Origin of the sequence: Rhodohalobacter sp. (assembly GCF_034521535.1) — a bacterium.
In the GTDB taxonomy this organism is placed as follows: Bacteria; Bacteroidota; Rhodothermia; order Balneolales; family Balneolaceae; genus Rhodohalobacter.
In genome coordinates, this window is sequence record NZ_JAXHMF010000006.1 from 807,401 (window position 1) to 865,071 (window position 57,671).

At 42.0% G+C, this 57,671-nt stretch carries 43 protein-coding genes, 1 tRNA gene and 2 pseudogenes (2 of these 46 running past the window's edge); 20 read left to right on the forward strand and 26 right to left on the reverse strand.

The genetic code is table 11. The features are described 5' to 3' along the window. Positions 1–1,691, forward strand: partial view of a M23 family metallopeptidase gene (locus U5K35_RS15880; protein ID WP_322572482.1) — the 3' portion only. The gene continues 139 nt to the left of window position 1, outside the view; 1,691 of the gene's 1,830 nt are visible here — the last part of the coding sequence; its start codon lies off the left edge, out of view; its stop codon occupies positions 1,689–1,691. On the opposite strand, the gene U5K35_RS15885 is transcribed toward U5K35_RS15880, so the two are convergent. Continuing rightward, positions 1,692–2,072, reverse strand: a complete 381-nt coding sequence (locus tag U5K35_RS15885) for a RidA family protein (protein ID WP_322572483.1) — start codon at positions 2,070–2,072, stop codon at positions 1,692–1,694. It lies immediately after the preceding gene. Positions 2,073–2,234: 162 nt separating this feature from the next. Here U5K35_RS15885 and U5K35_RS15890 point away from each other — a divergent pair, with 162 nt between their 5' ends. The 13 genes and pseudogenes from U5K35_RS15890 to U5K35_RS15950 all read left to right on the forward strand — a co-directional run bounded on the left by U5K35_RS15890 (position 2,235) and on the right by U5K35_RS15950 (position 20,202). Further along, positions 2,235–3,548, forward strand: a complete 1,314-nt coding sequence (locus U5K35_RS15890) for a tetratricopeptide repeat protein (RefSeq protein WP_322572484.1) — start codon at positions 2,235–2,237, stop codon at positions 3,546–3,548. Between the two features lie 24 nt (positions 3,549–3,572). Further along, complete coding sequence (locus U5K35_RS15895; RefSeq protein WP_322572485.1) at positions 3,573–4,778, forward strand: tetratricopeptide repeat protein; 1,206 nt, start codon at positions 3,573–3,575, stop codon at positions 4,776–4,778. 3 nt (positions 4,779–4,781) lie between these two features. Beyond that, complete coding sequence (locus tag U5K35_RS15900) at positions 4,782–5,918, forward strand: cystathionine gamma-synthase (protein WP_322572486.1); 1,137 nt, start codon at positions 4,782–4,784, stop codon at positions 5,916–5,918. 15 nt (positions 5,919–5,933) lie between these two features. Continuing rightward, positions 5,934–7,113: pseudogene (locus U5K35_RS15905) on the forward strand (acetyl-CoA C-acyltransferase). A 306-nt stretch (positions 7,114–7,419) separates the two neighbouring features. Beyond that, the gene (porV, locus tag U5K35_RS15910) at positions 7,420–8,556 is read left to right on the forward strand and encodes a type IX secretion system outer membrane channel protein PorV (protein WP_322572488.1); all 1,137 of its coding nucleotides are present in this window, start codon (positions 7,420–7,422) and stop codon (positions 8,554–8,556) included. 170 nt (positions 8,557–8,726) lie between these two features. Next, a complete protein-coding gene (locus U5K35_RS15915; RefSeq protein ID WP_322572489.1) occupies positions 8,727–11,732 on the forward strand; it encodes a T9SS type A sorting domain-containing protein in 3,006 nt (1,001 codons plus the stop codon). Beyond that, positions 11,733–15,008: a hypothetical protein gene (locus U5K35_RS15920; RefSeq protein WP_322572490.1), complete on the forward strand. Its 3,276-nt coding sequence runs from the start codon at positions 11,733–11,735 to the stop codon at positions 15,006–15,008. Next, the gene (locus tag U5K35_RS15925) at positions 15,005–15,961 is read left to right on the forward strand and encodes a hypothetical protein (protein WP_322572491.1); all 957 of its coding nucleotides are present in this window, start codon (positions 15,005–15,007) and stop codon (positions 15,959–15,961) included. Before U5K35_RS15920 ends, U5K35_RS15925 begins: the two co-directional genes overlap by 4 nt. Positions 15,962–15,990: 29 nt before the next feature. Beyond that, positions 15,991–16,821, forward strand: coding sequence for a PASTA domain-containing protein (locus tag U5K35_RS15930; RefSeq protein WP_322572492.1), 831 nt, complete (start codon positions 15,991–15,993; stop codon positions 16,819–16,821). Between the two features lie 14 nt (positions 16,822–16,835). Then, positions 16,836–17,525 (forward strand): ribulose-phosphate 3-epimerase, encoded by a 690-nt coding sequence (rpe, locus tag U5K35_RS15935; RefSeq protein ID WP_322572493.1) that lies wholly within the window; start codon positions 16,836–16,838, stop codon positions 17,523–17,525. A 51-nt stretch (positions 17,526–17,576) separates the two neighbouring features. Further along, a complete protein-coding gene (locus tag U5K35_RS15940; RefSeq protein WP_322572494.1) occupies positions 17,577–18,581 on the forward strand; it encodes a PhoH family protein in 1,005 nt (334 codons plus the stop codon). 38 nt (positions 18,582–18,619) lie between these two features. Then, positions 18,620–19,411, forward strand: a complete 792-nt coding sequence (locus tag U5K35_RS15945; protein ID WP_322572495.1) for an MBL fold metallo-hydrolase — start codon at positions 18,620–18,622, stop codon at positions 19,409–19,411. Continuing rightward, positions 19,411–20,202: a purine-nucleoside phosphorylase gene (locus tag U5K35_RS15950; protein ID WP_322572496.1), complete on the forward strand. Its 792-nt coding sequence runs from the start codon at positions 19,411–19,413 to the stop codon at positions 20,200–20,202. Before U5K35_RS15945 ends, U5K35_RS15950 begins: the two co-directional genes overlap by 1 nt. A 626-nt stretch (positions 20,203–20,828) precedes the next feature. Here the strand turns inward: U5K35_RS15950 and U5K35_RS15955 are convergent. The 6 genes from U5K35_RS15955 to typA form a co-directional block, all read right to left on the reverse strand. Beyond that, the gene (locus U5K35_RS15955; protein ID WP_322572497.1) at positions 20,829–22,307 is read right to left on the reverse strand and encodes a hypothetical protein; all 1,479 of its coding nucleotides are present in this window, start codon (positions 22,305–22,307) and stop codon (positions 20,829–20,831) included. A gap of 36 nt (positions 22,308–22,343) precedes the next feature. Beyond that, a complete protein-coding gene (locus tag U5K35_RS15960) occupies positions 22,344–22,841 on the reverse strand; it encodes a hypothetical protein (RefSeq protein WP_322572498.1) in 498 nt (165 codons plus the stop codon). Beyond that, positions 22,810–25,968, reverse strand: a complete 3,159-nt coding sequence (locus tag U5K35_RS15965) for a CusA/CzcA family heavy metal efflux RND transporter (RefSeq protein ID WP_322572499.1) — start codon at positions 25,966–25,968, stop codon at positions 22,810–22,812. Before U5K35_RS15965 ends, U5K35_RS15960 begins: the two co-directional genes overlap by 32 nt. Positions 25,969–25,971: 3 nt before the next feature. Beyond that, complete coding sequence (locus U5K35_RS15970) at positions 25,972–27,168, reverse strand: efflux RND transporter periplasmic adaptor subunit (protein ID WP_322572500.1); 1,197 nt, start codon at positions 27,166–27,168, stop codon at positions 25,972–25,974. Between the two features lie 23 nt (positions 27,169–27,191). Further along, a complete protein-coding gene (locus U5K35_RS15975; RefSeq protein WP_322572501.1) occupies positions 27,192–28,439 on the reverse strand; it encodes a TolC family protein in 1,248 nt (415 codons plus the stop codon). Between the two features lie 172 nt (positions 28,440–28,611). Next, on the reverse strand, positions 28,612–30,432 hold the full coding sequence (gene typA, locus U5K35_RS15980) for a translational GTPase TypA (RefSeq protein ID WP_322572502.1): 1,821 nt from the start codon (positions 30,430–30,432) through the stop codon (positions 28,612–28,614). A gap of 151 nt (positions 30,433–30,583) precedes the next feature. On the opposite strand from typA, the gene U5K35_RS15985 reads away from it, so the two are divergent. Both U5K35_RS15985 and U5K35_RS15990 read left to right on the forward strand, forming a co-directional pair. Continuing rightward, complete coding sequence (locus U5K35_RS15985) at positions 30,584–31,360, forward strand: SDR family oxidoreductase (protein WP_322572503.1); 777 nt, start codon at positions 30,584–30,586, stop codon at positions 31,358–31,360. Positions 31,361–31,363: 3 nt separating this feature from the next. Further along, the gene (locus U5K35_RS15990; protein WP_322572504.1) at positions 31,364–31,786 is read left to right on the forward strand and encodes a secondary thiamine-phosphate synthase enzyme YjbQ; all 423 of its coding nucleotides are present in this window, start codon (positions 31,364–31,366) and stop codon (positions 31,784–31,786) included. A 14-nt stretch (positions 31,787–31,800) separates the two neighbouring features. On the opposite strand, the gene U5K35_RS15995 is transcribed toward U5K35_RS15990, so the two are convergent. The 10 genes from U5K35_RS15995 to U5K35_RS16040 all read right to left on the reverse strand — a co-directional run bounded on the left by U5K35_RS15995 (position 31,801) and on the right by U5K35_RS16040 (position 38,998). After that, positions 31,801–32,394 (reverse strand): hypothetical protein, encoded by a 594-nt coding sequence (locus tag U5K35_RS15995; RefSeq protein WP_322572505.1) that lies wholly within the window; start codon positions 32,392–32,394, stop codon positions 31,801–31,803. A 12-nt stretch (positions 32,395–32,406) separates the two neighbouring features. After that, complete coding sequence (locus U5K35_RS16000) at positions 32,407–32,994, reverse strand: DUF2179 domain-containing protein (protein ID WP_322572506.1); 588 nt, start codon at positions 32,992–32,994, stop codon at positions 32,407–32,409. A 61-nt stretch (positions 32,995–33,055) separates the two neighbouring features. Beyond that, positions 33,056–33,144: transfer RNA gene (locus tag U5K35_RS16005), tRNA-Ser, on the reverse strand. Between the two features lie 88 nt (positions 33,145–33,232). Further along, on the reverse strand, positions 33,233–33,799 hold the full coding sequence (gene hpt, locus U5K35_RS16010; RefSeq protein WP_322572507.1) for a hypoxanthine phosphoribosyltransferase: 567 nt from the start codon (positions 33,797–33,799) through the stop codon (positions 33,233–33,235). Positions 33,800–33,802: 3 nt separating this feature from the next. Then, positions 33,803–35,152: a tRNA lysidine(34) synthetase TilS gene (tilS, locus tag U5K35_RS16015; protein WP_322572508.1), complete on the reverse strand. Its 1,350-nt coding sequence runs from the start codon at positions 35,150–35,152 to the stop codon at positions 33,803–33,805. After that, positions 35,100–35,915 carry a biotin--[acetyl-CoA-carboxylase] ligase gene (locus U5K35_RS16020; RefSeq protein WP_322572509.1) on the reverse strand — a complete coding sequence of 272 codons (816 nt, stop codon included), beginning with the start codon at positions 35,913–35,915 and terminating at the stop codon, positions 35,100–35,102. Before U5K35_RS16020 ends, tilS begins: the two co-directional genes overlap by 53 nt. A 6-nt stretch (positions 35,916–35,921) precedes the next feature. Then, positions 35,922–36,224 carry an isoamylase early set domain-containing protein gene (locus tag U5K35_RS16025; RefSeq protein WP_322572510.1) on the reverse strand — a complete coding sequence of 101 codons (303 nt, stop codon included), beginning with the start codon at positions 36,222–36,224 and terminating at the stop codon, positions 35,922–35,924. 257 nt (positions 36,225–36,481) lie between these two features. Next, on the reverse strand, positions 36,482–38,188 hold the full coding sequence (gene ptsP / locus U5K35_RS16030) for a phosphoenolpyruvate--protein phosphotransferase (protein ID WP_322572511.1): 1,707 nt from the start codon (positions 38,186–38,188) through the stop codon (positions 36,482–36,484). An 11-nt stretch (positions 38,189–38,199) separates the two neighbouring features. Next, positions 38,200–38,466 carry an HPr family phosphocarrier protein gene (locus tag U5K35_RS16035; protein WP_322572512.1) on the reverse strand — a complete coding sequence of 89 codons (267 nt, stop codon included), beginning with the start codon at positions 38,464–38,466 and terminating at the stop codon, positions 38,200–38,202. 205 nt (positions 38,467–38,671) lie between these two features. Beyond that, positions 38,672–38,998 (reverse strand): phage holin family protein, encoded by a 327-nt coding sequence (locus tag U5K35_RS16040; RefSeq protein ID WP_322572513.1) that lies wholly within the window; start codon positions 38,996–38,998, stop codon positions 38,672–38,674. Positions 38,999–39,060: 62 nt separating this feature from the next. On the opposite strand from U5K35_RS16040, the gene U5K35_RS16045 reads away from it, so the two are divergent. After that, entirely contained in the window at positions 39,061–39,504 is a 444-nt protein-coding gene (locus U5K35_RS16045; protein WP_322572514.1) for a GNAT family N-acetyltransferase, read from the forward strand. On the opposite strand, the gene U5K35_RS16050 is transcribed toward U5K35_RS16045, so the two are convergent. The 5 genes and pseudogenes from U5K35_RS16050 to glmS form a co-directional block, all read right to left on the reverse strand. After that, positions 39,499–41,457, reverse strand: coding sequence for a response regulator (locus U5K35_RS16050; RefSeq protein ID WP_322572515.1), 1,959 nt, complete (start codon positions 41,455–41,457; stop codon positions 39,499–39,501). The two genes, U5K35_RS16045 and U5K35_RS16050, sit on opposite strands and share 6 nt — an antisense overlap. A 355-nt stretch (positions 41,458–41,812) precedes the next feature. Continuing rightward, on the reverse strand, positions 41,813–43,753 hold the full coding sequence (locus tag U5K35_RS16055) for a copper-translocating P-type ATPase (RefSeq protein WP_322572516.1): 1,941 nt from the start codon (positions 43,751–43,753) through the stop codon (positions 41,813–41,815). A gap of 83 nt (positions 43,754–43,836) precedes the next feature. Next, positions 43,837–44,280, reverse strand: coding sequence for a copper ion binding protein (locus U5K35_RS16060; protein WP_322572517.1), 444 nt, complete (start codon positions 44,278–44,280; stop codon positions 43,837–43,839). 117 nt (positions 44,281–44,397) lie between these two features. Next, on the reverse strand, positions 44,398–44,961 hold the full coding sequence (locus U5K35_RS16065; RefSeq protein ID WP_322572518.1) for an AraC family transcriptional regulator: 564 nt from the start codon (positions 44,959–44,961) through the stop codon (positions 44,398–44,400). Positions 44,962–45,001: 40 nt separating this feature from the next. Then, positions 45,002–46,844: pseudogene (gene glmS / locus U5K35_RS16075) on the reverse strand (glutamine--fructose-6-phosphate transaminase (isomerizing)). Between the two features lie 196 nt (positions 46,845–47,040). Here glmS and U5K35_RS16080 point away from each other — a divergent pair. From U5K35_RS16080 to U5K35_RS16090, 3 genes are all read left to right on the forward strand, one after another. Next, positions 47,041–48,261, forward strand: a complete 1,221-nt coding sequence (locus U5K35_RS16080) for a putative sugar nucleotidyl transferase (protein ID WP_322572521.1) — start codon at positions 47,041–47,043, stop codon at positions 48,259–48,261. A gap of 82 nt (positions 48,262–48,343) precedes the next feature. Then, positions 48,344–49,822, forward strand: coding sequence for an SLC13 family permease (locus U5K35_RS16085; RefSeq protein WP_322572522.1), 1,479 nt, complete (start codon positions 48,344–48,346; stop codon positions 49,820–49,822). A 6-nt stretch (positions 49,823–49,828) separates the two neighbouring features. Beyond that, a complete protein-coding gene (locus tag U5K35_RS16090; protein WP_322572523.1) occupies positions 49,829–52,027 on the forward strand; it encodes a carbohydrate binding family 9 domain-containing protein in 2,199 nt (732 codons plus the stop codon). A 592-nt stretch (positions 52,028–52,619) separates the two neighbouring features. Here the strand turns inward: U5K35_RS16090 and U5K35_RS16095 are convergent. The 4 genes from U5K35_RS16095 to U5K35_RS16110 all read right to left on the reverse strand — a co-directional run. Beyond that, positions 52,620–55,319: a hypothetical protein gene (locus U5K35_RS16095; protein WP_322572524.1), complete on the reverse strand. Its 2,700-nt coding sequence runs from the start codon at positions 55,317–55,319 to the stop codon at positions 52,620–52,622. Continuing rightward, complete coding sequence (locus U5K35_RS16100; RefSeq protein WP_322572525.1) at positions 55,319–56,194, reverse strand: ROK family protein; 876 nt, start codon at positions 56,192–56,194, stop codon at positions 55,319–55,321. Before U5K35_RS16100 ends, U5K35_RS16095 begins: the two co-directional genes overlap by 1 nt. Positions 56,195–56,279: 85 nt before the next feature. Next, positions 56,280–57,179: a PIG-L deacetylase family protein gene (locus U5K35_RS16105; RefSeq protein WP_322572526.1), complete on the reverse strand. Its 900-nt coding sequence runs from the start codon at positions 57,177–57,179 to the stop codon at positions 56,280–56,282. A 78-nt stretch (positions 57,180–57,257) separates the two neighbouring features. Further along, on the reverse strand, positions 57,258–57,671 hold the 3' end of the coding sequence (locus tag U5K35_RS16110; protein WP_322572527.1) for a RagB/SusD family nutrient uptake outer membrane protein. 993 nt of this gene lie beyond the right edge of the window; 414 of the gene's 1,407 nt are visible here — the last part of the coding sequence; its start codon lies beyond the right edge, outside the window; it ends in the stop codon at positions 57,258–57,260.

The following is a 57,671-nucleotide window of genomic DNA, read 5'->3' on the forward strand; positions in this document are numbered from 1 at the left end:
TCCGAACCTGGGGGCAGGAAGGTTATCGGGTATTTGCATCAAGAGATGGGGAAGTTCATAGAATTGGAATTGGACCTGAAGGTTACGGATATGTGATATACCTAAAACATTCTGACGGGTCATACACCGTATATGCTCATTTAAACAGATTTGAACCGGAACTTCAATCCTTCGCCGATTCAATGCGGCTGCAAGATTATTCATTTGAATTGGACCATACCCTGGAAAATGAAAGAATTGAGTATAAAAAAGGTGACATCATAGGATATACAGGATCTACAGGAGTTGGCCCGCCACATTTACATTTCGAAATCAGAGATCCTGACTTTAATGCCGTCAATCCCCTTCTTACAAACCTGAGCCGTTATGTCTCAGATCAAATACCTCCAATTTTCACTCAGTTGGGTATCGAGTATTTGGATACGGAAAATTACCGCTACAAAGATTTTGAGCTTTTTCCCGCTACAAAAATGGATGATGGATTTGATTTCGGTGAGATCGAAATAGAAGGGCCTGTCGGCTTATCCGTAAACGTTCACGACAAAGCCAATCGCGCACCCAATTCATACGCTGTATATTCACTGATGATGGTTCATAAATCAGATACACTGTTCCATTCAGTAAAAAACATTTTTTCGTTATATCACTCCGGCGATATGTTTCTGGATCGCTCCTACCCCATTTTGTCACAGACGGGAAAAGGATTTCAGCGGTTGTACAAAGTTTATGGAAACCGACTGCCCATTTATAAAAAAACAGTAAATGAAGGAGTTCTCCATTTAGATGATGGCATTTATCCAGTCCAAATTATTGCAAAAGATATTTACGGTAATGAGTCGGTTGCCACTGTAAAACTTAACGTTAACCGTACAGAAAAGAGGGCGCCCATAAATTATGTAGCTTCCTACCCTGCTCCTGAAACTGTATCAAACAAGACGGTCTATGATTGGCTTGAAACAACAGTGGTGCCGACAGAGTCTTTGCTCGCATCAGCCGGACCGGAGCTGGTTACCCCGGACTATCAGGATGTGAGATTTTACTACTCTGACAAACGATCTGTTGAAAAAAGTTTGATCCCGAATACGTTTGACCAGCTACACACAGCGGATCAAAAGTTATGGATCCGGTTTCCAAGCGGATCACTCTATGATACTCTTAGTGTACGAATGGACGTTATCCAGACGGCAAATCAAATTGACATTGAGCTCTCCCCCACAGAGCTTCCGCTAAGCGGATCAGCAAATTTCAACTATATCCTGCCTGATGATTTTAAGGATCGTACTCAACTTGCCCTTTTTTCGGTTGATCCGTTTACAAACCGTGAAACATTTATAAGTACGGATAACTCATCGGGATTAATACGGGCAAGCATTGATGAAATTACAAATCTGAGAATTCGTGAAGATCAAATTGCTCCGTGGGTTGGTTGGCCTGAAATTGCACAAAACCTGGCCGGCATGCACATTGTACGAATCCCGTTAAAAGATGGTGATACAGGAATTGACTACAAAAAATCATCGATCATCATAAATGACGAACAGGGAATAATTGAATACGATCCGGAAGAAAATCACCTGATCTATTACAATCCGGATTTCGAACCCAAAAGTATCAACAGAGTTGATTATCGTATTTACGATGGTGTTGGAAATCTGACATCCCAGACCGTAGAAATTCGTTACAATCCTTGATCAGATATAGGCTATACAGCTAATTTCAACCAGAACATTTTTGGGGAGAGTCTCAACAGCTACGGTTTCGCGGGCAGGCGGTTTTCCTGTAAAATAGCTCCCATAAACTTCATTTACGACAGGGAAATCATTCATATTATCAAGGAATATTGTACATCGAAGCACTTTACCGAAGCCTGAACCGGCCTCTTCCAAAACTTTACCCAAATTTTTCATTACCTGCCCGGCTTGATCTTTCACTCCTCCTTCGACGATCTCGTTCGTTTTCGGGTCCAGTGCAATCTGGCCGGAACAGTAAACCATATTGTTATGTACCGTTGCCTGACTGTACGGTCCAATTGCTGCAGGCGCTTTGTCTGTAGATATTATTTTATGACTCATTTTGAATTTATTGAAACATTATGGGTTCATACTACATTATATAGATACAATTGATCCGCACTTTAATCAAAATAAATCATCTTAACGCATTATTGCGGAAAGCTCTATATATGGTTACTTTATTGTTAACGAATATAATCAACAACTGATAGAAAAATACACATGAAAAGTCTTAAACCACTACTACTCATCTTTCTGTTCGCGGGGATCCTTTGGGGTTGTGAAACTACAAGTCCATTAGTGAATGATGTACAGGTTCAGCTTCTAACAGGTAACTACGATGAAGCACTCACGCTCGTTGATAATGCCATTGCTGAAGACGAGAACAACTATGTTGCCCACTACTACAAAGGCTATGTTTTAAGCTCACAAGCTGAATCTCTTGAAGATCCGAGAGATCGGCAGGAATACTACGAAAGAGCTCGCGAATCCTACGATCGTGCAAAAGAGATCATGTCTTCCCTTGAAGAACAACCGGTAGAGTATCAAGAGCTTGAAGATACAGTCACATCTTTCTGGGCAGATGAGTTTAATGCAGGTGTAAATATCCTCAATGACGACAGCACACGAGCTGCCACACCCGATCCAAACTATACCGCTCTGGCTCATTTTGAAAATGCTGCAACTATCCAGCCCGACAGTGCTCTTACCTACCAGGTAATGTCTTCTGCGTATTTCAACGAAGAGGAAATGGGTGAAGCTGTTCGGACTTACGAAAAAGCCATGAGTATGCTGGAAACACCGGAAGCTGCTGATTACGAGTATATGGTAGGCATTCTTTTGGTAAACGAGAACTATGAACGCGCCATTACTTATGCTAAAGAAGGTATGGAAATGTACCCTGATGAAAATATTTTCATTCAGCTTTTGGCCGACGCGTATCTGCAGTCCGGTCAGCGTGATGAGGCAATTGAACTGGTTGAAGGCTTAATTGCAGATGACCCGGAAAACCCTCAGTACAGACGAGTGCTGGGTACTCAAATTTATCAGGTCGTAAGTGAACTGAATGATGAAGTAAGTGATCATTATGAAAAGGTTTTTGAACTTCGTCAGGAAATGAGAGATGCTTCAGGTTCTGAACAAGAAGAAATTGAAAGCGAGATCAATGAAATTCAATCTCTAATTAATCGGAAAGAAACAGACGCTGATGAGTTAGTGGAAATTGCTACTAGCGAAATGAAAAAAGTTACCGAGCTGGTACCAAACGATGAATCAGCTAACTTCATTCTTGGAATTATTTATCAGAACAGAGCTGCAAGTCTTTTTGATAGAAGAAACAACACCGAAGACAATCAGGAAGCACAAAGATACGATGAGATGGCTCGTGAAAATCTGGAAGAGGCTCTTGTATACTACGAACGTGCAGCTGAAATCAACCCTGACAATCCAGAAAATTGGCAGTCACTCTTTCAGGTTTACACTATCTTAGGCATGGAAGACAAAGCTGAAGAAGCTATGGAAAAAGCCGGAATGTAATTTCAATCATCTCAAATAAACTATATGCATTATTTTAATCCCCGAATGACAAGCTTTCTGCTTGTCTTCGGGATTTTTTTTACCCTCTCCTGTGCCACAACAAATAGTTCAAACAATTTAGAATCTTCTGATCAACCTACTGTTGAAGAGCTTCAAGATCGACTTACCCAATTGGATAATCGGTTGCAGAACGATGTGCAAAACAGCTCACTGACGATTGAAAAGGCCTCACTGTTATCAGAAATCGCTGAAAAAACAGAACCACCATCACAGCGACTACCTTACTACAGAAATCTGCGTGACATGGCCGATGCAAATTATTCAGATCAAAATGTAAGACAAGAAATTGATCATTATGTCCAAACATCATGGACTTTTGAGCAAACCGAAGGAGTAAAACTTCTGCAACAGAATCCATCAGGAATGGACGAGCAGCTGACTGATGAGGTGATTTCTCATTTTAAAAACGCGATCACAGTAAACCCGGACAGTTTAACAACCTATAACCTGCTGGCTAACACCTTTTACAGATCGAATAGATACGATCAGGCCATTCAAACTTTAGAAAGTGCTTTAGAGAATATTGAACCGGATCCTTCAGAAATCAGAGAAAAGCTTGCTTATCTCTACTTGGAGTCTGGAAATATCGACACATCCATCCGGATTTACGAGGATTTGGTTGAGGATTATCCGGAACGAGCGCAAATCAGGCACGGGCTGGCAAATGCCTATATGCTCAACAATGAGCATGATTTTGCAATTTCAATACTCCGGAATCTGATTGAAGATTATCCCAACAGAATTGAATATAAAGAGTCGCTTGCAGGTGAACTGTACTTCAAATTTCGAAGCAGTGCATTGAGATATATCAACTCTGATGAAACTATTTCGGAAGCAGACCGTGACGAGCTTCTACAAAAATTAGATGAGATTACTTCTCTCTACAATGAAATAGATTCCACGGTTCCTTTATCTGATGATAACGCATACCGGAAAGCTGCCTATTTAAAAAACAGTGCCGGTTACCTGGCTGATCTTTCTTCAAATTCTACCGGCAATCAGTTTGAAGAATATCGAATTGAACTTTTAAACAGTTCAATGGTACTCTGGGAAAGACTGTCAGAAAACAATCCGGACAACATCAGCTATATTCGCAATCTATACGATGTTTATGTAGAGCTTGGAATGACAGAAGAAGCTGAATCAATAAAAAGATCATATAATCTTTAAACCATGAAATTTAACACCAAAGCAATACACGCGGGACAAAAACCCGAAGAGACCACTGGCGCAGTAATGCCTCCCATCTTTCAAACTTCGACCTACGCTCAGAAAGCTCCAAATGATCATCAAGGATATGACTATGCCAGAGTTGGCAATCCAACCAGGACTGCTTTGGAAAAAATGATTGCGGGGCTTGAGGAAGCCGATGAAGGTATTTGCTTTTCGAGTGGAGTAGCCGCCATTGATGCGATAATGAAGACCTTGCGTCCCGGTGATCATGTCATCTCCACAAACGACCTTTATGGAGGAACATACAGGCTTTTTACTCAGATTTTCGAAAATTACGGCATCGAGTTTTCTTTTGTTGATATGACAAATATTGATGAAGTTGAAAAAGCACTTCAGGAAAACACAAAGTTGGTCTGGATGGAAACACCGACCAATCCACTGCTGAGGATTATTGATATTAAAGCGGTTACCGAGCTAACCAAAAGTCGGAATATACTGAGTGTTGTAGATAATACATTTGCTTCCCCTTACCTCCAGCGGCCGCTAACGCTGGGCGCAGATGCAGTGATGCACTCAACCACAAAATACCTGGGTGGACATTCCGATGCCATTGGCGGAGCAGTTGCTACATCAAATAAAGACCTGATTGAGAAGCTGAGATTTCAAATAAAGACGTGCGGTGCGGTACCCGGCCCGATGGATTGTTATCTCATTCTCAGGGGCATTAAAACGTTGTCAGTACGAGTAGAAAGATCGGTTGAGAATGCGAAGAAAATTGCTTCCCATTTAATTGAACATGCGAAAGTTGGCGAAGTTTTTTATCCGGGCCTCGATTCTCATCCTCAACACAAAATTGCGGCCAAACAGATGGATGACTTTGGCGCAATGGTTTCATTCAGCCTGAAGGATGACTCTATCGAAAAAGCTTCTGAGTTTATGAGCAAAACCGGTATATTTACACTTGCAGAGAGTTTAGGAGGTGTTGAGTCTCTCATAAGCCACCCAGCTTCGATGACTCACGGCTCCATACCAAAAGATGTCCGGGAAAAAGCCGGATTAAAAGACTCACTCATCAGACTATCCGTTGGCATTGAAGATGTCGACGACTTAATAGACGACTTAAATCAAGCATTCTAAAACTACCATAACAATATGAAGAACGCAGTAATTGTCGCTGCCAAACGCACGCCTCTTGGATCGTTTGGTGGAAGTTTATCATCATTTTCTGCACCGGAGTTAGGTGCAGCCGTTATACACGAACTTGTTAAAACTGCAGGAATTAAACCTGATGATGTTCAGGAAGTTGTATTAGGTAATGTACTTACCGCAGGAATTGGACAAGCCCCTGCACGACAGGCAGCTTTAAAAGCAGGAATGTCTGATAAAACTCCGGCCACTACAATCAATAAAGTTTGTGCCTCAGGAACTAAAGCGATCATGATTGCAGCCGATCAAATTGCTTTGGGGCAGAATGATATTATGATAGCCGGCGGTATGGAAAGCATGAGTAATGTACCCTACTATCTTCCCAAACAACGATTTGGTTCAAAACTTGGCCATTCGCAGGCTGAAGATGGAATTCTCAAAGACGGTTTGTGGGACGTATACAACGATTACCATATGGGAAATGCGGGAGAACTATGCGCAAAGGAGTGCAATATCAGTCGCGAAGATCAGGATGAATTTGCTATTACTTCCTACAAGCGTGCTATTGAAGCTACCGAGAAAGGATACTTCAAAGATGAAATAGTAAAGATCAAAGTAAAAGACCGAAAAGGGAATGTAACTGAGGTTGAGAAAGATGAAGAGCTCGGACGTGTAAACTTTGATAAAGTTCCTCAACTGCGTCCGGTTTTCGACAAGGAAGGAACAATTACCGCAGCAAACGCCAGCAGCATTAACGATGGCGCGGCGGCAGTACTGATAATGAGTGAAGAAAAAGCCAAAGAACTTGGACTCAAACCACTCGCAAAAGTGCTCAGTCATGGCAGCGCGGCTAAAGCTCCGGAGTGGTTCACGACAGCCCCTTCAGATGCAATTCCAATTGCCTTGAAACGTGCGAATCTTAAAAAAGAAGATATCGATCTATTCGAAATCAATGAGGCTTTTTCGGTCGTGTCGTTAGCTAACAATCAAATTCTTGAGCTGGATCCTGAAAAAGTAAACATTCACGGTGGAGCCGTAAGTATTGGACACCCAATAGGTTGCTCAGGAGCAAGAATCATCGTTACGCTATTGCACGCACTTGAAAAGAACCGGCGGTAAGTACGGTTGTGCCGGCATTTGTAATGGTGGCGGCGGAGCATCTGCTCTCGTTGTAGAAATGCTCTAATTAAGTTGATCAAATACATCTGTCACCCACCACAATTTTTTTGCATTTTTGGGGTGACGGATGTATAATATTTTCATCTGATTATTGCATCTGCAATACTTTTTATTCTGAACAAATTTTCACATCAAGAAACAATTCGTCTATTCAAAAGTTGCTACTATACTTATCCGTAATTTTTAAATAAAACTTCATAATTCTGAAACAACCTCAATAATCGTATATTTATACATATTATCTATCTACTAGATAAAATTATTTACGGTTTTCAACGTTTATACTTTTGTAGCAAAACAAGGCATACTTATCATGAAAAAGGCATTATCACTACTCTTTTTAGCATTTACCCTCGCTTTTGTTGTTCCGGCAGCTCAAGCACAAGTTGGAATAACAGCCGTTCCTTTTCTTCAAATAGAACCTGATTCTCGGGGAGCAGGAATGGGCAGTACGGGTGTTGCAATCGCCGACAACGCCTCTGCAATATTTTGGAATCCTGCAGGCCTCGCATTTCAAAATCAAAACCAAATTAGTATTACTCACGCAAACTGGTTACCGGCATTTAATGCAGATCTTTTTTACGACTACCTGGTAGGTACCTATTATGTTGAGGGAATTGGTACTATTGGTGGTCATATCACATTTTTAAATTTAGGTGAGCAAGTACGAACCGATGAATTTGCTGAAAACCTTGGACGATTCAACAGCTATGAAATCGCTGCCGGTCTTTCATATGGATACCAAGTGTCTGAAAATTTCTCCCTGGGAACCGGAATACGGTATATCTACAGTTCATTAGCTGACGGGGAAGTAAGTGGTCAAAAAATTAATCCCGGTTCAAGTGTAGGTATTGATCTGGCAGCACTTTACAAAAGCAACGAATTTCAAGTAGCCGATCGAAACGCTTCTTTGCGTGCAGGTTTTAATCTTGCAAACATTGGCCCCGGCATGCAATATACAGACAACGCCCAGAAAGATCCGCTTCCAACAACAATGCGTTTAGGATGGGCCTATACCATGGATTTAGATAACATGGGAATGAACACCATCACCTTTACCAATGATATCTCCAAGATCATGGCCAGAACAGAAAGAACTGTGGATGGAAACGGTGATGAAACTTATGAGCCAATGGGCGTTGGGAAAGCACTTTTTAATTCCTGGGGTAGTTTAGAACGAACCACGGGTCAAGGTGAAACCGTATCACTGAATCTTGCTGAGCAGCTGATGTGGGGTTTCGGTTTGGAATATTGGTACAACAATCTTTTTGCACTGAGATCAGGCTATTACTACGAGAATCCGGATAATGGAAATCGTGAGTTTGTAACTCTCGGCGCAGGTCTCAGATACAATATTTTTGGCGTGGATTTCAGCTATATTTACACTCTGGAAGAAGATCATCCTCTTGCCAATACGATCCGACTCAGCCTTTTAGTAAATTTCCAATAATGGCTGAGTGAATGACTTATCGACATTTCAAAAGCAGTGGTAGACTTTTAATATCACTGCTTTTTTTATGTTTTTTACTTTCTCCTTCTGCCTATTCTCAAGAATATCGCACACCGTCTGAAGCTCTTCTAACATCTCCCGTTGAAGGAACTCTACACATCGTCGGTGTGATGGTAGAATTCCAACCTGATGATAATCGATTTACATCGGGCAACGGAACATTTGAGCCGGGCAGCATCCCCTATTTAGAAAATCCCGGGACTACAATCGATGCTCTTCCTCACAATCGTCCCTATTTCGAGGCACATCTTCAATTCAGTAAAAACTATTTTGAAAGGATGTCTGATGGTGCTTTGGATATCGAATATCATGTTTTACCGGACGTCCTTCGTCTTGAAAATGAAATGGCCCACTATTCACCTGTCGGAGAAGATCCGGATTTGTCACAGTTATCAGAATTAACCCGGGAGGTATGGGAAACTGTTGCAGAAACAGATATCCAAATACCCTCTGTTCAGCCCGGAGATAATATCGCTTTTGTAATATTTCATGCAGGAGTTGGCAGGGATATTGAACTTACCGGCACTACACTGGACAGAACTCCACAGGATATTCCCTCGGTATATCTCAGCCGGCAAGCGCTTTCAAACATGATGGATGATCCATCTTTTAGCGGATTTCCAATACAGAACGGTGACATCCTCGTAACGAATAGTCTCATCATTCCCAGAACCTTGAGCCGATCAGGAGAGGACATAACCGGGAATCGCTTTGTGTTACCCTTGTCCATCAACGGTATGCTTACCGCTCAAATTGGGAGCCATTTAGGATTGCCTGATCTGTTCAACACTGAAACGGGTGAATCCGGAATCGGTCGTTTTGGTTTAATGGATGGAGCCGGAATTTTTGCATACAACGGGCTTTTCCCTCCGGAAATGTCAGCATGGGAAAAATATTACCTAGGGTGGTCAGATCCGATCACCATTCCTTCAGATCAAGAAAACAGCGTAACCCTGCCGGCAGTTTCTCAAGTGCGTACAAACAGTTCTGTAAGAATAAATCTCTCATCAACTGAATACTACCTGATAGAAAACCGACACAGAGATCCTGATGACGAGGGAGTGATTATAACGATTCAAAAACCTGACGGATCAACTGTAGAACAAATCTTTTCAAATAGTAATATGGCTCTCACAAATCAGGAAAGTGGCTTTGATGAACTCTTTGAGCCCGGAGTAGTCATTGATGTTAGCAATTTTGATTTCGCACTGCCCGGAGGTCTGGACGAAGAGGGCGACCGGGAACTCAATGGTGGAATTTTAATCTGGCACATTGATGAATCGATTATTCAGAATAGATTAACCCGGAATATCGGTGTAAACAGCATATCTGATCAAAAGGGAGTGAAACTTATTGAGGCCGACGGAGCTCAGGATATTGGAAGGCCGGTTTCGATCGGGCTTTTTCAAAATGATTCGAATGGCTCTCCTTTCGATTTTTGGTGGAGTGGCAACAATGCCACGGTGATTACACAAACCGAAAGCATTACCCTGTATGAAAATCGGTTTGGCCCCGATACAACCCCTGCCAATCAAAGCAATTCAGGGGCAGTATCTCCTTTTGAACTTTTTGATTTCTCCGATAATCTTCCAAACGCAAGTTTTGGTATTCGTCCTGTTGAGCCTTATTCAGACCTCTATCAACTAAAAACCAATAGATCAGATCTGGATATAGAAACGTTCACACCCGGTACAAATAATTACTGGACCTCCTATCCCCTCTCACTTTTTCCAATTGAACAAGACGGTGACCAACTCCTGATTATACCGGGCAACAACGGTATTCAAAACCTGAATATAGAATCGCAGGATTTATCCAGCGCATTAATGGATTCGGACAGCTACCAGCAGCCCGTTTACAACAAAATTGACGGATTCCTTTACACCGCGCCAAATCCATCAACTGTACAGGAATTCATGCCGTTGATTTCTATTGAAGTGGTTAACTCTCAACCGGAAGTTGCTGATGAGTTCACGGTGCCTGTAAATCGAGGCAATTTGAGTATTGCAGAATCAAACATCATCGATCTGGACGGTACGGCAAACCGCTTTAATCTTGAAACTGAAAGCGTTGAATCAACTCAAAATCAAGTCATTTTCAGAACTGAAAACAGAGGCGGTTACTCAGCTGAAGTATCTTCACAAAATATCACCCTAAACTTTCCGGGCGGTTCATCAGAGTTCCCAATTTTAGCTCAAGACGATTATCAAAAATTGTTTTTATCTATTATTGATAGAGAAAATGAATCTCCATTCTTTTTATTGGTCGAAGGCAATTCACTCAAACTCTTCTCTCCTGAAAATCAGTACAGTGAAGCTTATCAGCTTTACAGTAGTTCATCACTAAACCGGCCGGCGATAGTTGACCTCACAAACAGTGAAAGTCACAATTTTCTTTTCATCGATAATGAAGAAAATGCTCTGATCGGCCTCAATAAAAATGGCGCCTTTTTAGACTATTTTCCTATACTGCCTCCCGACGGAGTAACATTTACGGGCACTCCCCTGATCTCGGATTTGAACGGGGATGGAGCACTAAACATCATGGTGCCGGGTTTTTCGGAGTCAGCATTAAATTTGTATGCGTATCATCCCAATGGAAAACCTCTGGTAGGATTTCCACTTTTAGTCGGAGGAATACAGAGTTCAAATGACCAAATTGTTAGTCCGGTAATTTTTGATCAGTATGTTGCAGCTGTGAGTCCTGCAGGTGATTTAAAAGTTTGGGAGTTTCCCGAAATGACGGATATTAGTTGGGCATCCGCATATGGCAATGAACCCAACAATAAAAGCTCAGCTTTTATCAGCGCCGGGCAACAACAGGGTCCTGATTTTGTCCTATTAAACAAAAATGAAACCTATAACTGGCCCAATCCGGCTCAGAACAATACCAACATTCGCTTTCAAACAAACGGGCCGGCAGAAGTAAAAATAAGAATTTCAACGTTGAGCGGACGTACAATTTACTATCGCACACTGCAAAGCAGAGGCGGTTCCGCAGAAGAAATTTCAGTGGATACATCCTCTTGGGCCAGCGGTGGATATATAGCTCTCATCACAGCAGAAAAAGACGGCCAAAAAGAGAGTAAAATCGTACAAATTGCCATTACAAAATAGATGACGAATTCCAGAACATACCGAGTCGTATCAACGTGGTTTGCAGCCATCGTTTTTGTGCTTGGTTTTTGGAACACGGCACATTCACAATCATCTCCACAGCTTTACGATTACCCGCACAATCATTTGCCGTGGTTTACCATCGAAACCAATTATTTCTCCATTCATTTTCAGGAGGGCAGTGAGTGGAGTGCACAGCACTCGGCAACTATCGCCGATTCCATTTTCAAGCCAATTACGAATTTATACAATTACACTCCGGATCGAAAAATCAGTATTGTTTTGAGAGACAGAGAAGATTTTTCGAATGGTGCGGCTTTCTTCTTTGATAATAAAATTGAGATCTGGACACCCGCTTTAGACACACCTCTGAGAGGCACTCACGACTGGCTGGAAAATGTAATCACCCATGAGTTTACGCACATGGTTCAGCTCGGCGCTTCCATGAAAAGAGACAGCAAAATACCGGCTATATATTTTCAGTGGCTCTCGTACGAGGATGTACGAAGACCCGATGTTTTATATGGATTTCCGAAGGGAGTCATAACCCTGCCGTTCGCAAGCGTTAATATTCCCGCATGGTTCGCTGAAGGCACTGCTCAGTTTCAGCGTACCGGCCTGGTCAACGATTACTGGGATAGCCATCGGGACATGCTGCTTCGAACGTCTGTTCTTTCTGACTCCTATCTCAGTTTTCCAGAGATGGGACATTTCAGTTCAAAAAATAGCCTGGAGCGTGAAATGGTTTACAATCAGGGATTTGGATTTACGATTTATCTGGCTGATCGATTTGGCGAGGACGTACTCGCTGAAATCACATCAGCTTCGGCAGATGGCAAACATGGAAATTTCAGTAAAACGATGGAATCCGTAACGGGTATCTCAGGTGAACAGCTGTTTCAGGAGTGGATCGGCGTAAAGCAAAATGAGTATGAGCAAATAATAACTTCTGTAAACCCGAACGCATCCACGGAGATAGAATCAGAAGGATTTTTCAATTTCCATCCACAGTTCAGTCCGGCCGGTGAAAAGTTCGCCTATCTTTCCAATCGGGGACGCGATTATGCACGCAATACACTGGTGTTGGTTCAAAATGGTAAACATATTGAGGTTGATGACCTTAGCACCAATCAAACTCTTTCTGACGGTCAAAACTATCAATTATCACACGGATTCACCTCCAACACCGGGCTCGACTTTATAAGCAGCAGATTTTCATTTTCACCCGATGGAAGTAAAATTATCTATAGCCGGGCTGAAAAGAACCGGCTCGGTGAAACCTACAATGACCTTTACATCTACGATATTGATGAAGAGTTTAGCCGGCAAATAACGTCCAGTGACAGATTACAGGATCCCGCCTGGCACCCAAGTTCAAAACAAATCACAGCCGTACAATTTTCACAAGGGACCCAAAATATTGTCCTGGTTGATCCGGATTCAGGTGATATAACCGCTTTAACAGATTTTCAGAATGGAGAAACAATTCACTCTCCCGTATGGAATTCAGATGGAAGTAAAATTTATTTTGCTGCCGCAAGTCAATCAAACAGAAATATCTATTTCTACTCTTTGAGTGATGAAGAGATTGTTCCTGTATTTGAAAGCAAGTATGTAGATTTCAGAGACCCGTGGATTGATTCAGATGGCGAGTACCTCTATTTCTCGTCCGATGTAACCGGGATTTTTAACATTTACAGAATTAATCTGAACTCCAATCAAATTGAGCAGATGACAAACGTCTTAGGTGGAGCGTTCATGCCTCATACTCAAGGAGATCAACTTTATACGGCTGAGTATAAAAATGGCGGATACAAAATTACGAGATTTGATTTGTCGGGTAATCCTGTTGATCTATTTGATAATTACATACAGTCGTCTACCTCTAATCCGGATTTTCTCACTTCCACTCAGAATGCAAAATCTGCATCGTCGTATAAAATTGAAGAGTATACTGAAACAAACACCGGCCTTTCTGTTTTTCCGGTTGTGAGGTTTGACAACTACTCAAAATTAAACGGTGGAAACGGGGCTCTGATTCGTTCAGGTCAGTTCGGTTCTCTGTCAGAAAATTTATGGCGAGATCTGAAGGTAGGCGCATACTTCTCCACCCGGGATGTAACAGAAAACATTTCACTTTTTGCGGGAGCTCTTTTAGGAATTGGCTCAAGATCTGCCGATGGGATCGGTGATTTTTTCACTCCCGCCAGAATCAACAATCTGGACAGAGACCTGTTTTTTATCGCTGAACACCGCGGTCTGCCCTTTATCGAGCGAAGCTGGTCACCCACCATTTCCATTGAACTTTACAATTTAAAGCGCAACGTAGAAAATGGCCTCGAATTTGAAGAATTTAGATGCACGTCCTGTCTGCCTGAAACACGTCAAATAGATACCCGTTACTCAATTTGGGAAGCCAATCTATTTCTTCGCAGCAAATTAAACCGATGGAGCCTGTTGGAATTGGGAGCTACATATTCTCCATATTCTGTATCAAGTGACGGCTTTTTTTCTGAGGAGTATCAGGAATTCATACCGGGCTCAACCTCAGAGTATTTCAAAGGCGCCACTTTCTCTGCGGCATATCACGCAGAACTTATAGAACCTACACGCCATTCTGATATAGCCCCTGAAGGCGTAAAAAGCTCATTTACTTACAAGTTTGAACCGGGACGGCTTCTCGATCGCTTTGAGCTCGAAGAAGGTTCACTGTCACCCATCTATGAGAGTGAGAAAAATCATTCGCTTGAATGGAAAGGGCAGTACGGATTTTCAATTACAGATCACTCAACAGGACTCATAACATCCAGGGCGTTCACATATTTAAATAATCCTGATGACTACTTCTACCTGGACTACAGCGGTGGACTTGGCGGGCTGCGGTCCTATCCATTTTTTGCCATTGGCGGACAGAGAACCGCATTTATTCGAACTTCATACATCACTCCCTTGATAGAGAGCATCCATAAACAAATTGGGGCGTACTCCCTCGACAAGCTTTACGCACACTTCTATGCAGAAACCGGAAACGGATGGGGCGGTCCGCTGGACATTGGAAATAACCTAAAATCCGGAGTTGGGGCTGAGCTGCGATTTGCATTCAACAATGCTTATCTTTTCCCTATGAAATTTTTCATCAACACCTCATACGGTCTAAACCGCTTTGACGTAAACTTACCGTCTCAATTTGTTACAACGCAGGATAGTGAAACTGTTCGCTATGGCGGGGAAGTTCTCTTCTATTTTGGATTAACGTTTGATTTTGATCTGTTATGAAAAAAATCTTCGTAATCCTTGCTCTTTTTGTGCTTCCCACTTTAGGGTATTCACAATCAGCGGAAACTGATCCGTCAAAAGACTCCCCTCACTTTACGAAGTATGACCTGATTGAGCCTTCATATTCAGTTACTGCATACAGCGCAGATAACTTTTCACTCTTAAATTCTACTCAGAACAGGCCGGAACTTGCCTTTCTGAGCTCAGCCATACTGCCAGGCTCTGCACAGGCTATGAATGGAAACTGGATCCGTGCCGGGCTCTTTGCCGCTGTTGAGGCAACTGCCATCATTTTAGCCGTTGATTATCAGAATCGCGCTGCAAGAGAAGAGAGAAGCTATGAGCGTAATGCCGATCAAAACTGGAGTGTTGTACAATATGCGCAGTGGTTAACTGAATATCACCTCGCACATGATTTATCAAATCCGTACATCAGTGAATTACGGGATGAGGTTGCCGGTTTAACTCCCACATTTGATACCGATATTGATTGGAAAGCAGTAGACATAAGCGTACTTCGAAATGCTGAACGCAATACCCGCTACATCACAACCGACGATCAGTCAGCCAACAATTTTTCCCACACTCTGCCGGCTTACGGCTCACAGCAGTATTACGAGCTGATTGCAAAATATTATCAGTATCAGGCCGGTTGGAGAGATTATCATGACTACCACGACCAGCTCGGACATACCGGCAATGATTTTCTTCAACGCTACTTTTTTGATCGGAACGGTGCATACGCCAGTCCACTTTTCTGGCAATTTGCAGACGATGCAGACCGTTTTAATAGCTTATATAGAACCGGCAGAACATTTCAGATGCTTTTAATTGCAAATCATGTTGCTTCCGCATTTGATGCACTTTTTACCGTTCAATTGAAACAAAACCGGATTGAAGCAACTTCAAGCATTGTACCCGGCCGACAATTAAGTATGACGGTTCGCTTCTAACATCAGATTGAAAATCGTATTTTCACACCATGAAAACATTACTCGCACTGCTTAAAAGTAAAACACTTTATATTTCATTAGCCGGCTTGATAACCACAGGCATTATCATAGCTCTTCTGATGGATTTTGTTATCATGCCAAACTACACCAACTATAACGAAGGTGTGACGGTGCCTGATGTCACAAAACTGTCTCTGGAAGAGGCCGAAAATTTATTGACCTCATACGGACTACGGTTTGAAGTACACGACCGCAGAGCACACTCCGCATATCCGGCAAACTATGTGATTGATCAATCTCCGACCGCCAAGCAACTGGTTAAACCGAATCGAAAAGTCTATTTAACCGTCAACACGGAGTCTACACCGCAAGTTGTGGTTCCAAACGTAGTAAACCTTTCATACAGAAACGCGCGGCTGCAGCTGGAAAATCATGGACTTACCGTTGGATCAACCAGTTATGAATCGGATCGTTTTAGAAATACAATTTTACGGCAATCCATTGCTCCGGAGGATACGGTTGCTCGGGGAACGGCCGTCAATCTGGTAGTGAGTGACGGACTGGGAACAAGAATGGTACAAGTACCTGATGTTGAAGGTTTACGTCTGTCTGAAGCACAACAACAAATTATGAGAGCAGGTCTCAGAGTTGGAGAGATACGGTTTGAACCGGCAAGGGATGTCACTCCAAATACTGTTTTATCATACAGTCCAAAGGGTCCGGAATTAACTGAAGGTGAAACTATTCAGCTTGTCGTGTCAGAGAGGTTCGATGCCCGCGAAGAGTCTGAAACCGGTGCTGTTATAGACGATACCACCAATACGACACCACCTGATACCACACAAATTCAAAACAACTAAAAAACGAATCCTCAATGAATTTTGATCTCCCGATACTTGCACCATCCATCCTGGCCGCTGATTTTTTAAAACTTGGAGAAGAACTTCAGACCTGTAAGGAATCAGGAATTAACTGGTTCCATTGTGATATCATGGATGGCCATTTTGTGCCCAATATCAGTTACGGACCGGCAATTGTGGGAGCTGTAAGGGAGTCTGTTCCGGATTCATTTCTGGATGTTCACCTGATGATTGAAAATCCGGATCTCTACATTGAGGACTTTGCCGATGCAGGCTCAGACCTTATTTCCGTCCACTACGAAGCTTGTCCGCATCTTCACAGAACCATTCAGAATATCAAACAAAATGGTTGCATGGCGGGCGTGGTCATAAACCCTGCCACCAGTACGGAACTGCTGAAACCCATTCTGCCGGAAGTAGACCTAGCATTAATCATGAGTGTGAACCCGGGATTTGGCGGACAATCGTTTATAGAGTCCAGTTACAAAAAAATTCAAGAGCTTAAAGAGATCCGACGTGAACTGAATACAGAATTTCTGATTGAAGTTGACGGTGGCGTTGGAACCAAAAACATCTCTAAACTTGTTAAAACAGGTGTGGATGTACTCGTGGCAGGGAGCAGTGTTTTCAAAGCAGATGACATTCCCGCTCGAATCAGCGAATTAAACTCACTCGCTCTAAAAGGTTCTGAGAAAGTAGTTTAAACCATTTTCACATAGAAACATTATTATAAACCAAATACCTAACTCTAAATATTGACTTCTATCGAAACTTCCCAACAACTCATTGAAAAAACGATTTTCATCAGAGATCTCGACCCGGTCGTAATCTTAGGATTTAGTGATGAGCATCTGAATCAACTTGACCGAGCTTTTCCTTCCACCAAGATTACAGCCAGGGGAAACCGAATCAAAATTTTAGGCCCACAGGATGAAGTCAGTGCTATTGAGGAGATAATGGGTGAAATGATTTCAATTGGGAGACAGACGGGCAATATTAGATCACAGGATGTTTCTACACTGTTGGCCCTGGCGGATAAAACCGAAGGTGACAGCGGTTCACTATCTTCCCGAGTACCCTTCACGCAAGATAAAGGCGATATAATTATCCATACGCATACCGGAGAAGCGATCACTGCAAAAACTCCCGGTCAGCGCAACATCGTAAAGGCCTCTGAAAAAAATGACATTTTGTTCGCCATAGGTCCGGCCGGTACAGGTAAAACCTATACATCCGTTGCTCTTGCCGTAAAAGCTTTGAAAGAGCGAAAAGTTAAAAAAATTATTCTGGCACGGCCTGCCGTTGAAGCCGGTGAAAATCTCGGTTTCCTGCCCGGTGATCTGAAAGAGAAAGTCGATCCCTATCTCCGCCCCCTGTACGACGCTCTTGAGGAGATGATCGAGTTTGATAAACTTGAGTTTCAGCTCGCAAAAAATACTATTGAAATTGCCCCGCTCGCCTACATGCGAGGACGTACTCTCAATAACGCATTCGTGATTTTGGATGAGGCACAGAATGCTACGAACACACAAATGAAAATGTTTCTGACGAGAATCGGGTTTAACAGCCGGGCGATAATTACCGGAGACATCACCCAAACCGACCTCCCCAAAAAGCAGGAGTCGGGATTGATATCCATTCAGAATATTCTCAAAAACATTGACGGTATTTCATTTGTCTATTTAAGCCAGGAAGATGTGGTTCGACATAAGCTTGTACGGGACATTATCGACGCGTACGAAAAATTTGAGAATAAATAGAGCTCACCTACTTATTAAAAAATTAGCAGTTATACACTATGAGCAAGGTTAACGTCAAACCTCTATACGAGGGAACTTTTTCTGTAGGTTTGGACAAAAACTTCAGAAGAATTAATCGAGAAGATCCGCCAAATAAAGGTGCCCTAAAACTATCCGTCAATCCTTTTTTAATACAGGATGGAGAGAAAAATATTCTTTTCGATGTAGGTCTTGGTGATCTTTTAGGTGAAAATACATCGATCGATACAATTCTTGAAAATCTTGCAGATGAAGGCATCGAAGATTTCGAAATCACCGACATCTTTGCGAGCCACCTCCACTTCGATCATATCGGAGGATTGGCAAATCGTAAAAACGGTTATTGGGAACTTACTTTTCCGGATGCAACTATCTGGATTTCAAAAAATGGTTGGGAAAAACTCAGAGAATCCCTTGATAAAGTAAGTGATGACGAAAAAGATTTTTTTAACTTCATTGATTCTCACGCAAATCTCAGTTTCTTAGATGATGATGAGAAACGGGTTGGCCACGTACGTACAAAGAAAATTGGCGGACATACCGAATTTCACCGGGTACTTTTTTATGAAAATGGGGAAGATCGTTACATTATGGCCGGAGATGTTTTGGGGCGCCGGAGTGCCATAAATCGTTCTTTTGAGGCGAAATTTGATTTCGACCCGAAACAGAGCTTGAAAGTTAGAAATGAACTTCAGGAGCTGGCATACGAAGAAAATTATGCAATCATGACGTATCATGAATCTGATTATCCTATTTTTAGATTGACAGACTACAACGAGAAAAAAGGATACAAAATTGAAAATTTATCGTAATGGAACTGCCGGATAAAATTTACCAAATCAAGTCTTACTTAGTCGACAATGAGTTTCCCGAAGACGTTGAAGCAGCCGTTATTTTAGGATCCGGTCTGGGAGATTTTTCAACAACTATCGATGAGCCTTTCTCCATTCCCTACAATCAAATTCCCGGTTTTCCACACACAACAGTTGTAGGCCATTCAGGTGAACTTTTTACCGGTACTGTAAAAGGTCACAGAATTATAGCTTTTTCCGGACGATTTCATCACTATGAGGGTCATCCGCTCTCCACTACTGTCTTACCCGTTCATCTGGCAAAAGCCTTCAATGCAAAAAAACTGATTGTATCCAATGCAGCCGGGGCTATCAACACACGATTTAATGTGGGCGACTTGATGGTGATTGATGATATTTTCAGAGTCTTTCAAAAAATTTCGCCTATAGAGGACCAACCTTTTAGATATAATTTAGAACCTATTGCCGATAAAGTCAGAGCTATTGCATCGCAAATTGGAATGGAAGTACAGCGTGGTACATACCTTTTTTCTAAAGGGCCGAATTATGAATCCAAAGCAGAAATTCGAGCTTTTCGTATGATGGGTGTGGATGTTGTGGGGATGAGTACAGCTCCCGAATTGATAGAAGCGTCACGAATTAATCTTCCCGCAGCAGCAATCTCATTGGTTACAAACATGGCCGCTGGTGTTTTAAAGCAAAAACTGGATCACTCAGAAGTAAAAGCCGCCGCTGAAAGTCGAAAAGAGGATTTTGCCAAGCTTGTGAATGAGCTTATCGATAGACTTTAATACCTCTCTTTATCTTCCAAAAAATATTCATTGAATGAAACGAAGAGTTGCTTTCATTCTTTCTGACCCACCCCCGTCCCCCTGACATTCCCCATATAACCTTGAAATCATTCAAAATGATATAAAGTACTTCCACAGATTAAACTGTTTCCCTTATTCCTTTTGGGCCGCCAAAAGGAATCAAAAACTCCCGGGCGGTGATTGCTTCCGGGCCTGGTTTGCCCGCGCGGTTACACAACATCGATTGCTCCCGGGGGAGCCGATATTGTGATGTCTCCCGCGCTTTGATGCAAACCATGCTAATCCTCCACCAATCAAGGCCGGAGGGTTCTTTTTCTTTTTTAAAAAGTATGAGTGAATAGGTTGCCCTGATTTTCCCATCACAGAAATGAACGCTATAATATAATGCTTTCAATGCATTTACAACACTACAGCGATAAATATATGGGTGATATCAGCCCCCGCCGCCTCCCTTTCGCACCCTATCGTGACTTTGTATGGAGGGGAGATACCTTACAAACTCAATGCCTGGAAAAGTAGATGAGTAGATATATTTTTACAGATTTTTTAGCTAAGAATTTCTCAAGAAGCGCCACAGACTTTACTTACTAAACTATAATCTAAAATTACAGCAAGCTTTTCTGATTTCCGTAGCGATTCAGATACTCTTTTAGTTTGACTTTTTTGCGAGTGCTTTCGCTTGTCATATATCGCAGTTTTCCAAAAATCGGTCGTTCCTGCCATGCACGATCAAAACGTCCGAGACACCAGAAAATACCTGAATAGCTGTTGGGATCGCGACCGTCAATAGCATACGTATTATTCAAGTCAATCAGGTATTGAGCCGCAGTCTCATAATCCGGAGTCCACTCAATCACCTTTTTTCCCCAAAGCATACGCAGGTAGTTGTGGATGATACCCTCTTCCCGAAGCTGAGTTTGTGCCGCATTCCATATCTCGTCATGCGTTTGGGAGTTTTTCAGTTCATCATAACTGTAGATCCACTCTCTCGGGTCATCACGGTGCTCGTCCATCGTCTTCTGCACCCAGTCGGGTAAACTGTCTATCTGATCGTAGTCGGGCCTGTGGTGGGCAAAATGAAAGCCTACCTCCCGCCAGGTGATCACCTCGTCCAAGAATCCGTCCACATTGGGATCTCCATTGAAGAACCCGCCGGTTGATCCCTTATTAAAAGTGATATTATCCAGATCCCACCCTTTTGGCTGATACTCCAAAACAGCTTTTACAATCTCGTACTCCGAGATCTTCCCAAAATGAAGCCAGGGACTCAGCTGACTCGTTTTCTGCTCATCGGGATCATTGCGTTTTTCATCGTACACTTTAAGGCCATTTTTTATAAACTGACCCATCATCCCCAATGCAGCCGAACGCCCACCCTGCCAATCGATAGGTTTTACGGAGTGATCAATATTCAGATTTGAAATAAAGCCGGGTATATCGTTTAACGCTTTTTCTGCGTCGGGCAGATTTTCAAACATTGATTCCGCCAGTTCAACTTTTGAATTGTTCTCTAAATCATCCAAAGGATTCTGCTTCGGCGGATTCGTATACGCCTCAACAAAGTTCTTCTGCATAATTTTCCGGAAAAAGTATGCGCTGTATGGATCTTTTTCGGTCAGTCCGAGAGGAATCAGGCCATTGCTGTCAATAGTGATGTATGGAATCTCCATCTTTTTTGGATACTCCTCGTTCCGTTTGCGCATAATAAAGACGGGGTATTCGTCAGTGACCAATAATGACGCGTTGGAAGCCAGGTCTCTCAAAAGTTGATCATACTGTCCGGGTTCCTCTTCCACAAAGGAGACATAATTCAAATCCTGATCAACAGCATACTCCAGGTGCTCTTTCATCCCCTGCATCATAAAGGTATGTGAGCGATCCGTTGCCCAGGGATAATCGCAGGAGAAAGCCTCAAGAATAAGAAGCGGTTTGTCCAGTTTATTGGCCCATCCAACAGCATACTCCAGTGCGAAATTGTAGTGGAAACGCCGGTTGATTTGCATCCAATAGAGAACGTAGTCTCCGTCAGGATTGGGCTCGTTTTGATTTCGTTTAAAAACGCGATAGCTGTTGATATTTTTCATGTGGATATCAACAGTAATTGGAAGATGTGCATTCCTTTAAAGCGAACCTGAAACCAATTCGGTGTGTCGAATCAAACCACCCAAATATCCGGTATAAACCAAATATCCAATTGCAATCAAAGCAATTACAATGCTTGTGTACAAAAATAAACGAAACCCTCTTTTTTTATCATCCCGGAAATATGTGAGCCCCGCTATACCCGCCACACCTATAACCAGCATAAACCAACGTGCCGTTTCAGCTGCGTGTTCATGATTTTCAATTGCATCATGAGTCACGCCTGCTAAGTTTTCAACCACATCTTCTGCATTTTCTCCTGATTCAAATGAAATAAATGTAAAAACAGCTGCTATCAAAAAACCCGCGAAAGCGATATTTCTATAGTCTTTTTTATTATTGAACAGTGAAAAAATTAAAAGTATTAACGATGAAAATGCTAAAATTACAGGTACGTGATTAGCCACTAAATGAATATGTACTGCATCCATAATATCTCCTTTTTTATTCCGGGTTTTTATGATCAGGTTTAGCATCCAAGTTATCTTCAGATTTTTCTTCTCTGCTAAATAATGTTTCACTATCAACAGCTGCCGGAACTTTTCTATTTCTTTCCATCCAGTGATAGACTGTTGGCAGCACAAGGAGTGTGAGCAGCGTAGCTGTTATTAGCCCACCAATTACGACCGATGCTAATGGACGTTGAACTTCAGATCCGGGACCTGTATTGAAAGCCATTGGAATAAATCCAAGGCTCGCCACAAGTGCAGTCATTAAAACGGGTCTCAATCTGTCCGCTGCTCCGTCCAAAACAGCTTCGCGCAGATTGTAACCGGATTGGCGAAGTTCATTGAGGTGCGAAACAAGAACAATACCATTTAAAACGGCAACACCAAAGAGGGCCACAAACCCAATACTAGCTGAAATGGATAAATACAAACCGCGCATCCAAAGAATAAATATTCCTCCCGATAGCGCCAGTGGCAAGTTCAGAAAGATCAAAAATGCGAAACGGATATAACCGAACATTAAGTAAAGAAGGCCGATAATAATCAGTAGCGACAGTGGAACAACGACATAAAGATGCTGCATGGCTCTCTGCTGATCCTCAAATGCCCCTCCGTATTGAAGGAAATACCCCGGGGGAATATCTACTCTTTCATCAACAGCAGCCTGCAAGTTAGATACGTATGTTCCAATATCTATATCGCTGATATTGATTCCCACAATCACTCGTCGCCAGTTATTTTCCCTGGCAATTTCACGTGGGCCCTCTTCAGCTCGAATATTTGCTACGCGCTTAAGTGGAATAAATCCTCCGCCCGGAAGCTGAACGGGTACTTCCATAATTTCAGCAAATGAGTTTCTCATTTCCTCGGGATAGCGTACCACAATATCAAAACGCCTCTGCCCCTCAAAAACTTCGCTTATTACAGATCCTCCTATACCGGTTTCAACTACCTGCTGCACATTGTTCACGTTAAGTCCGTAAGATGCTACTGCTTCACGATCTATTTCGATAGTGAGATAAGGCTGGCCAACAGATTGTTCAAGCAAAAAGTTGTCTGTTCCCTCGAGACCTCCAAGGATACCGGCTACATCCTCACCCACTTTATTCAGCACTTCAAGGTCTTCTCCAAATATCTTAACTGCGATATCGGATTTTACACCACTGGTCAGTTCATCAACACGCATTGCAATCGGTTGGGTGAAGTTATAAGAAAGCCCGGGTTCTGTCTCCAGATAAGGCCGTATCATTTCGATGATATCTTGCTTATTAACCCCATCGCGCCATTCATCCGTTGGTTTTAATATAACCCAGACATCTGTTTGATGCACCCCCATCCAGTCGTTGGCCAAATCAGACCGTCCTGTTTTTGGAACAACTGTCTTAATTTCAGGAATATTTGCCATGAGTTCCCCGGCAAACCAGTCTGCATTCTCAACGGATTCATCAAGAGTTACCGATGGCATCCGTATTTGTTCAACAAGAATAGATCCCTCATCAAGCTCAGGTAAAAATTCTGTACCTAAGAATGGAAGCATCACCAAAGAAATAATAAAAACGATACCGGCTACACTAACAGTAATTCCTTTGTGATCTAGGCTTTTCTCCAAGAAAGTCTGATATCGTGGTTTTAACCAATTTATGATATAATTTTTTCGGACTTTTACACCTCTCTTGAACACAATGGCAGTCATCGCGGGGACATAAACAAGAGCAAGTATCAGCGAACCAAATACGGCTGTAGCAACTGTGATTGCCATGGGGCGGAACAAAATACCCTCCATCCCTGAAAACGTCATGATGGGCACATAAACCATCAGAATAATCAGGACTCCGAAAAAGATTGGTCGCGCTACCTGGTGCGCCGCTTTTCTGATTACATCAATCCTTCTATTTTTATCTTCATCCTGGTGTAACCGGTGGACCACATTCTCGACCATTACCACAGAGCCGTCCACGACCATTCCAAAGTCAATGGCGCCAAGACTCATTAAGTTTGCGGCCAACCCGATTTGATTCATCCCTATGAACGCGAAAAGCATCGATAATGGAATTACTGAGGCTACAATGAGTGCACCTGTTATTTCACCCAAGAGAAGTAGCAGAACCACAATTACAAAAAAACCACCTTCTACTAAATTTACTGTAATTGTACTTGTAGTTCGGTTCACAAGGTCAGCCTGATCGTAAAATTTTTCAATACGTACCCCATCCGGAAGGCTTTTGTTTACGTCCTCAATACGTTCATCAATATCCTGAATAACTTCCCGTCCGTTTCCGCCTTTCAACATCATTACAATACCGGTAACTACCTCACCATTGCCGTCCTGAGTTACTGCCCCTTGCCTAAGCTGCCTTCCCAGCGTTACACTCGCAAGATCCCGAATATAAACAGGCCTGTCTCCTGTATTGGCAACAACAATATTTTCAATATCCTCAGAGCGTGCAATCTGGCCGAACCCGCGAATTATATACTGCTCCCGGTTATGCTCAAGAAAGTTACCGCCGGAAACGCTATTATTATTTGATATGGCCTCTACTACTTCGTTCAACCCTACCCCGAAAGTTCGGAGTTTGCCGGGCTGAATCTGTACAGCATACTGTTTTACAAATCCGCCAAACGAGTTGATTTCCGTCACTCCCTGAACGGTTTTAAGCTGGGGAGCAACAATCCAGTCCTGTATGGTTCTGAGCTCCGTTAGTGAATAGCCATCTCCTTTAACCACGTATTGGACAATTTCCCCCATGGCAGTTGAGATAGGCCCCAATTGCGGTGTATCAACTCCCTCCGGCAGTTCATCAGCGATACTTTGAACCCTTTGACTTACAAGCTGTCTTGCAAAATAGGTGTCTGTTCCCTCTTCAAATTCAATGGTAACAGCAGACAATCCAAACTGCGAAATTGATCGAACTTCCTTCACATCAGGCAGTCCATTCATGGCAGTTTCTATGGGATAACTCACCAGGCGCTCCACATCAAATGGGGAATATCTTCCGGCTTTGGTAATCACCAATACCTGCTCGGGGGTTACATCCGGAAGTGAGTTGATGGGTATTTCCATCAAAGCTCTTATACCGCCAAAAGCCATCAAAACAACCAGGGAAAGTGCTACAAATTTTTGTTTTAAACTAAAATCAATGATGCCCTTTAGCATAGTTTAGTCCTCCGCAAATTCTTCAAATTTACCCAAGGCCTTTAAACTAAAAACCTGGGAAACTGCAACCTCTTCCCCTTCTTCAAGCCCGGAACTTAAAATTGCGGACTCCTGCAAAATGCGTTCTATTTCTATTCTTCGAATTTCGTATTGTAAATCACTTAGTTTTACAAACACTGTAGCGTTCTGTCCTTCGTATTGTACTGCCGACATTGGCACGGAAATCACTTCATCGGGCGTAATAGCAGTGTATTCTACACGAACACTTTGCCCGATTACAGGCCATTGATTTTCTGTTATTAGATGAGAATTGACAACGATTGATCTGTTCTCCAGATCGAGGCCCGGCTGTATTGTTGATATGACTGATTCCAGTGATCGACTCCCCTCTCTGTTTACTCTTTGAGAAACTTTTGTTTTAGCTCCCGGCTGTAAATAGGGAATATCATTGGGATCTACGAATCCACGTACTAAAACCTGATCATTATTTACCAGATCCATCAACATTTCATAGCCATTTACAGCCTGCCCCAAATCAATGAGGTGATGATTAATTTTTCCATCTATGGTCGCATACATTGTAAGCACAGCTTTCTCCTCTTCTGAATCGCCATTCCAGCTGTTTATGGTTTCATTGTCAATACCTATAGCCTGTAATCTCGCTCTTGATGCTCTTATTCTTGCATCGGCCCTGCTCAGATCGGCCTGCGCGCGGTCGAGCGAACTTTGGGGACTAATTTTTTTCTCCACAAGTGACGAAAGGCGATTAACTTGCTGTTCCAGGTAGGTTTTTTCAGCCCGTGCTTCCACAAAATTTGCAGCCAGTTCTGCATATTCCAGGCTCTCCATCTCCAGCAATGGGTCGCCTTTTTTAACTTCCTCGCCTTCATGGGCATAAATCTTCGTTATTCTTCCACTGACAGGTGTACTGATTAAGGCCACATGTTCAGGTGCTGCAGCAACCGTACCTGATACAATGACCGGGAACTCCGTGTTTTTTCTTTCAACGATAACTGTTTCAATCGAAAGATCGGATGATTGCTTTTCGCTCAACGTCACATATCGGGTTTCTGCTTCTTGCGTACCCTGAACTGAAGGGGGCGTTGATACCTCATCAATGGATGTTTGATCTGGAGATTCAGAACAAGAGAAAAAAATTGATGCCAACAAAAATAGTAGAAGTGGTGATGTACGATACATAAGACCTCAATCTGATTTATTTATCAATCTGTAAAAACAATTTCATTTGGGAGATAACGCTCAAGCTCAATGAGCTGCACATAGTAATTCTTTAGGGTTTGATAAAACATTTGCTGCCCCTCTAAATACGTGCGCTGTGCTTCAAGAAGTCGCAACAGATCAAGCTCACCCATTCGATAGCCTTCCCGCGTTAGTTCAAGCAATGTAGCCGACCTTGACTCAATGACCTCAAGATGGGATTCTATTTTCCGGCGATTTGCTTCGTACCCGTGCCAGGCCTTTTCAGCTCTCTCTTTTATTGTTAGATTTTTTTCCTGTAACATCCACTCTGCCTGGCTTCTTGCCGCTCGCGCCCGCTGTACTTTTTGCCCCTCATTCAACCCAAACCAAAGTGGAATTGAAACTCCCACCTCGAATCCATTAAAATCATATCCGTTGCCAAAATCTTGTTGATAGTAGTCAAATCTTAGTGAAGGCAGGTATTCACTTTTCACTGCTTTGACCTCTCTTTCAAATCCTTCTACCATTAATTCGCCACTTAGAATTTCGGGATGTTGATTAATTCTACCCAATACTTCATCCTGATTGATTTCCACTTGAACATATGAGAGCGTGTCGGGATAGGTAATTCCATACATCTGTTCATCCGGATCCAACCCAATAACGCTGAATAGCGCATATCGAGCATCATTCTTCAATTTTTCTGCTTCTGTTAACGCGTTTTGCGATTGAGTTAGCTGTATTTCTGCCTGTATAAGGTCCAGTTCGGTTGACTCTCCGGCTTCGAGTCTGGCTTCTGCTGTTTGCCGCAATTCCTCTGCCAGTTCTACTTCACGTTTGATCAATTCAATTTTTTTGATGGCGTAGGCAAGTTCGGTGTAGGCTAACTTAACAGTTGCCCTGATATTATTTTCCACAGCTCTTAACTGCATTCTTGAGGCATCAACATTGGCAGAGACTTTTTTTCTCTGATAGTAGCCGGTAAGCGGAAAGGAGATTGACTGCGAAACACCCCATCTTTGTTCACTGAAAATATCTCCATCGATTCCCTCTTTGAAGTAGTACAATTCCGGTGAGTCGATACCGAGTGCAGCACCTCGATACGATTTTTCAATTTCAATCTGATCAATAGCTCGGTTTAACTCGGGATTATTTTGAAAAGCTATTTCGAGAGCTTCCCGTACCGATATGTTATTCTCTTGTGCTTGCAGTTGCGAGGTGAAGAAAAGTAAACAGCACAGCAGTAAAACAGAACGTTGCAGATAATCCATTTGCCCAATCATCTTGTTTTACTGCAAGATACGGATTGAATATCTTATTCCGTTATTTTAGGTCTATTTATCTAAATTTATACTAAGTCTAAGTAAAAATAGATCTTTTGATTTCTACAACGTATTGGTGAAGAGACAATTAGAAATTGTCTCTATTAAACCTCTTAATAAATCAGGCAAATTCTTTCGTTTTCTCCGCCCGTTTTCTCTCGTTATGGTCCAGATAGGTTTTCCGAATTCTGAGGCTTTTTGGCGTTACCTCCAGTAATTCATCAGTATCAATAAACTCAATGCACTGCTCAAGGCTCATCTTTTTAGCCTGAGAAATTTTCACTGAGTCAGACGTTTGCGTAGCCCGGTGGTTCGTCAGATTTTTCTTCTTCACAACGTTCACAACCAGATCATCAGCACGGTTGTTAATTCCAACCACCTGCCCTGTGTAAACCGGATCTCCGGGTTCAACAATAAACTGGCCTCTGTCCTGAAGTCCTTCAAGCGCGTAGGGAGTTATATCTCCTTTCTCAAGTGAAATTAACGCGCCACGAGTACGTCCGGGAATATCGCCGGCGTAAGGCTCATAGGAGTCAAACTGCTGGTGCATAATCCCGGTTCCACGGGTTTCAGTAAGCATTTCGCCTCTAAAGCCGATCAAACCGCGCGAAGGCACTTTAAATTCTACCCTATGATTTTCTCCCTCCTTAACCATGGATGTCATAATACCTTTTCTTTTCTGCAGATTATCAATCACCTTGTTACTGTAGTCTGCATGGACATCCACTACCACTTCCTCAAATGGCTCATGAGTCTGGCCGTCGATTTCTCTATAAAGCACTTCCGGTCTGGAAACAGCAAATTCATATCCTTCTCTGCGCATTGTTTCAATAAGAATCGCAAGCTGAAGCTCACCCCGGCCGGCAATTCTGAAAATATCCGGATTATCGGTCTGCTCAACCTGGATTGAAACATTGGTTCGTATCTCTTTATTCAGACGATCCTTAATTTGATTGGACGTTACATAATCGCCCTCCAGACCTGCAAACGGAGAATTATTCACCCTGAAATACATCGCCATGGTTGGCTGATCGATATCGTAGTACTCAATCGGTGTAGGATCCGAAACGTGAGTTAGAGTATCCCCAATTTCCACGGCATCGTATCCGGCCATGGCAAAAATATCTCCTGCCTGTGCCTCGTCAACCGGTTCGCGGTTCAAACCGTTAAATGTATATAGCTTGGTAGCTTTTGCCTTTATTTTCTGATTTCCCTTCCGGTCCATCAATACAATTTCCTGATTGGTCCTGATTGTTCCCTGCTCAACCCGGCCAATGGCAATTCGCCCAACATAGTCATTCCAGTCCACACTGCTCACCAGCATTTTAAACGGAGCATCCGTTATCTGCTTTGGTGGTGGAATGTGATCTACAATTTTATCGAACAGTGGAGTCATATCCACATTCTCATCTTCCAACTCAGTCTTAGCATATCCGTCAATAGCAGCGGCATAAAGTACCGGAAAGTCCAGCTGCTCATCACTTGCGTCCAATGAGACAAACAGATCGAAAACCATGTTCAGGACAGCATCAGGACGGGCATCCTGTCTGTCAATTTTATTAATCAGTACGATTGGCTGATAGCCAAGCGCCAGGGATTTTCGAAGTACAAATTTTGTCTGAGGAAGCGGGCCTTCAGCTGCATCCACTAGCAGTATTACACCATTTACCATCTTAAGGATACGTTCCACTTCACCCCCAAAATCGGCGTGACCCGGTGTATCCACAATATTAATCTTCGTGCCTTTCCAAAGAACAGCTGTGTTTTTTGAACTGATGGTAATTCCCTTCTCTTTTTCGAGATCACCGGAATCCATTACTCTCTCGTCAACTTGTTGATTCTCTCTGAATGTACCGCTCTGTCGCAACATCTGATCCACAAGTGTTGTTTTCCCGTGATCTACGTGAGCGATAATCGCTATATTTCTGATATCCTGAGTCATATAAATTTGTAACTGATCACCTTTTCCATTTCTATGAATCAGGTGAAATTTTAGTATTTAATTGAAAATGTTTACAGCTTCCTAAAATAAGCTTTTATTATGACATATCGATATTATTTCTGTGTTAACCATTCATTACAATATTAGAATTATGGATTTAAAATTAGAGAATCAGCGATTTATTGTTTGCGGAGCCAGCAGCGGGTTTGGCGAAGCCATTGCACGGCAACTAATCAGAGAGGGAGCTCATGTTGTTCTCGTGGCTCGCAGAGGTCATGTATTGAGGGAAAAATACAGTCATTACCAAGATCAAACTGATATTGTGGAAGGCAGTATTCTCTATAAAGAAACACTGAGTAAAATCGAGAAAAGTGTTCAGAAAAAAACTTTTCACGGTATCGTATTCAATGCCGGAGGCCCACCCACCGGAACACCTTTAAATACGGACATGGCTGACTGGGACTCATCCTGGCAACTGGTAATGCGATGGAAAATAGATCTCGCACTGCGACTGGCTCCTCTGTTGGTTAAAAACAACTATGGCCGGATGCTCTTTATTGAAAGTCAGTCTGTGAAGCAACCTCTGCCCTCACTTGTACTCAGCAATGCGTTTCGCTCAGGTGTAGTAGGGTTCGCCAAGTCCCTTGCTCTGGAAATCGCAGACAAAGGCGTTACAGTCAATGTGCTTGCACCGGGCTCTCATGAAACACCTGCTATTGAACGGGTCATTAAAAACAACAGTAGCCTGAGAGGGATTACATACGACAAATCAAAAGAGGAAATGGTCGAAAATATACCGGTAAAAAGAATGGGGAAAGCGGAAGAGTTTGCATCCCTTGCTGCGTGGTTACTCTCTCCTCACAGCGGATATGTTACAGGACAGACCATCAGCCATGACGGCGGATCAATCAAAGGAATTTTCGGATAGAATATGAGTGTAATCCAGAAATCAATTACCCTGTCACCAAAACCGCGAGGATTTCACCTGATTACGGATGAAATACTGCAAAAGATACCGGAGCTGAAAGAAATCAAAGCCGGAGTTGCACACATCTTTATCCAGCACACCAGCGCCGGCCTGACCATCAATGAGAATGCCGATCCATCCGTACGCCGTGATTTTGAGTCGCACTTTAACAGGATGGTTCCTGAAGACAGATCCCTCTTTGAGCACACTTTAGAAGGACCGGATGATATGACTTCTCACATCAAGAGTTCTATTCTGGGACATTCCGTATCGGTTCCCGTCACAAATGGAAGGTTTAACCTTGGAACCTGGCAGGGGATTTATCTTTGTGAGCATCGGAACAGAGGCGGGGCTAGGAAGTTGGTGGTAACTGTAATCGGTGAGTAAATCTTGGAATCAAACTATAAATCTGACCTGTTAAGCCAAACCCACTCGTCTTCAAGACTTCTAAAAATAATCCAGCTGTAGTTCTTATCAAGTACAGCAACATTCTCAGGTGGATCAAAAAGTGTTGAGCAACACTTCAGTACCTCTCTAACGGTCATTTTGATAACAGGAGTGTACAATGAATAGCAAATCATGCACTCTTGATCAGGTAGAATACTTAGTTCCTCTAAAGCTTTTTCAACCATTTTAGCTGTATCTGACTCTTTTATTAAAGGCGCATTTCCGGGCACATATCGCAATCTTTGACGCGATGGAAACATCTGTTCCATTTTTTGATGTACAGTAAGCACCGGGGAGTCAATTAAACCGGCTATCAATCCTTGCTCACTATCAGGCAGAATAGAAGTCAGAGTTTCTTCAAAAAGATCTGCCGGTTGATCCAACGTGGCAGCCAGATATTCAAAGCGAAACTCAGCCTTTAAATTGATTAGTGAACGATAAATCTCCATCCAGGGAATCAAATGAGCTCTGCAGTAGGTCAATATTTCCTGCTTCTTTTGATTTCTCTCCCTCTTCTTCTTCAGTATATTTCTTCGTGAATCGTCCATGAATCAGCCGGATTAAATACTTTTTTTCAGCTTCAACATCCTTGTCCATACATCAAGCTGAGTGGGTTGTATTTCATCCTCCATTAGCGAGACCTTCTTTACATCTTCAACCGAATAAAATGCGTTGGGTGCCAATTCATTGACTACATTAGAGAGTTCCTGCCAGCGTTTCCGCTTTGCAACTGTAAAAAGTACCTTAACCGGACCATGCTTTCCCTCACCGGGAACAACAGTGACCCGAAAATCTCTCCTCATAAGTTCTTCAGCCAAACCTGAATTCTCCTGATTGACAATAATCCGGTAGATCTGAATACCCATTTTCATTTTCTCTTCGATATACATCCCAACATAATTACCCGTTGCAAAACCACCTGCAAATGCTATATAATTGAGCCAGTTGTCAAGATTAGTGAATATCTGAGCAACAATAATAATCCAGATGAGCACTTCAACAAATCCCAAAAGAGTGGCTTTTCCTCTATACCCTTTCGAAACAAACATGATCCGAATTGTACCGATACTCACATCCAGTATTCGGGCAAAGAAAATAAACAATGGGATAAAAGCGGCGGGAATAAACTCTAAAATCAGAAGAGACATAAAATCTTGATTTAGATAAAAAAATAGGATGCCATTCCATGGAACAGCATCCTTTTAAGAGCGGAGAGAGAGGGATTCGAACCCTCGAAACCCCTTTCGGGGTTTACTCCCTTAGCAGGGGAGCGCTTTCGACCACTCAGCCATCTCTCCGTGTTCGAATTGTTTCTCAATTTGTTGAGAGCATCAAATATATGAAGCTTTCAGAGCCCTTTGCAACCTCGATTACAAATAAATTAAATTAATCCTCATCCTTTTTGATTTGAATATAGATCTGCCCAAGATTTCTTCCCTCCTGTGCAAAATCCAATCCGTATCCTAAAACAAATAGATTGGGAATTTTAAAAGCGGCATAATCTATCTGCACTTCATGTTTGGTTGCTTCAGCCTTGTGCAATAGTGTTACAACAGTCAAGGAGGCCGGCTCATGCTGCTTCAATTTATCAACCAAATATTTCATCGATAAACCGGTATCAACAATATCTTCAACGATAATCACATGCCTGTCTTTGATGTCAGCATCAATCTGCTTTAAATCATGAACCTGGCCTGAAGATACCTTTTCGTCTCCATAACTGCTTAATTTCAAAAAGTCTACCTCGCATGGAATGCTCACAAAACGCATCAAATCTGCCAGAAAAATGTATGATCCATTGAGAACACCAATAAAGATGGGTCTCTTATCCATAAATTTCCGGCTCAGTGTTTGGCCAATGTGTTGAATCTTCTGTTGAATTTCTTCCTGAGTGAGATAAACTCTGAACTCCTCACCCTGAACATTAATTTTCTCGGGCAGATACAAATTCATGAATTACGTTTGATTGCGAATGACTAATACTTTTTCTGTTTCAGAAGAACAGCGGACCTGCTCAGATATTGTCCCAAGTTGATCGTCTGATGTATGGTGAGGGAATATAACGGCACAGATATTTCCATCAAAAGATTCTATAACAAAAGCTTCAGATTTTCTGGCTGATGATATTTTCCGGTTTGTCAAATGATCGGATATAAGCTGTGTTCCGCCCATACCGAGCGGACGAATGGAATCCCCTTCTTCCCACTGACGAATCGTAATCGGAAAAGCAATTTTTGACAGATCCATTGAAAGTGTCTCGGGGGTAAAATCGTCAGTGAATTTCTCGATCTGCAGGTGTAAACCGTAAATTTTTTTGATTTGCTTGAGATCGTCCAAGCTGATTTCAACGGGTGCTTTACGATCATTTTTAAGTTTTTGTACGGTAAACAGATCTCTATCTCTTATAATCTGATGATTATCTGATAACTGAACAGCCTTACCTGACTGAAGTTCAGTTAATTTTTCGGCGATATTCTTTAAAGTACTGCTGGCTGCAAAATCAAAATCCACGGCTTCTAAAAACCGATAGAGTACAGGAGGGCGAATTGGGGCAGGCAGATTTAAAAAATCGGATCGGCTTAGTGACCGGTTATTAGTTTTTACCGATTTCAGTACCTCATCGGTCATCAGTTCAAATTCAGTTGCCCGCGCTGAGAGTTTAAGAATATTGTCGCGCCATCCCGGAAAAAAATTCTGGAGTTCCGGAAACCAATTATGCCGAAGAAAATTCCTGGCATAGGTTGACTCTTCATTGCTGTTATCAATCCTGTAGGGAATGTTAAACTCCTCTGCAAATTTCATGATTTCAGATTTGCTCACTTCCATCAAAGGCCTGAAAAGCTGATTTTCCATCGGTTTTATTCCCCTCCATGCAGAAATCCCCGACCCTCTTAAAATCCGTTGCAGTATCGTCTCGATCTGGTCGTCCTGATGATGTGCCGTTGTCACAAAATCTGCGTCAAACTCGCGTTTCAAATCAAAAAAAACTTCATATCTGCGCTCTCTAGCCCACTCCTGAAAGTTGGAAGATGACTCTTTTTCCAAACGAACAGCAACACACTCAAACCCCCAGAATGCGCTCATTTTTTCTACGAGTCTCTGGTCTTTTTCAGAGTCCTCACCCCTCATTTGATAGTTGCAATGCACGATAACAGTATCCAATTCAAATCGGTGCAATAAGTACATGAGCGCCATGGAATCGGGACCGCCGCTTACTCCGGTAATCAATGTCGAGGAATCGGGAAGATAATTCTTAACGGACTTTTGAAATGCTTTCGCTACCGGTGATGATTCGAATTTGCTCATGCGAATAGGTATTGAGCTCTAATTTCTCATTTAATACTAATAACTCACCTTTTTCATTAACTCCCAAAAATTTATATCTCCCCTCAACAACTTCATTATCAACGCTCAATCTTATCCAATCTCCAAAACCAATTAATGCTCTGCTTATTTCTCTATGAACGTTGGTATCCCGGTTTACCCAACTCTGATACAGAGATTCAATCCTTACTAAAATGTTGGCAAGCAACTCTTCTCTTTCAAATTTCTTTCCGGTTATCTGATTCAGAGAAGCAGCTTGTTCAACATCATTGGCATTAAACTCTTCCTGATTTACATTAACCCCAATGCCGATCAGAACTTTTTCCGGTTTTGGACCCAAAAAAGAGCACTCTGTCAACACTCCTGCAATTTTTTTTCGATCAACATAGATGTCATTCGGCCACTTCAGGAGAAATGATTTATCAGAGTACTTTTGAAGAACGTTTGCTACCGCTAATGCACAGGATAGAGTGAGCAGCGTTAACCCTTCAGCGCGGTCCGGTTTCAATGCCAAGGTAAATGTCAGATTCTCGCCGGGTTTTGTAACCCATTCTTTTTGATGCTGTCCTCTACCCTTCTCCTGATTATCGGCCAGTACAACCATCCCGTGATTTAGCTGCTCAACCGGGATTTTTTTTAAATACGAATTTGTAGAGTCAACCTTCTTGAGATATTCAAAATCTTTTCCTAACCAACGCGTAGATAGTTTATTTTGAAATAGCTCTTTGTTGAAAACCTGACTCATCCTAAACTATTTACCCGTAATGACTACGGAGTCATCACTTCCAAATTCGTTAGGTACATAATGATCTGCATCATCATCATTTTCCCACTTCACGCCATCCAATAAATACCTAAAATTATAACTGGACTCAGGCTTAAGCCTCAATGTAAGCTCCCAATTCCCCTTTTTGTTTTTCTTCATGGAATCTGATGTTTCATTCCAGTCATTGAAATCTCCTACAAGATTCACTTTTTTGTCTGCCCATTCCCCGGGTACGGTAAAGGTAACTTTGCAAATCGTTCTTTTTGGTGTATAAGCTTTACTAATCATTTTTATCTCTGTTTATTTAAGCGATTTGAATAATAATAACTAATGTTTTTACTTAAATAAAGATTCACATTAATAATTATAAAGATTTTTTTAGTTTAAATATTAAAAAAATTAACCTAAATAGAATAATATTTTAATTTAATTAATTTTGGAATCGCTTCCTCTCTTAAGACTCTATATCTGCCTACGTAAAACACTGTATTTGTTATGTATTTCTTAAGACTAAGCGCCAACTAGCCCGAAAACTCAAAAGGTTACTACTCACCAAATTTATTCATTAAAGTCTGAACCTCTTCGGGAGATCCTGCTTTCATCACTTGTTCAGAAAAGATTCTCATATCATTCATTTTTTGGCTGCAAAGCATACTTTTTACCATTGGCAATGCACTCGTAGTCATACTCAAATTTTCAATTCCAAGCCCAAAAAGACAAGCGGCAGCTTTTGGCTTGGATGCCATTTCACCACAAACAGTTACCGGGATATTGCTCTTTTTTGCTCCTTCAATAGTCATTTTTATCAGCTTCCATACTGCCGGATGATTAGGCTGATATAGAGACGAAATTTTTTCGTTCCCACGATCTACGGCCAATGTGTACTGAGTTAAATCATTTGTTCCAATACTGAAAAAATCTACTTCTTTTGCCACCCTGTCTGCCATTAATGCAACACTTGGAACTTCTATCATCACGCCCAGCGGGAGATTTTGATCAAATTTAATTCCCTCTTCGGTGAGCTTATCTTTTACTTCCATTATCTTCTTCTTAAGCTTATGTATCTCACTTACACAAGACACCATCGGTGCCAGTAGCTTGATTCTACCCTTATACTCCCCGGATAGTCTGTATATCGCTTCCAGTTGATTCTCCAAAAGCTCACTTTTATCAAGCAGCATTCGAATTCCGCGCCATCCCAAAAATGGGTTTGATTCGGTATCCATGTCATCTAACAGTTTATCCCCGCCGGCATCAAATAGGCGTACCGTAACATCCGATTGATCACTGGCTTCTACTACTTTTCTGTAGAAATCGAGCTGAGCATTGATATCAAACCCTGTTTTCCGGAACAGTATAGTTTCGGTTCTTAGAAGTCCAACCCCATCAGCTCCATGCGTTTTTACTTTTGGAAGCTCCTCTAAAAACTCCACATTTGCCTGAAGCTTAAATTTTTTCCCGCAAGCTGTTTCACTGGGTTGTTTTGAGATTTGAAGAATTTCCTCAGCTCTTTTCTGCTGTTTTTTCTTACGCTCATCGTAAACTTTCTGCTCACTTTCTGATGGACGTACAACAACTATTCCGAGATCTCCGTCAACAATAGCTTCATCATTATTTTTAAACCGCTTTACTTTCCATTCTACTCCAATCACACAGGGAATGTCTAATGACTGAGCCAGGATGACTGCATGTGAGGTAAGCCCGCCCTTTTGCATAACCAATCCGGCAATACTATTTCTGCTAAGCTCAATCATTGCAGTGGGTGATACGTTTGTCGCAAAAACAACTGAACCGGGCTCCAGATGTTCGGCCTGTTTCTTGTTTCTTGCTACATCGATCAACTGATCCCTGATGGCTATCAGATCTATGGTACGCTCATTTAACCATTCAGCATCAGCGTTTTCCATGATATGAATATATTCATTCAGAGTGCTGAAAATAGCGTACTCAGCTTCATATCGTTCTGATTCGATTTTATGGAGAATCGTTTTAAATAACTCAGGATCTTTCAAGGATTCTATTTGCGCATCGATAATATCGGCAACTTCACCGACTGCATCTTCCTTCAGCTTGATGAACTCCTCCTGAAGTGCATCAAAAGCACGGTTACATTTATCAATGTTAAACTGAATCTCGTTTTCCTGAATTTTCTCAGGACTCACTTCATTTTGTCTCTCTTCAAGAATATGAGCCTTTCCGATTCCGATTCCGCCGGATGCCGGCACTCCTTCAAACTCAATGCGACCTACCATATCAGACTATTTCAGTTTTTTTCAAATTTATTTTCAAATAGTTCAGAAATTGCGGTCAACGCTTCCTGTTCATCCTCTCCTTCAAATATAAGTTCCATTTCAGCTCCCGACTCAGCCGCAAGCGTCATGACGCCCAAAATACTTTTACCATTTACTTTATAACCGTACATACTAATGTAAAAATCTGATTCGAACTTGGATGCAGTTTTTACAAGCACTGATGAAGGACGAGCATGCAAACCTGCCTCGTTTTTTACTGTTACTGTTTTTTTGACCATTCGAGGAAGAAATTCTATTAAGTGGGCTTTTGGAGATTATGAAACGACTTTTAAATAAGAAATAGCGCAGATAAATAATGTGCTTCTCTTGCAAAATCTACATTAATACTTTTGCTAACTATGTGAATCAGATTTGATAAAATAAGAAAAAAGATGGTCACTATTTTAACCACTATCTTTACCGAATTAGAGCGATATGTATTGACTAGAAAATCCTGAACAGGATTCCATTTAGAACAGAAATAAACAGACCGAAGAAAAGAGCCCACCAAAAGTTTCGAATATTGAAACCTTCAACAAGTTTATCGATCAGCATTAACATCCAGGCATTTATCACCCAAATAAATAGTCCAAGTGTTAAAATGGTAAGTGGCAAGGTGAGAAAAATAATGAGCGGTTTGATAAAAATATTCACCAAACCGAGTAGAATGGCGACACCCAATGCCGTGAGATAATTTTTCACTGAAACACCATCGAGAATGTACGCGCCAAAAAATATAACCAGACTGTTTATGAGTAGGATTTTTAACATAGCATTGAGATTCGTTACATTTTCCTGAGCTTACGTGAAAAACCCCAAAAAGTTTACCCTTCATGAAATTTATCCTTTATCATGGCATCGACGAGATGTCTTCTTCAGAACTATATGATATTTTAAAATTGCGTCAGGATATTTTCATCGTAGAGCAAGATTGTGTCTACGACGATATTGACGGCCTGGATGGGGCCTCTCAACATTTACTGCTTAAGACTGGTGACGAGCTGGCTGCTTACAGCAGAATAGTTCCGCCAATGGTTAAGTTTGATGAGATATCCATTGGGAGAATTGTGGTAAAAATGAAGTTCAGGGGCAGTGGCTACGGTAAAAAAATTGTTATGGAATCCATTAATCGCATAGCAGAAATCGGACACAAAGCTATCCGGATTGAAGCGCAGGCTCATCTTGTGGAGTTTTATGAAAATCTTGGATTTAACTCAGCGGGAGAAACCTATATCGTTGATGGCATTCCACACCTTCAAATGGTGCGGAACTTATGACATGGAGGCCCGTGCTTTCTTAACTTTCTCTATTGCTTGCGAGCAAATCACATCTAAGTCATTGATTAACTCTTCCAGCTTTTCAGCATCCGGATTATTTTCGCCTGCCATCAACTCAATCTGTTCAGCAAACTCTGTTGCTTTATCCATTCCAACATAGGTGAAAGTCGGTTTCAGAGTATGAGAAAACTCTTTAACCTTATCGTACTCGTTACTCGCAAAATTTGATAATATTTTTTTCATCAAACCCGGTGTCTGATCCAAAAAGAGATCCATAATCTCTTTTAAAAGATCCTCATCACCTCCGGTTAACTCATAAAGGCTATTAAGATCCAGCCCTGATGAATCATTTTTTTGAGTATCTGTTTTAGAGTTTGAAGACCTGCCGTTTTTTATAAATTCTTTAAAGCTATTGTAGAGTTCATCATAGGTGAACGGTTTGGCAATAAACCCATCCATACCGGCTTGTTTGCACTCTTCAATATCTCTGTCCAAAACCGAAGCCGTAATAGCGATTACAGGTATATTTCTTTTTGATTTTTCTTCATGCTCCCGAATTCTCCTGGTCGCTTCCAACCCACCCATGCCGGGCATGTGTACGTCCATGAAGACTGCAGAATAATCGTATTGATCTACCATCTCCAAAGCGGTACTGCCATCTTCCGCTTCGTCAGCTTCAACACCCAGCTTTTTCATCATCCCTTTTACAATCCTGCGATTTACGGTATAGTCATCAACAATTAAAATTTTATGTCCACTAAAATTCTCCCTTTCACTGTCGGTTTCTGAACTTTTTAAAGTTTTGAAATCAATTGCCTTATCTGGTAAATAGAACGGTATCTGTAATGAGACGGAAGTTCCAACACCTTCAGTGCTTTCAACTTCTATCTTACCATCCATATAACCTACCAGCTGCTTTACCAAAGAAAGGCCTAATCCTGTACCTCCAAACTTGTAAGAGGTAGATTTTGAGGCCTGGTTAAAGCTCTCAAAAATGTTATTGATCATCGATTCGGGAATTCCAATTCCGGTATCTTTTATTTTCAGATCAATTGGAATTTTTCCGTTTTCTACATCCCGATTGGTCACATAAATTGCGATTTCACCGTTTTTTGTGAACTTGACTGAGTTACTCAGAATGTTCATTACTATCTGGGAAAGCCTTACAGAATCTCCGACCAGATACTCAGGTACATTTTTAGAAATAACCAATTCAAGTTCTAATCCTTTCTCCTCAGTTTGATTTCTAATATTATCTAAAACCTGACGAAGTAGTTTGCGGATATTGAATTTTCTATTCTCCAGTTTAAAATCGGTAGACCTTAAGGAATTGAACTCCAGTATATCGTTGACTATGGCAAGTAAATTTTCGGCGGAGATTTTAATCTCTTCTACGTAGTCTGCATTCTCTTCATCCAAGTCTTTTCCTTCCAAGAGCTGAGTCATTCCAAGAATACCATTCAGCGGAGTTCTCATTTCATGGCTCATATTTGCCAGAAACTTATCCTTTACAATTTTGGATGACTCGGCTTCTTGCAGGGCTTTTTTCAATTCATTTTCGCGCTTTTTACGAATCGTGATCTCTTTTATAATCGTAACACAAAACTTCTCACCGTCTGCATTTAGCGGAAAAGATTTTATAATCGCCCAAAATGGTGACCCTGCCTTATTCAAACAGGTGCACTCAGTTTCAAAACGTGAATCCTTTTTGAAATGAGTTAGAATTGAATCGTATAGGTTATTCGCTGAAGTTGTGGAGGCCGTTATTCGTGGATGTGAACCTATAACATCATCCTCACTCAAACCACTGATCGAATAATAGGTTTGGTTGGCAAATACAGTCTGTAGATCTTTTCCTATCAGTTTAGATACAAGGAGGGCGTCAAATGTTTGATTTAAAAGTTTACCGAAAAGCTCGGTATGGTCGCCGATAAATTTTGAATTATCTTTCATCTATACACTCGTTATGTTATTCAATTTTGAATGTATAAAAATGTGGCGACCTTAGCTATAATTAGCCTTTAGTATTTTAAATCAGCCGGTAAAAACAACAATAGCGATAACTACGAGCAGAGCTACCTTGAATAGTAAAGTTTTCCAGTTTTTCATCAGAGAACACAAATATTTTTAAAGAATGGCTAAATGAGACTATAATATCTAAATATATCTCAAACCAAAATCAAGTTTTAAGTTTTCAACTACACAACTATTTACAAATCTTTATATCGTCGTGTATTTTAAAAGAGTATCCCAAGAGGGCTTTGTTACAAAATTGTACTTGTAAATTTCCTCAGGAGTACACTTAAGACTAGATTTTTTTCTTTTGTAGTCGCTTCGAATTCCCTACCACATTAATAGAGCTAAAGGCCATGGCAATTTCAGCCAGAACAGGATGCATCCAGCCAATCATGGCAACAGGAAGCATTATAATATTATAGAAAAATGCCCAAAACAGATTTTGGCGGATTTTCTTAAACGTCTCATTACTTAAGTTAATCGCCCGGATTATCGCTTTTGGATTTCCATCAATTAAAATCATACTGCCCGATTCTATGGCAATATCGGTTCCTGTTCCCAGTGCTATACCCACATCCGACTGCGTAAGCGCAGGAGCATCATTTATTCCGTCTCCAACCATGGCTACCACTTCCCCACTTTCTTGCAATCTTTTAATTACGTCAGATTTTTCATCCGGTTTTACCTGTGCAAATACAGCGTCAATACCGATCTCCTCTGCAATAATGTTTGCCACTTTCTGCTGATCGCCCGTCAACATTACGGTTTTATAGCCGAGCTGATGAATTTCCCGAATAGCTTCGGGGGTTTCCGGTTTGATTGTATCTTTAATTCCACAAAGTGCAACAACTTTTTCATCTATTACCAGGAATATGGTTGTTTTACCGGCTGAATGAAGTTCATCCGCCTTATTCTGAACCAGCTCTGACTGCTCAATAGTAAATTGTTCTAACAGATCAACATTGCCGGCCAGAATTCGTGAACCATTTACAATTGCTTTCACTCCTTTTCCGGTATACGATTCAAACTCTTTAGAGTCCGGTAGATTATCTGTCCCCGTATAGTTCAGTATGGCTTTACTGATTGGATGCTCGGAGTAATTCTCAGCAGCTGCGATCATTTTTTTAAGCTCCAAATTACTATCTCCCACTTCAAACCAATCCGTTACTTCCGGTTCACCTTTTGTCAAAGTTCCTGTTTTGTCAAAAACAAAAGTTGTGACTTCTTGCAAGCGCTGGATAGATTCCCCTTTTCGAATAAGAATTCCGTTCTCAGCACCCAGCCCCGTTCCTACCATAAGCGCAGTGGGTGTAGCCAATCCTAGTGCACATGGACAAGCAATTACCAGTACAGCCAAAGCCACAAAGAATGCCTGACTAACCGGTTCAAGATCTGTGATAATCCAGGGGATGAAAGAATCGGCCCAAATCAGAACGGGGCGAAGTGTTTCCGGGAATATCAGCCAAATGGTAAACGTGATCGCTGTAAGTAAAAGGATAACCGGCACAAAAATAGCCGTTACCTTATCAGCAAAATCCTGAATTGGAATTTTTGATCCCTGGGCTTCTTCCACCATTTGAATAACACGGTTTAGAAATGTATTCTCTCCAACTTCTTTCGCCTGTACGCGAATAGAACCTTCCGTATTGATGGTACCGCCAATAACTTCATCACCCTTTTCTCTGATTACCGGCATAGATTCTCCGGTTACCATCGACTCATCAACTGAGCTTTTGCCATCCACAACTTCCCCGTCCGTCGGAATGGTTTCACCGGGACGGACAATCATCACATCGCCCTTCTTAAGCTTATCGATTTCAATTTCTTCCTCAACACCATTTTTGATAATCCGAGCCGTCTTTGCCTCGAGTGTTAAAAGCTTTGTAATGGCATCTGATGCACGGCCTCTCGCTTTTGCCTCTATATATCTGCCCGTCAGGTGAAATGCCATAATCATAGCTGCTATTCCGGCAAAACTGTAGAAAGCTGACTGTATCAACCCGAGCATATGAGCAAGCGAGACCAAACCCGTAATTAACGATGCTGTTGTACCCAGGGCAATCAGCACATCCATATTGGGGGTTAAGTTTTTGGATGAGATCAGGGCGCTTCGAAGTGTTTCATATCCCGGTCCCAGGAGAACATAACCGGCACCCAGAACCATTGCAATCTCCATCACAAGATGCGACGTAATCTGAATTCCCAGTACCATACTGAGAAGCATCCAGATCATAAGCGGAATGGTTACAAGCCAACTCCGTACCGTTTTCTGCTTGGCTGCAGAAAGTTTCTTCTCTTCTCTCTCTCTTTTCTGCTCTAGCTTATTGGCTTTTTTTTTTGCTCGTCGATCACCTCATAACCGGCGTTCTCAATACTCTCTTTTATTTGATCGGTTGATATTTGCGAACTGTCAAAATCTACAAATGCTTTTTCAGCAGCAAGATTTACATTCGCATTCACAACACCATCCTGTTTTTTAATCGCTTTTTCAACAGCAGAAGAACAACCGGTGCAGTGCATTCCCCCAATTTGAAAAGTTACTGAATCACTCTTGGGCTCTTCCACTTCATAACCTGCATTTTCAACAGCTTCACGGATTTCCTCAAAGGGGAAGTCATCATCTTCAACTTCAATTTCGGCACTTTCAGTAGTCAGCTGAACGTTCGCACTTTTTACTTTATCAACTTTACTCAATGCCTTTTCCACAGAGTTGACACAACCCGCGCAATGCATGCCATTTATTTGAATACGCTTTTTCATAACAAAATAATCTTAGTACTAATCAGCTAATGCTATTTCCGTTTCTTCTGGTCAAATTAAAAAAGAAAAAACCAGCCGTTGTTATGAAGCGAACAGAGAAATGTGTAATATTTTTGGCTAAATGGTGTCGAGGGATTTCCTGACTGCCCTGCCCGGCTTCCGAAATTCCGTGACGGTCATCCCAGTCACCTTTTTAAATTGATTGGACAAATACTGTACGCTGCTGTACTTCAGCTTCCAGGCAATTTCACTTAACGTCCATTTCCGAAAGCCGAGCAGCTCCTTCACCCTTTCAATTTTCATCTCAATAAGATGAGTTTCAATGGTTGAACCGGTTTGATCGGAATAGACTTTACTTAGATAGGAGTAGTTGTAGTTTGTCTGTCGTGATACAAAAACGGAGAGCTTATCCGGCGTCTGAGAATGCTCCAGATGATCAATATATTTTATAAGAGCCGCCTTCACATCGTAAACTAATTCGGTCTCTCTATCAAAAATAAGCTCGAAACCCTTGGATTGAAGCCGATCACTAAGCAGATCAAGTTCTGATTCAGTCAATTTTCTATCCAACTCAACAGAGCCCAGTTCAACACGGGCTTCAGGAAAATCCATCCCCGAAAGAATATCTGAAACAGATTCCACACATCGGGGACAGACCATATTTTTGACGGATACTTTCATAAGATGCTACAACGAACTCAATCTTATAAGATTACATTCGCTACTCAACGGTGACACTTTTCGCCAGGTTTCTGGGTTGATCCACATTACATCCTCTGTTCACAGCAATATAATAAGAGAGAAGCTGCAATGGTATTACTGTAAGCAGTGGTGAGAAAACATCATAAGTAGAAGGAATAGAAATCGAATATTCCGACAGATCTTTCACATCACTGTTTTCTTTATTCATGATGGAGATAATGCGTCCCTTACGGGCTTTTACCTCTTCAATATTTGAGATCATTTTGTCGTTGGTGTGAGTAGTAGCTGCAATTACCACAACCGGCATCATCTCATCAATCAGGGCAATTGGGCCGTGTTTCATCTCAGCTGCAGGATATCCTTCAGCATGAATGTAAGAGATCTCTTTAAGCTTCAATGCGCCTTCAAGGGCAACCGGGAAGTTATAACTCCTCCCCAGATAAAGAAAGTTCGGTGCATACGTAAACATCTTAGCCATCTCTTTGATATCATCATCACACTCCTTCAAAATCTGATCCACTTTATCAGGAATGGCATTCAGCTCTTTGATATACTTCTTTCGCTTTTTTATTGTCGATATGTCCCTTTTTAATTCCAAGAGCCAATGCCATCATCGTCAATACCACAACCTGAGCAGTAAATGCCTTTGTTGAGGCAACTCCGATTTCGGGTCCGGCGTGAGTAAATACACCTGCATCCGTTTCTCTGGAAATGGTTGAGCCGACCACATTGCAAATACCGAGAACCTTGGCACCACGCTCCCGTGCTTCCCGGAGTGCAGCAAGAGTATCAGCTGTTTCACCGCTTTGTGAAATCACCAGCATCACGTCCCCCTCACCAATCAGTGGATCGCTGTATCGAAATTCCGATGCATACTCAACCTCAACCGGTGTTTTAGCCAGATATTCAAAGAGATATTCTCCCACCAAGCCCGAATGCCAGCTGGTTCCACACGCTGCAATTATAACTCGGTTTGCGTTAACCAGATCGTCCATTACATCTGCAATTCCCCCAAGCTGTATCGTACCTTTATCGGGATCAATTCGCCCCCGCATGCAGTCAGCTATTGATCTTGGCTGCTCAAAAATCTCTTTCAGCATAAAATGTGGGTATCCGGCTTTTTCAATCGCTTCCAAACTGATCGCCAGTTCATGAACCTCTTTCGTCAGACTCACATCATCAATGGTTTTAACATCATAACCTTCACGAGTCACAACCGCCATTTCACCGTCATCCAGGTATACTACTTTATTTGTGTACTCCACAATGGGTGATGCATCAGATGCAATAAACATCTCATTATCGCCAACACCCAAAAGCAGCGGAGAGCCTTTTCGGGCTATATAAATTTTTTCAGGTGTCTCCAGGTTTACAATTGCCAGTCCGTATGTACCTACAATCTGTTTCAACGTCAGACGAATAGCTTCCTCAAACGTGACATCCTCGGAGGTTGTGTAGATCTCCTCGATGAGTTGAGCGATAATTTCGGTGTCGGTCATGCTTTTAAATGTCCGACCTTTCTCGGTTAGAGATTTTTTTAATGAATTGTAATTCTCAATAATACCATTATGCACCACAGCAATTTTACCGGATTCACTCAAATGTGGGTGAGAGTTAACATCATTAGGTTCGCCATGAGTTGCCCAACGGGTATGGCCAATACCAATATGCCCTTTCACGCTGTTTTGTAACACTTTCTTATCCAGGTTGGCAACTTTACCTTTACCCTTTTGGATATTCAATTCGCCATTCATAATGGCAACTCCGGCTGAGTCGTACCCTCTGTATTCGAGTCTTTTCAGCCCTTTGATCAGTACTTCAGCGGCGTCTCTATCACCTACATAACCTACTATTCCGCACATAGTCTTTCTTTATTTTTATTGATCTAAATTTAACTGATATATTTTTTATCAGTTTTTACTCTTCATTTTATCATTACGTGCTTTTTAAATTGCACATAATATTCATAACGTTTGATTGAAAATAATTTGTTATTTAACAATTTATAAATCGTCAAGGCAACAAATCAGAATTCCCTGAAAAGGAAATCATAATATAATGAAATTACAATACTCCTTCTTCGAAGATCACTACATGGAAAATTTCCATCCCTTAACTCTTACCCGGCCTGTTTATGACTTAAGAGTTGGAATATTAACACTTGCCGAAAAATGGAAATATGCACTCGACTTACCTGACGATTCTGAGTTAGGTGGTCCCTTGCGCCAACATCTGTCGGGAGTATTTAAAATACCCACAGTAAACAAAGAACATGATGCCGTTTTATGGATTAATCCTCGATTTATTCCGAATGTACATTTAATTGAACAGATAAAGCAGTTAGAAATTTCTCAGGGACTGGTATGTGATGACTCCCTTATAGCCGCATTAATACCGGTAGATGAGCATAAAATATGGAGCAAATCAGGGATTGATCTTAAAGCGATCAATACTTCAGAAATTAATCCAAAAGGAAATACGATCGTTAAAAATATCTGGGAGTTGTTCCAGCTAAACGGTAACGAGATTAAGAATGACCTCATCTTGTCCAAAAAAATCGCTTATGGTGAAGAGAAAATTTTTCCCAACACGCTGTTTGTAAAACCGGAGAATATATATATCGATGAAGGAGCTGTTATTGAACCCGGCGCAATGCTCGTTGCTGATAAAGGGCCCATTTATATTGGCAAAAATGCGCATGTAATGGCGAACTCCGTTGTTCGCGGACCATCGGCCATCTGTGAAAAATCGGTAGTTAAAATGGGAGCCAAAATTTACGAAGACACTACAATCGGTCCCGTTTGTAAAGTAGGCGGCGAAATATCCAACGTTATATTTCACTCCTACTCAAATAAAGCACACGATGGATATGCAGGAAACTCTGTATTTGGCCAATGGGTAAATATCGGCGCGGATACCAATACATCAAATCTCAAAAATAACTACAGCACTGTTAAAGTAACCGAATGGAGATCCGGGAAAATGGTTGATACCGGGCAGCAGTTCATCGGTACAATTATGGGAGACCACAGCAAAACGGGTATTAACTCAATGCTAAACACAGGAACGCTTTGTGGTGTTTGCTGCAATCTCTTTTCGGATGGTTATCCGCCAAAATATATCCCTTCGTTCAGCTGGGTTAGCGGACATGATATTGTGCCCTATCACTTTGAAAAAGCAATTGAAGCTATGGAAAAGATGATGGAGCGCCGCAGTATTGAACTCACCCCGGCATATAAAAAAATGATGAAGGCTTTATTCGATTCTACCAGCTTCTGATAATTATTTACGTACTTCAATAGGGGTTTTTCCATTCGCGATTGTCTACATAACAGTGCGCATTTTTTAATTAAATGATACTATGATAAATCGTATTGCCGATTCATCTCGATTTGGGCTATATCTTGGATTCATCCTATTTCTCATATTTCTTTTCCTTCCGGCTCCGGAAGGACTTGATGACGCTGCCTGGAAAACAGCCGCTGTTGCCATACTCATGGCAACCTGGTGGATTTCAGAAGCGATCCCCATTGCTGCCACTTCTCTGATCCCTATTGTCCTTTTTCCCGTTCTCGGAATTTCTCCAATCGGCGATGCAACGACACCCTATGCAAATCCCCTGGTTTTTCTATTTATGGGAGGGTTTATAATTGCTATAGCCATGCAGACCTGGAATCTCCATAAACGAATTGCCCTGAATATTGTAAATGTGATGGGGGTAAAACCATCGTCTATTATCATTGGCTTTATCATCGCTTCCGCTTTTCTGAGTATGTGGGTAAGCAATACGGCCACAGCTTTAATGATGCTTCCGATTGCACTGTCTGTACTTCAGCTAGTTGAAAGTAAGAGAGAGAATAATAATACAGGTATAACCAATTTTGAAATCGTACTCTTGCTTTCCATTGCCTACGCCTGCAATATCGGAGGAATCGGAACGCTGATTGGAACACCTCCAAATGCTCTTATGGCAGCATTTATGCTTGAAAATTACGGTATTGAAATCGGTTTTGCACAATGGATGATGGTGGGTGTACCTCTTGTAATCCTACTGCTCCCGATCATGTATCTTCTTCTGAGCCGCCTCATTTTCCCAATTAAAATGAAAGAGCTACCGGGCGGAAAATCGATTATTCTAAATCAGCTTGAGAAGCTGGGTAAAATTACCAAACCTGAATTTCGGGTTGCGATCATCTTCACAACCACTGCTCTTTTGTGGATATTCCGTCCTCTCATTTCAGAAATTATTCCCGGTTTGTCTGATGCCGGAATAGCAATTACTGCCGGAGTCGTACTATTTATAATACCCAACGGTAAAGGGTCTGGTGGAATGCTGTTGCAGTGGAATAATTTAAGGGATCTGCCATGGGGCATACTCATACTTTTTGGCGGTGGCCTCAGTTTAGCCTCGGCGATAAGCTCAACCGGATTGGCTGCCTGGATTGGTCAGGGTGTAAGCGGTTTGGATGCGCTCCCTATTATCATACTCCTTTTGGTAGTGATTTTAATCGTTGTCTTCTTAACTGAAATTACCAGTAACACGGCTACAGCTGCAGCATTTATCCCAATCCTGGCATCTTCAGCCGTTGGAATTGGTCAAAACCCGTTTCTTTTTGTAATACCCGCAGCCATTGCGGCAAGCTGTGCATTTATGCTCCCGGTAGCCACACCACCGAATGCCATCATTTACGGTAGCGGCAAAGTTTCTATTCCTCAGATGGCCAAGGCCGGGGTCTGGTTGAATATCATCGTTTCATTGATACTGAGTATCGCCTGCTATACCCTATTCGCTTACGTGTTTGGGATTGAAATTGGAATAATCCCTGATTGGGTAAACTAAAAAATCATGAACCTTCTGCTGACTTTAACTCTTGCACTTCTTCTGCAGAGTCCGCTACAGACTACAGATAAAGAAACACCCATAGATATTCAGAAAATTTCATCTGAGGTGAACCTCGACGGAATTCCGGATGAACAGGCATGGCAGGGGATTCAGTCTTTCCCTATGACTGTCTATCAGCCTGTATACGGTGGTGAGATGTCGAATAGAACTGAAATCAAGGTAGCTTATGATGATAAGTATCTATATGTATCCGGTAAACTTTATGATTCAAATCCGGACGGTATTGTAGCCAATACTCTCTACCGTGACCGCTACAGCGGAGATGAAACGTTTGCAATTATTCTGGACTCATACAACGATAACGAAAATGCCAAATGGTTTTTTGTTACCCCAACAGGTGTACGCGTAGATCAGCAGGTTTCGAACGATTCGGAAGGCAGTAACTCATTTAACAGGGATTGGAATACGTATTGGGATGCTGCAACTGAAATTACGGATGAAGGTTGGTTTGCAGAGATTCGTATTCCCTTTTCCAGCCTTGGATTCCAAGAGATAAACAATGAAGTAATTATGGGACTGATCACTTATCGATGGGATGCCAGCAGAGCTGAGCGTCACATTTTTCCCGATATTGCTCCCGAATGGTCAAGAGGATTTACGAAACCGACTCAGGCTCAAAAAGTTCGTTTTACAGGAATTGAGTACCAAAAACCGTTTTACGTCACGCCGTATCTTTTAGGCGGATTTAGCCAGTCCAATTTTCTGAATCCTGATGGGGACGCCTATCAAACCGAAACTGATTATGTAACTGAAGCAGGTTTGGATATTAAATATCCCATCACAGGAAACATGAATCTCGACATAACCTTAAATACCGATTTTGCCCAGGTTGAAGCGGATGAAGCACAGGTAAATCTCTCCCGAACTCCGTTATTCTTCCCCGAGAAAAGACAGTTTTTCCAAGAGCGATCAGATATTTTTGATTTCAATCTCGGCGGAAATAATGCGCTGTTCTACAGTCGAAGAATTGGCCTTGAACAAGGCCAGCAGGTTCGGATCCTTGGCGGTGCCCGCTTAGCCGGACGTACAGGAAAATGGGATATTGGTATTCTAAATATGCAGACAGATCAGCTTGATGCTCTTGATCTTCCCTCCGAAAATTTTGGAATCTATCGCGCCAAGCGAAATATCATCAATCAAAATTCTCACGCCGGCACGATGATCACAAACCGGCTGGGTGGAGACGGCAGCTATAATGTTGGGGCCGGATTTGATCTCCTCTACAATTTTGTTGGCAGTCACTATCTGGATTTTAAAACCGCTACAACATTTGATGACAGAACAGATTCAGACTTGATTGAACAGTCTCTTTTTCGAATCAACCTGCTAAAGAGGACTTCCAGGGGATTTAACTATAATTTTTCAGCCATTCGCTCCGGAGAACTCTATCTGCCGGAAGTAGGATTCAATTCCAGATTCGACTATTCACAGTTCGATCTCGAACTCGCTTACGGTTATTTCAGTCCTGTCGATTCACCCATTCGTATCATCAACCCATCCCTTCAAAGCACTCTTATCCTTCGAAATGAAGATCATTCCGTGGAGACCTTTCAGTTAGAGCAGCCCTGGGAAATTGAATTAAAAAATAACAGTGATATTCAGATTACTGCTAATTTGTGGTACGAAGATATCAGGTCTCCACTCTTCTTTAGTGACGATACGTTTGTAAATCCAGGAAACTATACGTTTTGGGGTGTTGAAGCTGAATACGAAATGCCGGGATCACGTCAATTAAGAGCTTCTGTTTCAGGACAAGCCAGAACATTTTATGACGGTGAACAGTATTCAGTAAAATTTTCACCCGCCTGGAATCCATCCAAACATTTTGAGTTGAGCGCTGATGCCGAGCTAAACTACCTTCATTTTCCGGACAGAAATCAGTCGGAATATCTGCATCTGTTCAGAGTTCGATCCATTGCTGCTCTGAATACGCACCTATCACTTCAAGTACTCTCTCAATACAATCACCTGGCCAAACAGTTCGGCACGAACGCGCGGTTCCGGTATAACTTCAGCGAAGGACATGATTTCTGGATTGTATACAGTGAGCTAACCAACCGGGATCAAAATCGCATAAGCCCTGCTCTTCCGCGATTTGAAAACCGCACGATGCTGATTAAGTATACTTATACGTTTTATTAGTACTGAGCAGAGTAGATTAAATCTCGGATAAAAACCCGCAAAGATTCCTTTCTGAAATACCATTGTCTTAATAAAATAACGTCAGTTCGAGATAGAGATGCCTCAAATGATGCAACACGTCTCATTGAGCGCAATTTCGAGGGTGCTTTTTCCTCGAAATGAAGTCGAAATGTGTTTTCGACTCCGTTCCGACCAAAACAACGGTCGAAACTGCGCTCAAACTGACGTATATCGATAAAATTATATCGAACTCACGTTAAAATAGTAGCAATATTGAGATTAAACTTTGCGGGTTTACGGTTGACTTGATAATAGGCCGCTCACCCTTTTTCTGCATACCCACAAATAATCTGTTTCAAGGCAACCCTTTCCCTTTGAATACAGCTTTTCAATTGGTTACGAATTTGATATTCATTCCAATTGGAGCATGCGTGTTGAACCGTTTATAAGAGTACCGATACAGGAAGTTGGATGGGGAAATGTTGAACTCTACTCCATGGGAAGCTTTATATCCCTGAATTATAGATTATAGATAGAGTGAAAATTTTCTTCAATTAAAGCATGAAAATTTCCACTCATAATAACCTGTTTTTTATTTTTGATTTAAACAACTCTGCAAATTTGCATTCTGCAGTCGATCAATCGTATACGGAACACTAAAAGCGTGTGTCCAGCCAAAAATTCTCAGCCCGTTTGAAAATTTCCATATAGGAAGTCTTCCACGAAAAGAGGGGCCCTCTCCTGCAGATGGAAGCTTGCTAATAGACTCTAAATCTTCAGCCAACTCGCCCTGATTGTTGTATGAAAAAACAGGACCCGGCAGTTCATCCACCGGTAAATAGCGTGATCTGTAACAAGCCTCTTCAAGGTACTTTTCTTCACCGGTCAGATCATATCCTACAATCAACGGATGAATACTGGATAAATACGACTCCATATCATGATCGTAAGGAGGATTATTATAAAGACTACGGGCATTATCAATCAGTGATCGCTCCAGGTCCGGACGGTCAAACATCTGAAGCACTTTACTTACACCGTGAGAAATATAGTTTTGTGAATATCCGTACCGGTCAATAACAATTCTTCCGCCCTGTTTTTCCTGCAGATCGAGCATACGATCGAGTCGGTATTCAAGCTCCTCTAAATAGGCCTCATCTTTGGTTGCATCGTACAGTTCTGATAAATTATATATCGAAAGATATAACCTTCGTCCCGTCAATCCATGGCCTCCAAAAATTCGACGAACGTAATAATCACCGGTAAGCCGTGCAACTTCGAGGCCACGGTGGTAGCCATCCATATAGTAAGAGGTAATCCATCCCGGAACCCATACGTGTGCCGAGAGCATTGAGATCCACTGTTGGCCCGCATGTCGTCGCCCCATTCCTACGTAAGGGTCAATCTCAGCCTGCATTTCATGATCAAACCAATCTAAAGAGCGATTTGTATCACCACGATATTTATTGGGACGCGGCCAGTGGGTATTATCCACATCCATTGTATGGCGGCCCATAGCTTTTGCCATTTCATACATATCCGTATCCGCCGTTCTCATAAACTGCATCCAGTACTGAAAATCCATAGCCGGCTCATTATTAGCCCACTGATACCAAGAGTTACCAAAATAGTAGTTTCGAACATCTCCGTAGTCGAACATACCGTACCACGGTTCCCATCTTTGATTAAAGAGCATCCACTCGTATTTATACTGAAGACTCCTCTCCAATCCTTCAAAATCAGTTCCTGTCCCGGCAAATTCTCCAAATACGCCTGATCGGCTGTACCAGTCAGCACCTGCGTGAGCCACCGGAGAATTCAAAAGTGCCATCACTTCAGATCTTACATTTTGAGCATCTTGTCCGCCCTGATGAAAATTGAGGATAACTTCTGTGGTTTTGGTTAAACCCTGTGCAAAATTTCCAACCATTCCTCCATCAGCCTCGGTGTCAAATCTTGCAAAACTCATTGGCTCTTCATTTGGCGACCATGTATACGCATGAAACGTACCCGTCTCCATATTTACACTTAACTCGTTCGGATACTCTTCTACCATATTTTTGAGCGCAATGGTGACACCTCGGGAGCCATCCGAAACCGACATCCAGCCTTCAGATTTCTCACCGTTCATCTCAACTCCACTACCGCTTATCTGCGCAATAAATCCGTCAATTCTTTCATTTTCATCTGATACAGTCATTGGAGATTGCCGGGCGGCTTCCGGTCCGGTTTGAAAAACGGATACGACTTCATCATCTGAAGGCTGATGTTCAAAAAAGTCTGTCTCCCCCTCTTCCCACCATTCACCGGTTTCCAGTGCCGACATTACATTTTTGGTGCCGTCCAAATGAAACTGCAGGCCAAATCCTGCCGATGCAATTCGATCTTTTGGTTGAGTAAGTCCACTATCCCGAGAACGTGCTTGCTCATCAACCAACAATTCCGTTTGTGTTCCGATATCTTCGTGTTGCCGTCCATTTAACGGTTCACTTTTATCCGGCTTTCCTGTATAGGTAATTGTGTGCAGAACTTTAAGGTAGGGCTTGCCGGCATAAGCGTGGATGTAGGTCACAAACGGTGAGTTTTCATGATCTTCCTGACTATACTCATACTCTCCTTCAATGCGTAAAATAGCGTGCATCGGACCGGATCCTTTTTCTATGTAATGCTGATGAATAACTGCTTTTGAAGTATCAATACCGGCATCGGCCATCACAGAAGAAAACCAGCTGCTTCCCTCATCCATCAAATCCAGAAATGTACCTCGTTGCGACAACCCTGAGGCCACAATATGATCTTCTGAATATCCATTTTGATCCGGATTGTAATAGACCTTATCTATGAAACCTGATCCACCTTTATCCACTCTGATTTTTAAGGGGCCTGTTTCAATTTCAGCAAAACCATTTGCCCGCTGATTATTTTTAAACATAATCGGGCTATCCGTAAAAACACTTTGGCGTACATTTTCTCCGTATTGAACCGTGTACTCGTCAGATTCATCAGCAAAGAAAAATATCCAGAGCCATTTTACACTGTTATCGGCAGGTAGCCAGGTTGTAACCTCTGTGGTTTGGATGGCAATTTCACGTTCCTCGCTATTCAGTACCCGAACATGATCAGGTGATTTTAATTCTCCTTTTTGAAACGGTATGCCAAATTTAACCGGTGCACCAACTTCTGCCCTCTGCACCTGAATTTTTACTTCCGATACAGATTGTGCAAAAGCTGTCTGAAAGGATACATGAATGAATACAATCAAAAAAAGAAGTGCCAGTGATTTTCTCATCATTATTCGCTGTATTTAACATTAATATGGTTCGCACAGAGTGCCGCAGCCCCAAGAACTGCAATATGTTTTGTTTTTGATACCGTAATTTCCACGTTGGTGAGTGAGTGCGGAAAGCCAAAGCTTTTGAGTTCCTGTTCAAAACCTCGCTCAAATAGTGGAAAGGTTTGGCTAACGGATCCCCCCATTATGATAGACTCGGGATCGTATGTATAGAGAACCATTTTTACAGCCTCCGCCACATGGCCTCCGAATTTGTGAAAAAGCTTCTTTGATGCTTGATCGCCATTCATCGCTCTTTCGTAGATCTCTTCTCCTTTTATTCCCACAAGACGTGAGAAAAATTGACCGCTGCAGTAGTGCTCTAAAATGGACTGTTTATAAGGGATCATTCCAAATTCTCCGGCGCCGCAGTTTCTGCCTTCAAAGAGTTTACCGTCGATGATGATACCTCCGGCAAAACCGGTTCCAATAATCAGGCCTATCATATTCTTCTTACCGCGCCCGTTTCCGAACGTCCACTCTCCCAGGGCAAAACAGTTTGCGTCATTATTCAGAAAGACACTCTTTCCTGTTTTCTCCTCAAGTAAATCTTTCAGATGCACTTTCTCCCAACCCGGAATATTCTGAACATCATATACGATTCCCTCATCTGAGTCTACCACACTGGGAACTCCTATACCGATAAGTTCTGCACCATCATCCACAGACCGGATCATCTCATCCATTTTATTCAAAATGGACATCACCGATTTGTCTTTGGGTAATTTACACGTTTCCAATTGTTCCAGTTTATCACCCCGAACCAAACCGACACGCAGGTTCGTGGCTCCTAAATCAATCCCAATGACCGGTTGCTTGAGAATGTTATCTGACATGTAATTCTTTTGAAAATATTTTATTGTAAAAAAGCCGACCGGCTACCAAACCGGCACGGCTTAGGTACGTTATGAAGAGCAGTTACTAATTTCCTAACATTGGGAAAATCATCCGAATCTCATCTTCTGACGGATAACGTCCGTACTCTGCAATTTCGAAAGACTCAGCATACTTAAATTCTGCCGCACGCTCAGGCCCATACCATTTTTCAAGCCCGGCTCTTTGTTCTTCAGACATTTCCCTGCCAATCCATCGCTGACGTAACCATTCTAATCTTTCATCAGGATCTTCAGGCACTTCATCTAATCTACCTGCAGTCCACGGAAGCCACTCATACATTTGAGAAGTGTGAGCATCCAGACCGGCTAGTTTTGTATCAATAACTTCATCAATACCAACCACAATATCATGACTAAACGGATTGGGCTTGCTGAATCTGTCCTGCATGTAGAGAAAAACCGGGTTATTTGGAACCGGTTCAGTATCCGGTGTAACGTTTGGTACAATCACCATATATGATGCATCAATTACCAACTGACCTGCATTTCTATGATCCGGGTGGTAGTCGTTAGGACGAAGTCCCAAAACAACATCTGCATTCCATTCCCGAATAGCTCGAATCACATCCATTCGTATATGAAGCTCGGGCAACAGTTCTGCATCGTGGTTATCAAATACTTCATATTCCTCAATACCCAGTCTTTCAGCAGCTTCTTTTGCTTCAGCACGTCTTCTCTTTCCAAGAAAGCCTCCGCCCTCTTCATGGTGACCTGCATCGCCGTTTGTTAGAGACAAGAATTTCACTTCGTGCCCCATTTGAGCCATCATGGCTGCGGTTCCACCCATTTTAGAGTCAGCATCATCGGGATGGGCGAAAATTGCAATAACCCGTAGCGGTGTATCATCCGACGTATTAATTTGTGCTTTCGATACAGATGCTGCCGCAAATAACAGCACAAATGTGGTTAATATGATTTTATTCATGATTCTTTTATTTAAAACTAAATTGAATTTTAAGAAACCCGGAATGAGAACTTTCTCATCCCGGGTCGAGGTCAATCGTTATAGTGGATTCTGAGTTAGCTGTCCGGGTGCTGCATCCAGTTCTCGTTGCGGAATTGGATAGAGCAGGCGAATATCTGAAGGCGTAAAACCTTCATCCGACAAGAAATCTGACATTACTTGAGGTGCTACTCCAAATCGGAGTAAATCAGGCCATCTCTTATTCTCACCTACAAATTCGCGGCGTCGTTCAAGAAGTAAAATCTCCTCAAAACTTCCCGGAAGTGTAGCAGATGGTGTGATTAGACCGGAACGTTCCCGTACCTCATCAATCAGATCATAAGCTTCGGGACTCTCACCGATCGCCTCGGCCAGCATCAGAAGTACATCAGCATACCGGAATACAATAAAGTTGACATTCGAATCGAAAGCAATGGATTGACTGGCATCATCATACTTATTCAAAAATGGCAA

Excerpts from the sequence above, each read along its gene's own strand:
- U5K35_RS15895 (WP_322572485.1), top strand. The coding sequence starts at position 3,573 with ATGCATTATTTTAATCCCCGAATGACAAGCTTTCTGCTTGTCTTCGGG.
- U5K35_RS16080 (WP_322572521.1), top strand. The coding sequence starts at position 47,041 with ATGAAATTACAATACTCCTTCTTCGAAGATCACTACATGGAAAATTTC.
- U5K35_RS16085 (WP_322572522.1), top strand. The coding sequence starts at position 48,344 with ATGATAAATCGTATTGCCGATTCATCTCGATTTGGGCTATATCTTGGA.
- U5K35_RS15925 (WP_322572491.1), top strand. The coding sequence starts at position 15,005 with ATGAAAAAAATCTTCGTAATCCTTGCTCTTTTTGTGCTTCCCACTTTA.
- U5K35_RS15965 (WP_322572499.1), bottom strand. The coding sequence starts at position 25,968 with ATGCTAAAGGGCATCATTGATTTTAGTTTAAAACAAAAATTTGTAGCA.
- U5K35_RS16060 (WP_322572517.1), bottom strand. The coding sequence starts at position 44,280 with ATGAAAAAGCGTATTCAAATAAATGGCATGCATTGCGCGGGTTGTGTC.
- U5K35_RS15985 (WP_322572503.1), top strand. The coding sequence starts at position 30,584 with ATGGATTTAAAATTAGAGAATCAGCGATTTATTGTTTGCGGAGCCAGC.
- U5K35_RS16000 (WP_322572506.1), bottom strand. The coding sequence starts at position 32,994 with ATGTCTCTTCTGATTTTAGAGTTTATTCCCGCCGCTTTTATCCCATTG.
- porV (WP_322572488.1), top strand. The coding sequence starts at position 7,420 with ATGAAAAAGGCATTATCACTACTCTTTTTAGCATTTACCCTCGCTTTT.
- U5K35_RS15900 (WP_322572486.1), top strand. The coding sequence starts at position 4,782 with ATGAAATTTAACACCAAAGCAATACACGCGGGACAAAAACCCGAAGAG.
- U5K35_RS15885 (WP_322572483.1), bottom strand. The coding sequence starts at position 2,072 with ATGAGTCATAAAATAATATCTACAGACAAAGCGCCTGCAGCAATTGGA.
- U5K35_RS15920 (WP_322572490.1), top strand. The coding sequence starts at position 11,733 with ATGACGAATTCCAGAACATACCGAGTCGTATCAACGTGGTTTGCAGCC.
- U5K35_RS15915 (WP_322572489.1), top strand. The coding sequence starts at position 8,727 with ATGGTAGAATTCCAACCTGATGATAATCGATTTACATCGGGCAACGGA.
- U5K35_RS16065 (WP_322572518.1), bottom strand. The coding sequence starts at position 44,961 with ATGAAAGTATCCGTCAAAAATATGGTCTGTCCCCGATGTGTGGAATCT.
- hpt (WP_322572507.1), bottom strand. The coding sequence starts at position 33,799 with ATGAATTTGTATCTGCCCGAGAAAATTAATGTTCAGGGTGAGGAGTTC.
- U5K35_RS16035 (WP_322572512.1), bottom strand. The coding sequence starts at position 38,466 with ATGGTCAAAAAAACAGTAACAGTAAAAAACGAGGCAGGTTTGCATGCT.
- U5K35_RS16025 (WP_322572510.1), bottom strand. The coding sequence starts at position 36,224 with ATGATTAGTAAAGCTTATACACCAAAAAGAACGATTTGCAAAGTTACC.
- ptsP (WP_322572511.1), bottom strand. The coding sequence starts at position 38,188 with ATGGTAGGTCGCATTGAGTTTGAAGGAGTGCCGGCATCCGGCGGAATC.
- U5K35_RS15890 (WP_322572484.1), top strand. The coding sequence starts at position 2,235 with ATGAAAAGTCTTAAACCACTACTACTCATCTTTCTGTTCGCGGGGATC.
- U5K35_RS16100 (WP_322572525.1), bottom strand. The coding sequence starts at position 56,194 with ATGTCAGATAACATTCTCAAGCAACCGGTCATTGGGATTGATTTAGGA.
- typA (WP_322572502.1), bottom strand. The coding sequence starts at position 30,432 with ATGACTCAGGATATCAGAAATATAGCGATTATCGCTCACGTAGATCAC.
- U5K35_RS15975 (WP_322572501.1), bottom strand. The coding sequence starts at position 28,439 with ATGGATTATCTGCAACGTTCTGTTTTACTGCTGTGCTGTTTACTTTTC.
- U5K35_RS15930 (WP_322572492.1), top strand. The coding sequence starts at position 15,991 with ATGAAAACATTACTCGCACTGCTTAAAAGTAAAACACTTTATATTTCA.
- rpe (WP_322572493.1), top strand. The coding sequence starts at position 16,836 with ATGAATTTTGATCTCCCGATACTTGCACCATCCATCCTGGCCGCTGAT.
- U5K35_RS16040 (WP_322572513.1), bottom strand. The coding sequence starts at position 38,998 with ATGTTAAAAATCCTACTCATAAACAGTCTGGTTATATTTTTTGGCGCG.
- tilS (WP_322572508.1), bottom strand. The coding sequence starts at position 35,152 with ATGAGCAAATTCGAATCATCACCGGTAGCGAAAGCATTTCAAAAGTCC.
- U5K35_RS16050 (WP_322572515.1), bottom strand. The coding sequence starts at position 41,457 with ATGAAAGATAATTCAAAATTTATCGGCGACCATACCGAGCTTTTCGGT.
- U5K35_RS16055 (WP_322572516.1), bottom strand. The coding sequence starts at position 43,753 with ATGATCTGGATGCTTCTCAGTATGGTACTGGGAATTCAGATTACGTCG.
- U5K35_RS15970 (WP_322572500.1), bottom strand. The coding sequence starts at position 27,168 with ATGTATCGTACATCACCACTTCTACTATTTTTGTTGGCATCAATTTTT.
- U5K35_RS15995 (WP_322572505.1), bottom strand. The coding sequence starts at position 32,394 with ATGGACGATTCACGAAGAAATATACTGAAGAAGAAGAGGGAGAGAAAT.
- U5K35_RS16045 (WP_322572514.1), top strand. The coding sequence starts at position 39,061 with ATGAAATTTATCCTTTATCATGGCATCGACGAGATGTCTTCTTCAGAA.
- U5K35_RS15950 (WP_322572496.1), top strand. The coding sequence starts at position 19,411 with ATGGAACTGCCGGATAAAATTTACCAAATCAAGTCTTACTTAGTCGAC.
- U5K35_RS15960 (WP_322572498.1), bottom strand. The coding sequence starts at position 22,841 with ATGCTAAACCTGATCATAAAAACCCGGAATAAAAAAGGAGATATTATG.
- U5K35_RS15945 (WP_322572495.1), top strand. The coding sequence starts at position 18,620 with ATGAGCAAGGTTAACGTCAAACCTCTATACGAGGGAACTTTTTCTGTA.
- U5K35_RS16020 (WP_322572509.1), bottom strand. The coding sequence starts at position 35,915 with ATGAGTCAGGTTTTCAACAAAGAGCTATTTCAAAATAAACTATCTACG.
- U5K35_RS16090 (WP_322572523.1), top strand. The coding sequence starts at position 49,829 with ATGAACCTTCTGCTGACTTTAACTCTTGCACTTCTTCTGCAGAGTCCG.
- U5K35_RS15990 (WP_322572504.1), top strand. The coding sequence starts at position 31,364 with ATGAGTGTAATCCAGAAATCAATTACCCTGTCACCAAAACCGCGAGGA.
- U5K35_RS16095 (WP_322572524.1), bottom strand. The coding sequence starts at position 55,319 with ATGATGAGAAAATCACTGGCACTTCTTTTTTTGATTGTATTCATTCAT.
- U5K35_RS16105 (WP_322572526.1), bottom strand. The coding sequence starts at position 57,179 with ATGAATAAAATCATATTAACCACATTTGTGCTGTTATTTGCGGCAGCA.
- U5K35_RS15955 (WP_322572497.1), bottom strand. The coding sequence starts at position 22,307 with ATGAAAAATATCAACAGCTATCGCGTTTTTAAACGAAATCAAAACGAG.